The organism is uncultured Capnocytophaga sp. (assembly GCF_938029845.1).
Classification (GTDB): domain Bacteria; phylum Bacteroidota; class Bacteroidia; order Flavobacteriales; family Flavobacteriaceae; genus Capnocytophaga.
Map to the genome: position 1 here is coordinate 57,672 of NZ_CALHGG010000168.1, position 56,267 is coordinate 113,938.

Sequence of the window (56,267 nt, forward strand, 5' to 3'; positions counted from 1 at the left end):
CGGCGGAAGGCGGCTACTATTTCAAGATACTTTCCGATGCCCGTAAAATCGTGTTCGTCTATGCGGGGGCTTCGGCTCTCGCCGGGTATGAATCGGTGAATTGGGGCGAAAAAGTGCTGCATGACGGTTCGACACTGCACGACCGGGACGCCTTCATCTACGGCGGTGCGCTGACGCTCGATGTAGAGTTTTACGTGGCTGACCGTATCGCCCTGCTCGCCAACCTCCGGGAGCGTTGCCTGTGGGGTGGCGACACGAAGAAGTTCCATACCCAATTCGGGGTGGGCATCAAGTTCGTCATCAACTGACACGCGGCATGGAACGGACGGATATAGACACCATGAGGCAAATATCCCTCGCGGACTTTCTCGCGCGGTTGGGGCATGAGCCTGTCCGAAGGAGCGGAAACGAACTTTGGTATCGTGCGCCGTACCGCAGTGAGCGCACGCCCTCTTTCCGTGTGAACGTGGCGAAACGGCTCTGGTACGACTTCGGTTTGGGCAAGGGCGGTGACATCTTCACGCTTGCCGGGGAGTTTGCCCGAAGCGGTGACTTCATGGCGCAGGCAAGATTCATAGCGGAAACCGCCCGTATGCCGTTTGTCGCATCGGAAAAGCCGTTGTACCTGCCGGAACCGTCCGAACCTGCCTTTGAGGGGGTGGAAGCCGTCCCACTGCTCCGCTCACCATTAACAGAGTATCTGGCGGAACGGGGCATCCCTTATGCCGTTGCATCCCGTCACTGCTGCCGCTTGAACTACGGCGTGCGTGGAAAACGGTATTTCGCAATCGGTTTCCAGAACGTGGTTGGCGGCTATGAAATCCGGAGCCGTTATTTCAAGGGTTGCGTGCCGCCGAAGGATGTGTCGCTGGTCAAAATGGAAAGTTCTCCGACTGGCGTGTGCAGTTTATTTGAAGGATTTATGGACTTCCTTTCCGCTGCCACGCTTGGATTGGAAACAGGCGACAGCCTTGTGCTGAACTCCGTCGCCAACGTGGGTAAGGCGGTAAAACACTTAGACGGGTACGGGCGCATCGACTGCTTCCTCGACCGTGACGAAGCCGGGCGGAGGACGCTGGAAGCCCTCAAAGGACACTACGGCGGACGTGTCTGTAACTGTTCCGCACTCTATGACGGTTGCAAGGACTTGAACGAGTATCTGCAACTGACAGCAAAAAAGAAATGAACAATAACTTAAAAATCAAAGGACAATGAACATACTGAACAACAAGAACAAGAGAATATCCATCTTCAAGGCGTTGGCACTCTGCCTGTTCGCCGCCGTGTCGCTCACGCTCGCATCGTGTGACGATGACATGGACATCCAGCAATCCTATCCGTTCACGGTGGAAACGATGCCCGTACCGAACAAGGTCACAAAGGGGCAGACGGTGGAAATCCGCTGTGAACTGAAAAGGACGGGCGATTACGCCAACACGCTCTACACCATCCGGTATTTCCAGTTCGAAGGGGAAGGCACGCTGAAAATGGCGGGCGGCATTACTTTTCTGCCCAATGACCGCTACCTGCTCGAAAACGAGAAGTTCCGGCTGTACTATACGGCTGAGGGCGACGAGGCGCACAACTTCATCGTGGTGGTGGAGGACAATTTCAAAAATTCCTACGAATTGGAATTTGACTTCAACAACCGGAACGTGAAGGACGACATTCAGACCGTCATCCCCATAGGCAATTACAAACCTCTGCCAAGATGATGCGTGTATTCATGGCTATCCTCTGTTCGCTGCTGGCGGTCTGCTCCGTGTCCGCACGGGACAGCCGTCGGAAGGGGACGGACAGGCAGGCGGCAATCTACCGCCTGCCGCCTTTTGAGCGGGCGGTTCGCTGTACGAAGTATTTTGAAGGCTGGCACTCGGAGAAACACCACCCATACGTGGGCTGGGGTCATCAGGTGCAGCCGGGGGAAAGGTATTCGGCACGCACCATGACGAAGCGGCAGGCGGACGCACTCCTGCGGAAAGACTTGCGTAAGTTCTGCGCCATGTTCCGTAAGTTCGGGCGTGACAGTCTGCTCCTTGCCACGCTCGCCTACAATGTCGGTCCATACCGGCTTTTGGGGAGCGGGAAGATACCCAAAAGCACGCTGATCCGAAAATTGGAGGCGGGCGACAGGAACATTTACCGGGAATATATCGCTTTCTGCAACTACAAGGGGAAACGGCACGCCATGCTGCTCAAACGGAGAAAGGCGGAGTTTGCGCTGCTGTACATTCCGTAACATGGCAAATGCCTGACAAATGAAACTCCGATGAAGCCGCAACTTCATCGGAGTTTCCGCTTTTCATACATTCGGGATTTTTCCTTTGCCGATTACTTCACCGTCCCTGCAATGCTCTATGATGCCGGGCGAAAATCCCATCTCCCCGATTGCGATATGCCGGATATACTCCACATATTCCTGACCTTGAAAAATCCTGCCCGTGAGGTTTTTGAAAATCATCCTTATGCTTGTTCCGTCATCGCTGTGCAGGATGATTTTTCCGTTCTGTCTGATTTCTTCCATGATTGAAACTTGTTTTTGTGAATACTATCGTAGATTGGGACAGCGGTTTCTTTGCTACTTTCTTTGTCCGCCGTCATGCTCACCGAAAGAAAGTAGGGCGGCTTTGTCCGCCGCCACTCAAAAATGGGTGTAGAGTCCTGTTACCATCGTGAACATTTCTTCCAGCATATCGCAATATATGCCATCGTGTGTTTCGATGTCCTTCGTCTTGCACTCGAATGTCTTTTTGCTGAACGTCCTGCGGTAGAAACGCATATTGTAGAGGTCTAAGCCGGCATCGTAGATGATGTCAAGGCGGTTGGCACTCGTCTTGTTCCTCGCAAGGCTCATGCGCAGTCCGTTACCCATATCTATAAAGTCCTTGCTTCCCGTCATGGCGGCAAAGCGTCTGCCGCCTATCTGCTGTAAAATAGTCTTCGCTATCATGCTTTTCTTGGTTGTAGGTTGGCGGTGCGGACACCGCCAACTTGTTTAACATTCTGTTATCTCGGCAATGGGTGTGTTTCGTTTCAACCATTCCATCAGGCACTCCATATTGTACTCGCTTGTGATGACTGCCGTATGGCTGTTGATGGCGGTAAACCTGCTGCTCTCGTAGTCGTCTATCCACCCTTTTAGGGTATCAACTCCCCACGCTTCGGCATCGTCAAAGATGCCGTCCAATACTTTGATAGGCTCACTGAACTTCACTATCAGCGTTTGATAGGCTGCGTTCATCGTCTGTCCTCCTTTCCTTCCTTTGCCGTGAGCCACTCATCCCGTGCTTCTCGGCACTCGTCCAATGTGGGTTTGACACAAGAGAACAACTCTCCGTCTGTGGGGTGGCGGTAGTCGTACTGCACAAGTGTCCGCTTGCGTCTGCCGATACCTAATTGGAAACGCTCGTATTTCTCCGTACCTGCTTCCGTGCAGGTGCTTACTCCGTTGATGGTCATCCGTGTTGCCATAATCGTTGATTTTAGGGTGGTTAAAAATGTACTGACAAAACTCTGTTCTTCATCACCATTTCGGGGTCGCTCGTGTAGCGTTGGTGCAGGTAGAAATGGTGGGAACCGAAGCCGTAAAGGAAAAACCTGTCAAGTCCGTGCTTCTCGGCAAAGTTCTTTACACTCCGTCTTAACTGCTCCTCACTCGTTGCAAGAGTGAGGAGGTTCACAAATTCAAGGAACATCGTGGGGATTTTATCGTCCCACAGACAAACCATGCTTTCAATTTTTACTTCCATACTATTGGGTATTATAGGTTGATACTATGCCGCTTCCATCCGCTGGCGGATAAGGTTCACGTTGCTGTTCACAAGGTTTACAATGCGGTCGTGGTACTCGGTATTGGAATTGTGCAAGCCACGACTTTGCACCACTTCCAATGTCTTCAAGGAAACCTCCACCGTTTCTATGCGCTTGCCGTCAATGGTAGCGGATAGGATAAGAGAGTTCTTTTCAAGGAAATAGGAGTTGGAAAACACGCAATGGTGCAGTTCCGTCCCTTCCGCTGCAAACTCCGCAACGCTCTCCAACACACGCACCTGCAAAGTGCCGTCCGTGAAGGCGATGCCGAAGAATATGCCTTTGAGTTTGCGGTATGCCTTCTCGTGTTTCTTCGCTTGGCGGATGCGTTCCTCCAACTTCTTGCGTTCTATCTCCTTGTTGCGCTTGTGCATAAGTCTGTCGTGTTCGGCTTTGAGGTCGGAGGGACAGACGTACTTCGGGCTGTTCGTGTCCTTGCCGAAATGCCGCAGGAGGTCTATGGTGTCACGCCACATGGAGCCGTCAGCAATGGTGTAGCCGTTGCGGATACATATCTTTACGGATGCCCAATACCTCTCTATGTCAAAGGAACTGCGGATATAGTGGCGCAACATGGGGTATTGCCCTGCCTTCAACAGCGTTTCGGCTCGGCTGTCGGAAAGGATAGCCGTGAAAAGGTCGTAAGGCAGTATGTTGTGGTATTCGCCATTGAAGCCGTTGCGTTTCAGTTCGGGTATGAAACGCTGTCGGGGATAGGTGCAGACGGGGTTTATATCGTATGCACGGAGTTTGTTGTTCTTGCGTACCTCCATGTCGCTGTATTCCGCCCATAGGTCGTAGTAAAGTATGGACATTCCACGCAGTCGGGCAATGGTGACGGTTGTGCCTTTGGGCGAAATCCACCTTTGCACCACTTCATAAATGGAATACCCGGCTGCCTGCCCTGCCTTGTATTGGGACTTGACGAAGAAGAAGCGTATCACTTGGTACTGCTTGCAGGTGGTGATGATGCAGAAATACTCGTTCTCGCTGAACACGCTCTTTCGGGTGCGCAACGCTTCCAACTCCATGCCGCAATGCGGGCAGGTGCATCCGCAAACGGTGTCCGCAAGGTTGTGTTCACTCCTCCACGAATGTCCGCACTCGGTGCAGATGTTCGTGCCGTCCGCCCTCTTGATGGCGTAATGTTTGAAGCAATGGCGGAAAGCGTAAGCCCTCTGTGTGGCGGTCAATTTCGGCAGTCGCTCGCTCAATCGTGCGACTTCCTGCTGTATGGGTGTTCTCGGTTTCATAATCAGAAATTGAATAGGTTGGGTTGTTGTACTTCTTGTGCGGTCGCTTTGGTGGCGGTTCTCGGCTTGCTGCGGTTCTGCAACTTGCGGAGTTCCTCCTCTTGGTATCTGCGGACTGCGTTCTGCCGTGCTTCCGCCTTTTCCTCTGCCGTGAGTTCCACAACGTGGTTCACCGCCACTTGGCACTGAATGGGCTTGCCTACCTCTATCTCGTTCTCGTCATAGTAGTGGACGGCTTGCCCGAATATCTCCCCGTCCGTGAAGCCGTTGCAACCGCTCCGCTGCACGTAGTTGAGAATGTAGGTGACACAATCGTCTATGTTCTTGGCAGGGTTGCGGTAGTTCCTCGCAAAGAGCGTATCTTCCGCTGCACGCTGCTCCAGATACATCTGTATCGTTCTCTTGAAATGTTCTGTTCCTTTCATATCGCTGTCTTTTTTAGATTGTCTGTTTCAGTATTTCTCTCCAATAGGTCGGCTCTACCTCGCTCAGAAGGAAGTCTGTAAAGTCCCTCCGTGCGTCCTTGTTCAGTTCTCGGTAGAGTTCACGGAACACGGATATGTTGCCGTTGATGTACGTTTCCACCATGTACACGAAGATGTTGTCCACCTCGTAGTATCTGCACTGCTGCGCTGCCGTTTTGCTGCTTCTCTTTGCCATGTCAGTAGGGGTTAAAGGGTGAATAACCAAAGGATGAAGCCGAAGAAGGCAATAGTGGAAAGGATAGCCACGATTACACCTATCGCCACTCGGAACACTCCGTTTACAATCTCTCTAATAATGCCCCAAAAGATGCCGAACATCCCGAAGGCGGTGCGTACCATCAAGCCGCATATCGCAAGCCCTATGTACTGCGCCATTTGTCTGAAATTTGCCGTTGCCGTCATATCTTCGCTGTTTTTGATTTTTTTGTTTTTTAATGCGGATTCAAGAGCTGAGGGAGTTGAGTTTCAAACTATCTTATCTGCCTCTCGTTTATCCGACATTTTTTTTATGCGTCTTTCTGTCGCATCGGTCGTTTTCGTTTCGGGTGCTTGAAAAGGTAGGGATTAGGGAATGCAAGGTTTTTCGGGAAAAATACTACCCGCAGGGCTGGAGATTTTTTCCGAAAACAGGAGGCTTGACCTTGCATTCCCGTCCAATCCCGGAATTACCTTTGCGCCCAGAACGGAAATGACTATCTGATGCGGCTCACTGAAAGACGCGAAAATGGAGGTAAACGGAAGTGGAGGCAGATTGGACAGGAAAACTTCAAAAGAGAAATCCGTAAAAAAGGGAAAACGCCAAAAGGAAAAGGGACATAGCCGGAGGCGTGAAACCGGGCAAACCACCGGCAAGGAAGTATGATTTTATATGTCTGGCCGAGCGTGTACGGTCGGACGGATAAAATCATTCTTCCCGGTTTGCCTGCCGTGTGTGACGGCTTGTTCCATTTATGGATCGGGCGGTCAGACACGGCTTTCCGCTTACGGCTCAAAGGAACAGTGGAAAAAGAAAAATCGTCAGAAACCCGTAAAAGCACCTCTTTGGCATAAGCACAAAAGAAATGGGCCTTGCATCATTAGTCTAAACTGTTGTTTAGGCGTGAGGCAAAGCCCTTTTCTCCGCTTATGCGTAGTCGGCATACGTTCGACCAAAATCCTTTTGGGCGATGGTGTGCCGACGGACAAAACCGCTTTTACGGAAAAACTTGTATGAGAAGAAAAAATTAGGGAGATTCATTTCAAAATCTCCCGTTTTATTGTTACTTTTGCATACGAAGAGTTCTTTGAAGGTTACGCAACGCGCAGAAGGATGATGCAGTAGATAACTAACTAAATCGTAACCTATTACTATCATGAGCAATTAACCTACGCTCAGTTCCAATAAATTACACTCTTTTCGTAACTTCTATCTACAAAGTTACGAATTTGAAAGCAACTCACAACATTAGAATTGATGTTTGAATTTCTGCATAAGTTGTTTGAGGTCACAAAGTTACGAATTTGAAAGCAACTCACAACACTGTTCAGAAACATCAATAACCCAACAGGGTTGTTTGAGGTCACAAAGTTACGAATTTGAAAGCAACTCACAACACGCTCCGTCTCCAGCGCAAAGGGTAGAAAGTTGTTTGAGGTCACAAAGTTACGAATTTGAAAGCAACTCACAACAGCAATTGAGTTATTGAATCCAGAGCTTCGTTGTTTGAGATCACAAAGTTACGAATTTGAAAGCAACTCACAACGATGAGATATACAGTTTTGTTTTGTGATAACGTTGTTTGTGATCACAAAGTTACGAATTTGAAAGCAACTCACAACACTTATCCAAGAGTGGGCAAAAGAAAGGGGGTTGTTTGTGATCACAAAGTTACGAATTTGAAAGCAACTCACAACTAGATTTGATTATACCACAGAAAAGGAAAAGTTGTTTGTGATCACAAAGTTACGAATTTGAAAGCAACTCACAACACACCACAATGCTACTGCTTTTATAGAAGAGTTGTTTGTGATCACAAAGTTACGAATTTGAAAGCAACTCACAACTATGGAGTATCCTTCCTGTTTATATAATGAGTTGTTTGTGATCACAAAGTTACGAATTTGAAAGCAACTCACAACTTAACTCTTTCAATTACGGCTTCTTTGTATGTTGTTTGTGATCACAAAGTTACGAATTTGAAAGCAACTCACAACAGTTTAGGGAAATACAAGCCCTCAACGGAAAGTTGTTTGTGATCACAAAGTTACGAATTTGAAAGCAACTCACAACACTATGTCCGCAGGGCAGCTCTCCGCAGAGGTTGTTTGTGATCACAAAGTTACGAATTTGAAAGCAACTCACAACTGCATTGTCATATACCCGCCCGTCTATCTGTTGTTTGTGATCACAAAGTTACGAATTTGAAAGCAACTCACAACGTAGATGTCAATGGTATATCGAGCAACCTGTTGTTTGTGATCACAAAGTTACGAATTTGAAAGCAACTCACAACCCTTTGTTGTACTTCTTCTTCCCCTGGTTCGGTTGTTTGTGATCACAAAGTTACGAATTTGAAAGCAACTCACAACTGCAGGTGCATATACATAGAGACGAGGGACGTTGTTTGTGATCACAAAGTTACGAATTTGAAAGCAACTCACAACGGAAGCCGTCTTATATCGTTTAACAGCATTGTTGTTTGTGATCACAAAGTTACGAATTTGAAAGCAACTCACAACCCGGTCAGCATGGTATTGACACTATAGATAGGTTGTTTGTGATCACAAAGTTACGAATTTGAAAGCAACTCACAACCGACGTTAGGAGGAAGTGCTATATATAATAGTTGTTTGTGATCACAAAGTTACGAATTTGAAAGCAACTCACAACACTATGATAAAACGGCTACCCTCTTAGAGGGTTGTTTGTGATCACAAAGTTACGAATTTGAAAGCAACTCACAACCTCAGCCCTCGATAGGTCGCTCCTCAGCGTGTTGTTTGTGATCACAAAGTTACGAATTTGAAAGCAACTCACAACCGCAGGGTCGCGTTCATCTGTGAGGCTCAAAGTTGTTTGTGATCACAAAGTTACGAATTTGAAAGCAACTCACAACAGAGGCTCCTTAGTAGAAAGAAAATGTATTGTTGTTTGTGATCACAAAGTTACGAATTTGAAAGCAACTCACAACTACACTTAAGATATACCTAATATCAGTACAGTTGTTTGAGGTCACAAAGTTACGAATTTGAAAGCAACTCACAACATTGACCTGCCAAAGGCCATCAGGGGAGAGGTTGTTTGAGGTCACAAAGTTACGAATTTGAAAGCAACTCACAACCCTATCCGTACTCACGCGTATATATCCGTAGTTGTTTGAGGTCACAAAGTTACGAATTTGAAAGCAACTCACAACTTTTCTGCGTTAATTCCTCCCCAGACTTCAGTTGTTTGAGGTCACAAAGTTACGAATTTGAAAGCAACTCACAACTACCCTTATACGCTTTGATAAACTCTATAGTTGTTTGAGGGTCACAAAGTTACGAATTTGAAAGCAACTCACAACTGAGTTTTGATTTTGAATTACTAACCACTAAGTTGTTTGAGGTCACAAAGTTACGAATTTGAAAGCAACTCACAACTATTCATATTTTTTCAATTTTTACTATGTAGTTGTTTGAGGTCACAAAGTTACGAATTTGAAAGCAACTCACAACTAGTCTTACCAATGCCCCCTTTGTGATTGAGTTGTTTGAGGTCACAAAGTTACGAATTTGAAAGCAACTCACAACTAAGTTCCTTGATATCCAAAAAAACAACATGTTGTTTGAGGTCACAAAGTTACGAATTTGAAAGCAACTCACAACTACTTTCATTGTCATACTCTGCCCCCTGCGTTGTTTGAGGTCACAAAGTTACGAATTTGAAAGCAACTCACAACCTGTACCATTTTGGTATGTCTTCATGTCTGGTTGTTTGAGGTCACAAAGTTACGAATTTGAAAGCAACTCACAACATAGCAGCTCTGTTATCTCTTAATAAGGGTTGTTTGAGGTCACAAAGTTACGAATTTGAAAGCAACTCACAACTAGCTAAAAGCACTAAATAGTAGTGCTGCAGTTGTTTGAGGTCACAAAGTTACGAATTTGAAAGCAACTCACAACTGAGTTTTGATTTTGAATTACTAACCACTAAGTTGTTTGAGGTCACAAAGTTACGAATTTGAAAGCAACTCACAACGTAGTAATTTTGCCATGTTAAAAAAATTTGGTTGTTCGAGGTCACAAAGTTACGAATTTGAAAGCAACTCACAACCCTTGTGCTGGTATCCCTAGACGATCCCAAGTTGTTTGAGGTCACAAAGTTACGAATTTGAAAGCAACTCACAACAATTTAATAAGGAAAATCCATTTCTTAAGCGTTGTTTGAGGTCACAAAGTTACGAATTTGAAAGCAACTCACAACATAAGCTCGCCAACCTCCTCGTGTGTCTTAGTTGTTTGAGATCACAAAGTTACGAATTTGAAAACAACTCACAACTAACGCTCTAAAGAAACAGAAATTAATCAGAATAGGCTGACCACTGTCTACTGCCTTCTGCCCACTGACCACTGTTAAATACTTAACATTATTTTTTATTGTATAAATTCTTACTTCTCATAGGCTTTTTCCTTGACTTTACCCTTTGTGATATCGTAACTTTGCACCACAATCAGTGGTCAGTATTCAGACGTCAGTGGTCAGTTATAGGGCACAAATAGTCACCAGCCATTAGTCGCAATAGACTGAAAACTGACTTCTGACTACTGAAAACTTTTAATTTTTCACTATTCACTTTTTATACGTCAGTGGTCAGTCATAGAGCACAAATAGTCACCAGCCATTAGTCGCAATAGACTGAAAACTGACTGCTGAAAACTTTTAAGTTATGGAAGAGGCTTTAGAAATACTTTGGACATACGCTCGTCGTGAGCCGATAGAAAGCAAGGAAGACCATAGTGGCTACCATTAGCCAAAGCATCGCGGCTATTCGTCTCATTATACGCTTAGAAGGAGGGAAGCAAAGAAGTGAGAAACGAAAAGTGAATAGTGAAAAACAAGCAACAGCTAAGCATGCTATATATGATAGAACAACGCCTATCAGTACAATACCTACTAGCTTAACAGATGATAGACCAACGTCTGCCTGTAAGGGCAAAACCCACAACAGTGGAGCCGGTGAGCAATCCGCCCAACCAGATATAGACGCTCCAACCAGTACCTGCTTAGTAAGCGCCTCTCCTAGGGAAAGAAAGTTAAGGACTTCTCGGCAAGAGCCGAACCATCCTAATGACAAAGTCGCCTATCCTGCGAGCAAACCCCGTAAGGTTTGTCGCCAGCGCCCTTGTGTCAAGAAGGATAAAAGTCCTAACCATACGAGCAAACCCCGTAAGGTTTGCCACCAGCACTCAGCTGCTAAGGAAGACTTGTACAAAGAAAATACTTTGATTGGGTCTTCTATAAGGGGAGTTTCTTTACATCGCTTTTCTACCCTAACACTAACCAAGGCGCTCCCCCCTTAAAATTACTTCACTAAGTCTTTTAGTAAGGTTTTTCCTATGATAGGTCTCAAGGGAAGTAGGGTGCGTATGAAGTTGTTGGGACTTATAGAGGGTATAATAATGAGTGAGAGCTTCTCTAATAGCTTGGGTATCTGTTAGGGAAAGAGTAATCCCTGTTTGGGTTTGTGCAATAATATCCTTTACATCCCATTGCTTATAGCCCAAAGCGAGTATAGGTCGCTGGGAGGCCATATATTCAAAGAGCTTGCCTGGGATAATACCTTCTGTCTTGGGGTGGTTGATCTCCAGAAGGAGCAAAAGTTGGGATTGTCGTTGCAAGGCAATAGCCTCAGTATGGGAAATATAGCCTTTTAAGTCTAGATAGTCGGTAAGCTGCCATTTCTGAAGACTAGTGAGTACCTCATCGCTTACTTTCCCTGCTAAGCAGAGGCGTAAGTCTCTCCTAAAATCGGGCTGTTCCTTTGTCATCTCACTTAAGACCTGCCAAAGAGGTTCGGGATTGCGTTCGGAGAGTAGGGAACCTATATGGGAAAGCAAAAAGTAAGGAGATAGCGAAGGGGTTTGTGTAGGGAAGTCATCATCATAGCCATTGGTAATCACCTCAATAGGGCGAGAGGTCTTGGCTTGAAACTCTCTTTGGGTACTAGGACTGGTTACAATAAGGGTATCGGCAGTTTGTAAGACTGTACGCTCCATAGCTAGGTGTTTTCGCGCGGAACGCCTAGTGAGTCTTAGTTGGGAGTGGTAGCCTATGGTAGTCCATGGATCTCTGAAATCGGCTATCCAGCGTAGAGAGGGAAACTTTTCCTTGAGGCGTAGCCCTATAAGGTGTAGGCTATGAGGGGGTGCGGTGGTAATAATAGTATCTATGGGGTGCTCTGTAAGGTATTCTGATAAATACTTTACAGAGGGGCGTACCCATAGTACCCGTGCATCGGGGATAAAGAGGTTGCCCCGTATCCAGAGTAGGAGCTTATCAAGTAAGGAAGGTTTTTTGGTGGGAATAATACCTGCACTTATCTTTTGGGTTTTCTCCTTAGAGAAGAGTGAAGCCAAAGCATAAGGCTCAAAAATCTTAGTTTTTAAGAGGGTCAAATCTTCTGGGATATCGGCCGCTATATGGGGGTCTAGTATGGGATAGGTAGGATTCTCAGGGGTATAGATAATGGGTTCTATCCCAAAATCACGTAGGTACTTGACAAACTTAACCCAGCGCTGTACCCCAGGTCCTCCCGCAGGTGGCCAATAGTAAGTGATGATAAGTACTTTTTTCATTCCCTCCTTGGTTATTTCCTAACGTTTTTCAGCAAGACTTCTCACCGAAGCCAATTCCTTGTATTTCTTACGAGCTTCTTCAGCAGGGGAACCAAAATAAGTTTGGTTGCCTTCGAGTGATTTCGTCACACCACTTTGGGCGAGAATTACTGCTTTTTCACCTATGGTAACCCCACTGGTGATTCCCACTTGTCCCCATAGGGTAACCCTATCCTCAATCACCACACAGCCTGCTATACCTACTTGGGAAGCAATCAGACACTCCTGCCCCACTACCGTATCATGACCTATATGTACATGGTTGTCTATCTTGGTGCCTCGCTTAATAGTTGTATCGCCTGTTACGCCTCGGTCTATCGTACAGAGGGCACCCAAGTCCACATAATCTTCTATCACTACGCGCCCCCCTGAGAGGAGTTTGTCAAAACCTTCAGGACGTTTTTTATAATAGAAAGCATCCGCACCGAGGGTGGTACCTGCATGTATCGTTACATGATTTCCTATCTTGCAGCCATCATATATAGTCACATTGGCATGAATGAGACAGTGGTCGCCTATCTCTACATGGTTTCCTACAAAAGCACCAGGTTGTATAACAGTATGTTTGCCTATCTTCGCCGTTGGGGATACTTGTGCAACCGCCTTTTCAAAAGGTTTGAAGAATTGGGTGAGCTTATTGAAATCCCTAAAGGGGTCATCTGAGATAAGAAGCGCTTTGCCCTCTGGACAAGGTACTTCCTTATTTATCAGCACTATAGTTGCTTTAGACTGCAAGGCTTTGTCATAGTACTTAGGGTGATCCACGAAGACAATATCGCCCTGTTCTACCACATGTATCTCATTCATTCCCAGTACAGGAAAAGTACTATCCCCTACAAAGGGACAATTGATAATGGTAGCTATTTGCTCTAAAGTATAAGGTTGCGGAAATTTCATATAATTATAAATAATATGGTTGCAAAGATAAAAAAAATATGAATACCTAAATAGTGAATTTTTTCTAAAAAAAATACATCCTCCATTTGTTAATAAAAATACCTCTTTATATGATTATTCTCAGTGCATTTATTACTATCTTTGCCCTACCGATTATATATTATTTCACTGATGAATAATAAAAAAGCGCAATTATTTATTATCCTCAAAATCAGTTGTATTGTTCTCTTACCAATATTATTCCAGTCTTTTGCTAACCACCGAAATAATATTCGCAAAGTACAGAAAATAATCATCAATCGTGAGGCGCCGCTTGACAAGGTGCAATATATCACTAATGATGCCATTGAAAACTTGCTATTTTCTGCCAAGAATGCCGAAGAATACTCTCTTAAAGAGCTGAAAATAAATTTGTTGGAAAAAAAACTAGACGCTGATCCCATGGTAGAAAATGCAGATATTTATCTCACTATTGACGGTATACTGAAGGTAGTTGTTAAGCAGCGTGAACCCATAGCAAGAATTATCGCCAATAACCAATTCTATTATATGGATATGCAAGGCAAACAGATGCCTCTTTCGAAAGCTACTTCAGCGCGTGTACCTATTGTACGGGGTGTTAGTGAAAAGCTATGGGAGGATGCTCACCTAATCCTAAAGCACATCTATACAGATCCTTTTCTAAAAGAGAATATCATAGAATTGACCGCCAATAAGGGAGCTTTTTATACACGACTTCGAGGAGCTGATTTCTTAATTTGCTTGGGAAAAGCTGACGATATCCAACTGAAGTTCAACAACTTAAAAGCATTTTACAAAAAAGCAGATAAGGATCATTTCTTAGAGAAATATACAAGAGTAGATTTACAATATAACAATCAGGTTGTCTGCCATAGAGCAGAGCATTTCACTGAACATGAAAATCAGTAAGGAATTAAAAATATTCATAAAAGAATTAAAAAACGCACAAAATAACAGATTTGATATTATTTAGAAATGAAAACAGAAAATAAAATGAATCAAAGAAAATACTTTGCTGGTATTGACATAGGTACTACTAAGATTGTGGCGATCATTGGATGTGAGAATCAGTATGGCAAATTGGAAATCTTAGGCTATGGAAAGGCTAAGAGTCAAGGTATTTTCCGTGGTATGGTGGGAAATATAGGAAAAACTATTGATTCTATAGAACAAGCAGTAGCACAAGCACAAGCCAAGGCTGGGGTGGTCATCTCCGAGGCTTATGTAGGAATTGCTGGACAACATATCAAGAGTAATGAGGCATCTGACTATATCACTCGCGAGAATGCCGATGAGATTATCACCGTTAAGGACTTAGAAAGTCTCTGCCAATGTGTGATGAGCAGCAAGAATCGATACCCAGGTGAAGAAGTGATTCATATACTCCCCCAAGAATATAAGGTTGATAACCAAGAAGATATACATGATCCTATCGGAATGGTAGGCGCACGTTTGGAGGGTACTTTCCATATTGTAACTGGTCAAGTAGCCCCTATCAAGAATATACAGCGTTGTGTAACCAAGGCGGGTATTGCGCTAAAAGGACTTACCTTGGAACCTATTGCTTCTTCTGCTTCTGTTTTGAGCGAGGAGGAAAAAGAAGCAGGAGTTGCTTTGGTAGATATCGGAGGGGGTACCACTGACCTTGCTATCTTCAAGGAAGGTTATATCCGCTATACAGCAGTGGTTCCTTTCGGTGGAAATATTATTGATAAAGATATTAGGGAAGGCTGTGGAGTCTTTGACAAACAAGCGGAACAACTCAAAATCCGTTTTGGCTCTGCATGGCCTGAATATACTAAAGAGAATGAGGTTATTAATATCCAAATGTTCAAAGGACGTGAGCCTCAAGAAATACAAGTCACCAACTTAGCGCGCATTATCCGCTGCCGTATGGAAGAAATCATTGAAGCGATTTTCAATGAAATCAAAAACTATGGCTATGATCAACCTCGCAAAAAACTCATTGCAGGGATTGTACTTACAGGAGGGGGTAGCGAACTGAAGGATCTCCCTCAGCTAGTAGAATACCTCACAGGGCTACCTACACGTATTGGTCACCCCAACGAACACTTGGCGAGTAATACCCCTACCGAACTCTCTTCACCAATCTATGCAACAGCCATTGGACTCCTATTGGACGGTATTGAGCGCGAACACAGTGAGGGACAGCGTATTGACTTCTCCCAACTGAGTGATGCCTCTGTACAAGATGCTATCCCACATGTAGAGGCAGAGGAAGAAGCAGCTCCTATCATCCCCGAGCCTGTTGTTCTTCCTGTAGCTGAACAACAAGAACCAGAAAAGGCAAAAGAGGAAGAACAGAAGACCGAAAAGAAAACTATCATAAAGACCATCTCTGATAAGTTTACCGACTTTTTCAAAACCATGGAATAGCCATACTTGATTTTTATACTACATTAACGTAAAAAATAGGGATTATATTTGTTAGGTACAATTATAATCCTTATTTTTGTCTCTTAATTTATTACTTTACACTATGGAACAAAAAGATGTATATCTAAATGATTTTCAGTCCTTTTTTGGAAAATTCATGGACAAAATTATCGGTTTCTTACCCAGTATAATAGGAGCTATTATTGTCCTTTTTGTAGGGGTATGGATATGTCGATTTATCCGAAAATTCGTAAGACGCTTGATGATCGCGCGTTCAGTAGATATTACCATTCAGAATTTTGTCAATGAGTTACTACGCTGGGTACTCTATATCATCCTCTTTTTGACAGTTATTCAAAAGGTAGGGGTACCTGTTTCCTCTTTCTTAGGTGCTTTAGCTGCTGCAGGTGTTGCCATAGGCTTGGCTTTGCAGGGATCGCTATCCAATTTTGCGGGAGGTATCATGCTCCTAATACTCAAGCCTTTCCGTATAGGTGATTCTATTGAAGCCAAGGGACATATAGGCACAGTGGAGCGTATAGGTATGTTCTATACTACCCTTATCAAGTTTGGAAACGAACGTGTCATTATCCCTAATGGACCGTTGTTCTCAGATAATATCATTAATTATTCTCAAAATACAACCCGCCGAGATAATATTATTGTTGGTATTGGCTATGGTTCAGATCTCAAAAAAGCAAAGGAAATTCTCTATTCACTTATCAAAAGTTGCCCTACTGCGCTTCAAGATCCTGCTCCCGTGGTTTATGTAAATGAATTGGCGGATAGTTCTGTAAACTTCACCGTACGTGTATGGTCAAAGACAGAACACTATTGGGATACTCACTTTTACCTCATAGAACAGATAAAATTAACCTTTGATAAGGAAGGTATTGAAATACCTTTCCCTCAAAGAGACGTACATATCATTTCACAATAAAATAATATCTAATAAATTAAGAATATGGCAACCATTTTAGTAACAGGAGGTTTGGGCTTTATTGGCTCTCATACCACAGTTGCCCTACAACAAGCAGGCCATCAGGTGATTATCATTGACAATTTGTCCAACGCTTCTATTGAAGTGAAAGACAGAATTGCCAAAATCACAGGAAAAGCACCTATTTTTGAGCAAATAGACCTCAGAGAAAAGGAAAAAGTACAAGACTTCTTCCGCCGTTATCCCCATATTGATGGAGTGATTCATTTTGCTGCCTCCAAGGCAGTAGGCGAAAGTGTAGAAAAACCACTTTTGTACTATGAAAACAACATTGCTTCTCTTATCTATATCCTCCAAGAACTTCAAAAAAGAGAAAATACAGCTTTCATCTTCAGTTCTTCTTGTACTGTATATGGACAAGCTGACAAGCTCCCTGTAACCGAAGATGCCCCTTTCAAGCAAGCTGAAAGCCCTTATGGAAATACTAAGCAGATCAATGAAGAAATCATCCGTGATACTTGTGCCGTAGCACCTAATATCAAGGCTATTTCCCTACGCTATTTCAACCCTATTGGAGCCCATGAGTCTGCCCTTATTGGGGAGTTACCTAATGGAGTTCCTCAAAACTTGATTCCTTACATTACCCAAACCGCCATTGGTTTGCGTGAATCCCTCTCTGTATATGGAGACGACTACCCTACCCCCGATGGTACTTGTATCCGAGATTATATCCATGTGGTTGATCTAGCGGAAGCACACTTAGCTGCCCTTGAGTATATTCTTGAGGGGAAGATACAAGGAAATTATGAGGTGTTCAACGTAGGTACAGGTAAGGGAAGTTCTGTCTTGGAGGTTATCAAGGCCTTTGAAAAAGTAAGCGGGCAATCCCTCCCTTACAAAATTGTAGGTCGTCGTGCAGGAGATGTCATTGCTGCCTATGCTGATACCCAAAAAGCAAACCGAGAATTACAGTGGAAGGCTAAGCAATCCCTCGAAGATGCACTGCTTTCGGCTTGGAATTGGGAGAAGAAACTAAGAGAAAAATAACCTTATTTAATTTTTACCCTATGAAAATAAAAAAACTCCTCTCACTGCTAACACTCTCCCTTTCAGGGATAGCCTTAGCACAAGAGAAATCCCTTGCTACCCTTGTCAATGAGAAAGATGCTTTCTTAGTAGATGTACGTTCTGAAAAGGAATTTGACCAAGGAAGCGCTGCACGTGCTGTAAATATTCCTTTGGAAAAGATAGAGAAGGAACTTTCTCAGTTCCAAGGAAAAACCAATATTATTGTCTTCTGTAGGAGTGGCAAACGCTCTGAAGCAGCTAAAAAACTCCTTGCCAAGCACAACATTCAGGCAGTAAATGGAAAAGGAGTTGCTTTCCTCAAGTCTCTACAAAAAGAGAATCTTATGGATATGCTCACCTATCGTACTGACAAGCATACTGCATTAGTGATAAAGAGTGGTGAAGGAGTAAAACAAGTAGCCGTTGCTTTAGGTAAAGGTGCTGTTCTTAGAAAGCACACTACCGATGTTCCTGCTTTTCTTGTGATGGTCAAAGGAGAAGTTCGCTTTTTGATCAATGGAGAAGAAGTACTACTTAAGGCTTTAGATACCTATAATATCCCTGCTAATGTAGAGCATGAACTTATAGGAGTTCAGGATGAAAACCTTTTTATACTGACCAAATCAAAGTATTTCCAAGAGTAGATGCTACAAAAAAGAGGCTGTCTTTCGTCGACAGCCTCTTCTTCAGTGTATTGTTCACTTACTTTTTATTGAATAAACTCTTTTAGTTGTTGTATATACCAATCATAATCGTCATACATAACAAAATGGAGTCCCTTATTTGCATATTTAAGTTCCTTTTTAGGTAACTTTGCGTATTGTTGTTCTATCTTATTTTTGGAAAAGCTAAAAACAGACTCTAATAAGACTAAAGTAGGCACTTGTATCTGTTGTATCTCCTCCCTAAGATCTGTATTAGATAATTCACAGACCATTTTTGCGATAGTTTCCCTGTCTGAATCTACACTCCATTGTACTATTTGAGGAATTTTCTCTTTATTTTCAGTATAATAAACCATAGATGACCTTTGTGTTTGCTCAATTTTTTCCTTTGACATATCCACAAACTCTTTAATTATAGGAGAACAATCCTTATTGGGATCCACTTTAAAATCACTATTGGAGAGAGCTGCAAGCGCAGGTAACGCATCTACCACTACTATTTTCTGAAGTAGTTTAGGTTCTTTTGCTGCTATTTTCATAGCAAGCATTCCCCCCAAACTGTGCCCAACAATAATAGGCTGCTTGATTTTTTCCTTTTTGATATAAGAAATGATAGTTTCTGCCCAATTCTCCAAACTTGGATCTTTCACTGGAGTAACCCCTGCAAATCCTGCCATAGTAAAGAGGTAGCAGATATGATTAGGACTAAACTCCTTAATGGTATCTTGCCACACTTCTGCTGAGCAGGCAAGCCCTGGAATAAATAAAATAGGATTTCCTTTTTCTCCTGTTTTTTGTACTGAAAATGGCGCTGCTTGTCCAAAAGTACACAAAGGGAATATAAATAGAAATAAGAGGGTGGTTATAATAACTTTTTTCATATAATTTGGGTTAGGATAGAATTAGAAAAAATATTATATTCTTTTAAGTTGCTCTTGCATCATTCGGATTTGATCCTTGAGCATATTTTGTTTATCTAATTTCTTAGCTTGTGCAAGATACTCTTGAGCTTCTCTCTTACGTCTTTTTTGCATAGATATTCCTGCCAAACTCAATCTCGCCATAGCCTCATCATAACTCATATTAAGTCCATATTTCAGAGCAGTCTTGAAGTATTTTTCCGCTTGAGTAAGATTGGTCTGAGAAGAGATTATTCCATACAAATAATTGTAATAGCCTCTTTGCTTAGGGATAAGTGCTGTTTCAGGATTCTTGATGCGATCAAGCCACTTTTTAGTGCCTATCATATCTTGCTTGCGTAGCCTTAAGAAAGCCAAGAGCAAAAATTCATTTCTAAAGAAAAATAATACAGGAATAGCAGAAAGAAGGATGAGAAATATCCCATTACCAATATTTCCTAAAGTGAATTGATAAATAGCAAATGCAAAGATAAGCACTGCTATAGCTATTTTTATGTATCTGTGGAACATTCGTTATAAAGTAGATTAAAAAATAGTCGGGATGACTGGACTCGAACCAGCGACCTCACGCACCCCATACGTGAACGCTACCAACTGCGCTACATCCCGAACAAACTTTCATTTGCGAGTGCAAAGGTACACCTTTTTTTTCAAACAAGCAAACTTTTTTATAATGACTAATGACAAGTGACCCATGACTACTATTAGTAACTAGTAACTAATAACAAATGACAAGTGACTAATTATAAAGCACTTGTCATTTGTCACTTGTCTCTAGTAATTAAAGAGTGGTCTATCTTGCATGAATTTGTTTACCTTTTGAGCAACAGCCTCTAAGACTTTTTCATCCTTGGCGTGATTGATTACCTCATCTATATAGTTGGCAACCACTTCCATATCAGCTTCTTTGAGACCTCGTGTAGTAATCGCTGCTGTACCTAAGCGGATACCACTAGTTACAAAAGGACTCTTATCATCAAAAGGTACCATGTTCTTATTTGCAGTAATATCAGCTTTTACAAGGGCTGCTTCTGCTTCCTTTCCACTGATGTTCTTATTTCTAAGATCAATAAGCATCAAGTGGTTATCGGTTCCTCCTGAGACAATGTTATAGTTCTTTTCTACTAAGAGTTGTGCTAATTTTTTCGCATTCTTTTGAACCTGAATAGCATAGTGCAAGAACTCATCAGAGAGCGCTTCTCCAAAAGATACCGCCTTAGCTGCGATAATGTGTTCCAAAGGCCCTCCTTGGTTTCCTGGGAATACAGATAAGTCTATTAGGGAAGACATCATTCTTATTTCTCCCTTAGGAGTCTTAAGACCAAAAGGATTTTCAAAGTCTTTGCCCATCATAATCATACCTCCTCTTGGCCCACGAAGGGTCTTGTGAGTGGTAGTGGTTACAAAGTGGCAATGAGGAATAGGATCATTGAGAAGGCCTTTTGCAATAAGACCTGCTGGGTGTGCTATGTCGGCCATAAGGAAAGCCCCCACGCTATCGGCTATTTCTCTAAATCTCTTGAAATCAATATTCCTTGAATAAGCAGAGTAACCTGCTATAATCATCTTAGGTTTTTCTTTCTGGGCTATTTCAGCTATTTTGTCATAGTTTAACAGACCTGTTTCTTTCTCTACTCCGTAGAATACAGGCTGAAATAGTTTTCCAGAGAAGTTCACTGCTGCTCCATGAGTTAAGTGTCCTCCATGAGAGAGGTCAAAACCTAATATTTTATCCCCTGGAGCAAGGCAAGCCGCATATACAGAAGCGTTGGCCTGCGAACCGCTGTGGGGTTGTACATTCACATATGCTGCACCAAAAAGAGCTTTGGCTCTGTCTATGGCCAATTGCTCTACCTGATCCACTATTTGGCAACCTCCATAATAGCGCTTTCCAGGGTAGCCTTCAGCATACTTATTGGTAAGAACGGAGCCTGCGGCTTCCATTACCTCAGGGCTTACAAAGTTCTCTGAGGCTATAAGTTCTATACCTCTGAGCTGTCTTTCGTTTTCTTGTTGGATAAGATCAAAAATTTGTTGGTCTCTCTTCATGGAAAATAGATATTTTAAGTGGTGCAAATATAGTTCTTTTTTTTAAATAATCCGTCTTTTTCTGAAAATTTATTTTTCTTATTTCCTTATATATACCACTTGTCCCTCTTGTAACTTTACTAATTGTGAAGCCAAGGCATTTTGTTGTTTTCCTTGATGATAGGGCACTACAAAATCCACTGCCTGCTGGATTCTTGAATCTATCTGTTCAAAAGTGGTAGGACTTGGCTGTCCGCTTATATTAGCTGAAGTAGAGATCAAAGGTCTCCCCAAAGCCTCTATAAGCTGTTTGCAGAAATCATCTTGTACCACACGGAAAGCCAAGGAATTGTCTTCGGCTATGGGAAGGCGTTTGTCATACACCTCTGTATATATCACTGAGGTAGGGCGCTGTTGCTGAGCCAAAAAAGTAGAGATCTTAGAAGGTATCTCTACATAATGTTCCAGCATTTCCCTTGAGGCGACAAGCAGGATAAAGCTCTTTGCCAAAGGTCTTTGCTTAATTTGTTGTATACGCTGTATTCCCTTCTGTGAGAAAGCATCACAGCCCAAGCCCCATATAGTATCTGTAGGGTAAAGTATTACCTTTTCCTGCTGCAAAAAAGAAAGGGTTTTTTGTATTATCTCTTTGGTTTTCATGGATTTAAGAAAGATTAAAAACTGATATTAATAAATAAATTCCCCATAGTAGTAGGCTTATACCCCCATAGATCAACCATACTTGCCAACCCTTTTTCATAAGAAAGGCTACCAGGAATAATCCTACCCATAATATAACCCCAACAAAGCTAAAGGTATCCCAAATCACTACTTCATTCCAATAATAGGCTGATAAGAGTATAAGAAGTAATACGATACTATAGCCTAAGAAGAATCCTCCTGTTATTTTTAAGAGCTTATCAAGGCTTGATGGGTTCAGATATTTTTTATTTGCTGGCATAGGTAAAATATAATTCTATCAATAACATTCCTGAGAAGATAGCTATGATGTAGTAAGTAAAAAACAAACGCATCGGAAGCAATAGTACAATAAGACTCCCCATAGCCATTAGTGCTGCAAGCCAAGCAAGGGCACCAGCCACGCCCCATAGGGTTATATAGCTTATAAGAAGCAGCAGTAGCAAGCCACTGCCCATATATTGGGCAGATCTTTGGTGGGTATGGAAGTACTTTTGACACTTATCCTTTAGGGTTAGTTCCGCCCGCTGGGAGGTGCTATAGAGTATATAAAAGGCATAAGCTTCCAAAAAGAGAAGGGATGTTATCATTGTTTCTTTAATTTGAAAAATACCCAAAGAGTAATAATACTTACTAAGAGCCAAAAGAGATTGACCACAAAAATAGCCGTTTCTCCTTTTAGTGCAGAATTCCATAGCCAGTTCCCTGTTACCAAACCATCTGCTATAGGAATGAGCATACCCCATAGTCCGCTCAAAAGGAGTGTATATCGGTTGGTTACGAAGTTATTACGCCTTAGTATAAAGAATAAGGAAAGTACTCCCCATGAGCCGAAGAATAAGCTATATATCCATAGCTGCTTATCTAGCATAAATCCTCCTAATAGCTTAATAATCAAAAAAACAAAAGCTGTAGCTGGTAGCATAGAAAGACATAGAGACAGATATACATTGGCCACCCATCGGTTTTGTTTGCGCTTGTGTTCCGATATATTTTTCTTATCACGAGCTACCAACCAAATGAGTACCCCTGAGAGGATCACAACACAGCCTAAAAAACCTAATAGCATATACATGAGTTTAACCCCATAACCTCCATAATCACCAAAATGTAGGTGCTTCATGATATCGAATAAGGCATCGGAATATGAGACTGTTTGGGCTGTTTGTTGCTGCAGTATCTTTTCATCTGATACCTGATAGACCACCGAATAGCTACCTGTAAAGTTCTTAGAAAAAATAGGGGCGGCTACCACCTTGATCAACATACTCTCATCCCCATAGTGAGTGAGATTGATCTCCTTTACAGAAGTATTAGGAAAAAGCCTCTTTGCTTTTTCTACCCATTCATTCACTGAAAAATCTGTCTGTAAGGGTCTATTAAGAAATGTTGTTCTTATCTCATCCTTATGTTCGTATAGGGCGTCAATCTTCTTTTGATCCCCTCCATAGACAAGCTGTTGTGCAGGCTCTACGAACAAGAGACTTCCTGTAATAAAGAAAGCTCCTGTAATAGCATACATTAGTTGATAAGGTAGACCTATTAAACCTAAGACTGTATGGGCTTCTGTCCAAATGTTCTTCCAAGCATTCTTAGGCCTAAATACATAAAAATTCTGTACAATCTTATCCCAATGAATGATAAGTCCTGTGATAAGGGTAAAAAGAAAAAAGAAGGTAACCAAGCCTACTAACAAGCGAGAATACCCAAATAGGTTGAAGGGATCAAAAAAGTGTAATTGATAGAAGAACACTCCTAAGGAATAATCATCCTCATAGTTCGTTATTTGTCCTGTAGTAGGGTCTATCGTAAAATAATCAGTTTCTACCTCTTCCGCTTCTTGTTTTTTTACCTCCTCTATGGGCTTATCTTTTGAGAGTTCTACCACTATAAGCCGTGTTTTCCCATTGGGGATCAGTGAAATATTTTGTGAATAAAGTGATATCTCTTTTTCCAATTCCTTCAATAGCTTATCAAAATCAGTCGTTCCGAAGGAACTTTCTATGATAGGTGTATTTTGCTCCCATACCTCGATTTCTTCACGAAGAAAAGAAAGCGTACCGGCAAAGAAGATAATATACAAGGCCACAGAAATAACAATCCCTGCAACTGTATGGGTATCAAATACAATATTATATATACGTTTGTTCATTAGAATCTTTACAATCTTTTATTTTGCAAAGATACAATAAATAAATAAAATACATCTATTATTACGTAATGAATTAACATAAGTACAATACAAGTATTATTCTTTTATTTTGCAGAATAATTAAAGTATATTTGGAATAGAAAATCTAAAATACTCAATATCAGAAAGTTCAAAAAGTCTATTATAATCAATTGCTTATTATTTATAGTTAAACTTAATAAAAGATAATTGTCATCTTTTGAAAAATTTGTATCTTTGCAAAATTTTCTAAAAAACCAATACATGAAATTTAAAAATTTGTTACTAACACTCTTATTTTTAGGTGTGTTAGGCATAACCCTTGCTCAAGAGTGTACTGTCTCTGGAGTGGTAAAGGATGAGAACATGAGTCCCATGCTGGGGGTATCTATCATTGTCAAAGGTACTACTCATGGAATCGCTACCGATGTCAATGGTTCCTACTCCCTTAAAGTACAGTTGGGAGATATTTTGGAATTTTCTTCCATCGGATACAAAACACAAAGTCACAAGGTTACCTCACAGACCCAAAAGCTCGATGTAGCCTTGCAATTGGACATTAAGGAAATAGACGAACTGGTCTTTGTCGGTTTTGGGCAAAAACGCGCTGTAAAAGAGCTAACAGGATCAGTGGGTAAGACTGACAAGCTCTCCAATAGTAACGTAGCCTCGGTGGACAAGGCCCTCAATGGGAAAATAGCGGGAGTACAAGGAAATTCCTATTCCGGACAGCCGGGTGGTTCTGCCAATATACGTATACGTGGAGTGGCTTCTATCAATGGACGTACCGAACCTATCTATATTGTAGATGGGGTACGTATCAAACAAGGAGAACTTGCCAAGGGACTCTCGGGAGTCGCATCCTCTAACATCTTGGCCAATCTCAATGATGAGGATATAGAGAGTATCACCGTACTCAAGGATGCGGTTTCCACTGCTGTCTATGGGGCAGATGCTGGAGCTGGGGTAGTGATCATTACAACCAAGGCCGGTAAGAAGGGAGAAGCCAAGTACAGCTTCTCTAGTGAGGTAGGAATGGTCTCCCGTGCGGTCAAGGGGGAAGAAAACCTCTCTACTTCGGAATGGCTCGATATGATCTACGATGCTTATCTCAACACCGAAGAAGGAACTTCGCTCTTCCCCAATCATAACAAGGAAGCCCTTCTGGCTCAATTAGCCGCTGGGGGCTTTAGTGATGGTTTAGGTAAAACCATACAAGGGATATACAATAAGCGGCATATCAACACCGACTGGCGCAAGGAAATAGAAAACCCAACAGCCCTTATGCAGAAGGTAAATGGTTCTGTATCGGGTGGAAATGACCGCTTTGACTATTATGCCTCCTTGGGCTATTACAATCTTGACGGGATTATTAAGCAAACAGGCTTCCAGCGAGTAACCAATACCAACCGCTTCACCTATCATGCTAGTGATCGCCTTACTTTGGCAACCGACTTGCAGCTTTCCTATGGAAAGATGCTTACCAAACCTTTCTGGGGATATCCCAGCAATCCTGTCTTAGCACTCTATTATCTACAACCTACTGATCGCGCCTATCTTCCCAATGGAAGTCTCAATTTGGGAAATGATAGTGGTCTTTTGTCCAATGGCTATTTCAACGCAGCCGCACTCCTAAGATACAACTATGTGCAGGTGCAGACCGCTCGAGCCTTTGGTAACTTCCAGGCCGACTATAAGCTTTGGGACAAGCTTACCTATAAGTTTGTCTTCGCTCCTGAATATATTGATATCATGGAGGATATATATAACAGCCCTATCCATGGGGACGGATACAGCTATGGAGGCACTACTCAAGCCAATGTGGAACGCTACTTCAGCTTCAATATACAGAATATCCTCTCCTATAATTTTCAATATAAGGAGAAACATAATTTTGAATTAGACCTCATCCAAGAGGCTTACCGAACAGAAACCAAAAGCCTCTCTGCCAAAGCCAGCCAAGTAGGTCCCAGTGGTCTTACCACCTTATCGAACTTTATCAAACCCAGTAAGATAGAAGGCACCAAGGAGGTCAGCTCCCGTGAAGGATATGCCCTAATGGCTCACTATGATTATGATAAGTTCTTCCTATTAGACCTCTCTGGTCGCCAAGATCGTGTATCTCACTTCTGGGAAGATAATAAGACAGGGTACTTTGGCTCTGTAGGAGTTGGAGTGGATTTCGCCCAATTAGATGCTGTTAAGAACTGGGGCAAGCTCTCCCAACTCAAGTTATCTACCTCCTATGGTAGTGTAGGTAATATGGTGGAGGTACTCCCCTATGCCACCCTCTCCTATTTGCAAAACTACAATGATAAAGTAGGAGGTAGCTTGGAAGGCGTAGAAAACCGAGATCTCCGCTGGGAGGTTCTCTATCCTTTCAATATAGGATTGGACTTAGGCTTTTGGGAGGATCGCCTTACCTTATCGGCTGCTTACTTCCATAAGACTACGGCTGATATGATCTTTGAAGTACCTCTTCCCAGCTCTCAAGGACCTTCCTCTGTCGGTGTCTATAGAAATATAGGAAAAATGGTTAATCAAGGAGTAGAACTTTCCTTCCGTACTCAGCTTATTGACAACGAAGGGGAGGGCTTCCGCTGGAACTTAGGAGCTAACTTCACTACCTTAGAGAACAAAGTTACCCAACTCTACAAAAACAAAGATGTCATCTCTGATGATAATATCATGCGTGAAGGAGAACCTGCCAATGCCTTCTATCTAAAAAAATGGGCTGGAGTAGATCCCCAGAATGGGGAACCTTTATGGTATCTCAACGGACAAGACGGGGCTACTACCAATGATTACACTCTTGCCCAATATGCTGTACAAGGAAATTTATTCCCTACTTACTATGGAGGAGTAGATTCTGAACTATCTTATAAGAACTTTACCCTTGCCTTTGACTTTGTATATTCTGGAGGAAATAAAATCAGGGATATCCCTGCCCCTGATGTTAATAGCGATGGAGCTTCACTGCTCAACTACCCTGGATATCGCTCCCAAAGAGGCAATTACTGGACACCCCAGCACCGAGCTGCAAGAGACCCTAAGCCTATACTGGGACAGGGCAATAAGAACGCTAATAGTGCATCTACCCGCTACCTATACAAGGCAGATTATATCCAACTACAATCCCTGAGACTTTCCTACAGCCTAAAGCCTGAGTTCTTAGCTGGTACTTACCTCAAAGGATTAGAATTCTATCTGTTAGGAAACAACCTTTGGACTTATAATTTTGATCCAAATTACAAAGGAGACAACTCTTCTAACGAATTGGGAAATTTTTATTTCCCACTTCCTATGCTAAAGACCTATAGTTTTGGGATAAATGTTAACTTATAAAAGAGATAAAAAATGAAAAGATATATATACACCACCCTTTTCCTTATAGGAGGGCTCTCCCTTAGCTCTTGTAGCAAGGACTTTACAGAAACGCAGTTCTACCAAGCCAAACCCATGGCACCCCTTGAGTCAGTCGAAGAACTCAGCGCCTTTGTCAATGGCACCTATGCCAAAATGCGAAACAGAGATTATTTAGGCAGCAACTACTTAACCTATGGGGAGATACGCTCCGATGAGGCTTATAACAACATGGCTTCAGATTTTTTTAGTGGTCAGACTAACTATACTCAGGATGCCAGTGATCTCTTTTCTAAAAGTACTTGGGAAGCTGCCTATAGAGTGGTCGCTCATGCCAACTTTGTCATAGGTACACCTGAGGGGAAACTCTCTTGGAAAAAAAGCCCAAACACCACTGAGATAAGTGCTGAGATAAAGAAGCTCAAGGCACAGGCCTATGCTATCCGTGGGATTGCTTTCTTTGACCTACTTCGACTCTATGGACAGAAGTATACAGGAGGCTCCTTAGGTATTCCGCTTCCTTTGGAATACAATCTTAACAACATTTCTACCCGTGCTACTCTTGCCCAAACAGAAGCTCAAATAGAAGGTGACCTGAACCAAGCTATCTCTCTATTCCAAGAAGCAGCAAGCCTAGAAGGGAACTCCTTGAACGATTTGGTTGATACTTCCGACAAGACAACCCTCTCCCCCCTAGCTGTAAAAGCTTATCAATCACGCTTTTATCTATACAAAAAGAATTGGGAAAAGGTCATAACACTTTCCCAAGAGATCATAACTGCTAACAAATACAACATAATCCCTGCCGCTGACTTGGAAACTTCCTTTGGTAAGCCCAATCCCTCCAATAGTATCTTCGAGTTGGCTGTGGGAGTGAATGGCTCACTTGGGACCGAATCCTATGAGTATATGCTTAATAGTGGAGGTTCTCTCACCATTGTACCCACCGCCTATGCCCGTAGCCTCTATGAGGAAGACGATGTTCGTAAAGGGCTTATCACTGGTGATGACGATGAGGGATATGCGCTCAATGGCAAGTTCCAAGACCTACAATCCCGCTCCAATATAAGACTCGTTCGCTATGAAGAGATCTTACTCAATCTCACAGAGGCTTATCTACAGATGGGGGAAGAGGACAATGCCCTACCTTACTACAATCAGCTAAGAACACAAAGGGGATTGGAGGAAGCCACCTCCCTTGATCTAGAGGAACTGAAGAAGGAAAGATTACGCGAACTCTTAGGCGAAGGCCTCCGCTATTGGGACTTGCTCCGTTGGGGAGATCCTATCCCCTACTACGATCGTACAGGAGCTACCAACCCAACCAACAACAAGATAGCACCTAACCGACTCCTTGCCTACCCTATCCCTCTGTCCGAACTCAATAGCGATCAAAGCCATGTAACTCAGAACGAAGGATACTAAAAAACCTCTTTTCTATTATTCCCCTATCTTTACTAAATAAGGATAGGGGAATAACATTTAATTAATAAAACCATCTATATTTCAAAAAAAAATAGTACTTTTGCGACGTTAAAAAATGTATTTATGAATATAATCAAACCTATTTCCATAGGGGCTTTTGCAAGTATTTTAGTTGCTTGCGGAGGAACTTCCAAAATTGCCTCTTTGCCCTTGGAAACATTGGAAGGAAAGAACATTCCAACCCAAAAAGAAAACCCAGGTAAAGATGAGTTAAAGACTTGGCCTCACCGAGACCTGCTCTCCACAGGATACCCCGGTATCTCCCTCGAGAAAGCCTATAATGCTCTTAAAGGAAGAAAAGCCCAAACCGTAATTGTAGGGGTGGTGGATTCTGGTGTGGATATCAACCACGAAGACCTCAAATCTATCATCTGGACAAATCCAAAAGAAATCCCTAACAATGGTATAGACGATGATAAAAACGGCTATGTAGATGACGTACATGGATGGAACTTCTTAGGAGAAATCAACCAAGAAAACTTGGAATATGTACGTATCCTCAAAAAGGGAAATACCAATGACCCTGATTATAAGAGAGCTGAGGAAAAATACGACAAAGAATTCAAAGACGCTACTGAAAAAATAGAACTCTATTCCCAAATAAGGGAAAGAATCGCTCAGAGTGATGCCCTTATCCAAAAACACTTAGGCAAAAAGGAATATACTGCCGAAGACTTAGACACGATAGATACCTCTTCCCTACAACTATTAGGTGCTGTGCGCGGTATGAAGTACCTATTAGGCAACGATGTAACTGTAAAAGAAACTCTTGAGGAACTCTCTGATGGAATTAAGCACTACGAGGAACGTCTCAAATATGGACTTAACAAGGAGTTCAACCCTAGAGCTGTCCTCAATGATAATCCTGATGATATCAATGATAAGATATATGGGAACAACAACGTCATAGGACCCACTGCTGAAGGTGCTTTGCACGGAACTCATGTGGCAGGTATCATCGCTGCTGTACGCCATAACAACATAGGTATAGATGGGGTGGCTGACCATGTACGCATCATGCCAGTACGTACTGTACCTGACGGTGATGAATATGATAAGGATGTAGCCCTTGCTTTACGCTATGCTATTGACAATGGTGCCAAAGTAATTAATACCTCTTTCGGTAAGGAGTTTTCTCCACATAAGGAATGGGTATATGATGCTCTTAAATATGCAGCTGAGAAAGATGTATTGATTGTAAATGCAGCAGGTAATGACACCAAAAATATAGATACTCAGCTTACTTTCCCTGATGATAATATTGACGGAAAGGAATTCACTGATACAATGATTACCATTGGAGCACTTAACTATGAGTATAATGAGAATTTGGTAGCTTCTTTTTCTAATTATGGTAAGAACAATGTAGATTTGTTCTCCCCAGGGGTACAAATATACGCTACTGTTCCTGAGAACAAATACAAATTCTTGGACGGAACTTCCATGGCTGCACCTGAAGTAGCTGGAGTTGCTGCCTTAATCCGTGCCTACTTCCCTACTCTAAAAGCGCGTGAAGTAAAGCAAATCCTTATGGAATCGGGCTTAGTACCTACAGTGAAAGAAGTACTTGTTGGAGGACGAGGTGAAGAACAAGAAGCCAAACGCATGCTTTTCTCTGAACTCAGCAAATCTGGCAAGATAGTGAATGCTTACAATGCTATCATTTTAGCTGCCAAACGCAGTAAATAAAGATCTTTATAACTAAAAAAGGGAAAGACTTAATTAGTCTTTCCCTTTTTTTATCTAATCACTCGTTCTATAGAAGTTATTAGATTATCTACATCCTCCACACTAAAGACATATACCCGTCCTTCTACTGTTTTTATAAGAAAGGACTGCTGCATATCTCCTATAAAAGCATTGTAGCTACCTATATCTGAATTACGAAACACACCTACAAAACCCCATAATCCTCCTGAACTAAACATCTTCATATCGGAAAGAGTAGGCGTATAGCGCCCTATATATGAAATAGCTGCATACTCTATCCTTATACTTCCCACTATTTTCTTGAGTTCAAAATATTGGGTAGTTAGTCTCACTGAAATAGGAGCATTGATCATAAAAACTCCATAGAGGATAAAAACGGTTACAGAGATTAACAATGCCTCATAATCATCACTATCAATCATGAACTTGTTCAGACTATAATTGAGCAGTCCTAAGAAAGCCAATGTTACTACAACGGTTGTAATCCTTACCCACCAGCTCCAGTGTACATTAATTTTCTCTTCCATATCTTGTGATTTTTAAGTTATTCTCTAAATACCTTCTCTACCCCATTAATCTTTTTAAGGCTATCTAAAAGAGAGTTCAATGCCTCGGTATTGGAGACCAAAAGAGTAATCTCCCCTTCAAAGATACCGCCCCTACTCATGAGTTGTATATTATTCATTCCCATACCCTTATGAGAGATGTGATTGGTAATTTCGGCAGCCAAACCTTTCCTATCCACTCCTATAATCTTGATCGTAGTCTCATACTCTCGTTCCGTGGATTTGACCCACTTAGCGGGAATTATCCTATAAGCATAGTTGGAGAACATAGAGAGGGCATTGGGACAATCCTTCTTATGTACCTTGATACTTCCTCCATTGACAGCTATATAACCAAAGATATCATCCCCTGGAATAGGCGTACAACACTTGGAAAAACTATAATCCAACACCTGTTCGTCCTTTCCAAAGACAATCATATCATAGTCATGGGAGTCCTTCGCCTTTTCAGCTACCACATTAGTTACTGGTTTCTTCCTAAAGAAATTAAAGAGAGAAGAAGCCGTACTTCTGCTAGAGACAAAATTTTTGAGCATTTGGTTATTAATTTCCCCTGTAGCCATTTGGTAAAAAACATCTTGGCTGGTCTTGGTTTTGAAATAGGTAACCATATCATTGGTAACCTTTTCATCAAGATTTACCTTGAGTTGTTTGAGCTTTCTCCTTAGTATTTCCTTTCCTTCCTCGGCTACCTTCTTGCGATTTTCTTTCAGGGCTCCTTTTATTTTAGCAATAGCTCTAGTAGTAGTAGCATAGTCCAACCAGTTAGAATTGGGAGAAGCATTCTCGGCTGTAATAATCTCCACTTGTTCTCCACTTCTGAGTTTATAGTTTAGTGGAACGAGCTTCCCATTGACCTTAGCCCCACGAGTGTGCATTCCCACTTCGGTGTGGATACTAAAGGCAAAATCCAATGGTGTCGCCCCCTTGGGCAAGGATTTTATTTCTCCATTGGGAGTAAAGACAAATATCTCATCGGCATAGAGATTCATTTTGAACTCTTGGACAAACTCCACTGCATTGGCCTCGCTATCTTCCAAGACCTCTTGTAAGCGGTTAAGCCACTGTTCTATACCACGTTCATTCTGTTGTCCATGTTTGTACTTGAAGTGTGCCGCATATCCTTTCTCCGCAATCTCGTGCATGCGTTCACTGCGAATCTGTACCTCTACCCATTTGTTCTTAGGTCCTACTACCGTGATATGTAGCGCCTCATAACCTGTACTCTTAGGAGAGGAAAGCCAATCCCTAAGCCGTGTAGGGTTCGGGCGGAAATAATCGGTGACTATAGAATAGATCTTCCAAGCCAAGAACTTCTCATTCTCGGGGGTACTCTTGTAAATAATACGAATAGCAAACTTGTCATACACCTCCTCAAAAGGAATTTTCTTGGCTACCATCTTTTTATAGATGGAGTATATAGACTTAGGTCGTCCCTTGATATAATAATCCACTTTCTCCTTGTCCAAGGCAGCCTTAACCGTATCGGAGAACTCTTTGATATACTGAAGTTGTTCCTCCTTGGACTCTTCCATTTTGCTAAGAATAGCGTAGTACTGGTCAGGCTCGGTGTATTTGAGTCCCAAATCCTCCAACTCAGTCTTAATATTATACAAGCCTATTCGGTGAGCCAAGGGAGCATAGATAAAGAGTGTCTCCGAGGCTATTTTTTGTTGCTTATAGGTAGGCATAGCATCCATGGTCTGCATATTGTGCAAACGGTCAGCTATTTTTATAAGAATCACACGCACATCATCGTTGAGCGTTAGGAGCATCTTACGGAAATTCTCCGCTTGAAAAGAGACATCGGTATCACGGCTAAGATTGGATATTTTGGTAAGTCCTTTGACTATTTTTGCAATGGTATCTCCGAACTGCTGGGCAATCTCTTCTATAGTAATAGGAGTATCTTCCACCACATCGTGTAGCAATGCCGAAGCGATGGAGACAGCATCGAGACCTATATTATAAGCCACAATCTTAGCCACCGCTATGGGATGGAAGATATAAGGCTCTCCACTCTTACGTCTCTGTTCCTTATGGGCATCCACTGCTACATCAAAAGCCTTACGAATGAGTTTTTTATCCTCCTCACTAAGGGTCTGATAGCTTTCACGTAAAAGGTCTTTATATCTTTTGGCTATTTCTTTGCTTTCTTCTGGGGTATAGTATTCTGTTTCCATAAAAATTACATTTCTCTAATCAAGGGCTATATTACGTTTTTTTCTTTGATTAAAAAAGTTTTTTAACTGAAAAAATATATGATAATTATCAAAACATCTCTTTTATTTACAAATAAAAAATTTGCTATTCTATCAAAAAATAATTACTTTTGTGCTCTCTTTTGTCAAACAAATCTCATTAAAGTGATGGAACAAAAAAAACGCATCCATTCGGCTTTGGTTTCTGTCTTTAACAAAGACGGTCTTGAGCCTATTATCCAGAAAATGAATGATTTAGGTATTGTTATGTATTCCACTGGAGGTACAGAAGCCTTTATCAAATCCCTCAATATCCCTGTGGTAGCGGTAGAGGATATTACCCAATACCCCTCTATCCTTGGAGGAAGAGTAAAAACCCTACACCCTAAGATATTCGGAGGTATCCTAAACCGACAAGGTAATGCTTCTGACCAAGAACAGATGCAAACCTATGATATTCCTCAGATAGACCTTGTTATCGTAGATTTGTATCCTTTTGAAGAAACCGTTGCCAACGGAGCTAATGAACAGGATATTATTGAAAAAATTGATATAGGGGGTATCTCTCTTATCCGTGCAGCTGCTAAGAATTTCAATGACACCCTATGTGTATCCTCCAAAGAAGACTACCCTGCCCTACTAAAAGTTCTTACTGAAGGCAAAGGAGAAACAACCCTGACAGAAAGGAAACAGTTTGCCCTACATGCTTTTGCTACTTCTTCAAGATATGATACAGCTATTTTCAACTACTTCAATGCTGATCATTCGGCTCAACTGCTCAGAGTAAGTGAAGATAAAGCACAAGTACTCCGCTATGGAGAAAATCCTCACCAAAAAGGGGTATTCTTCGGAGACTTTGATGCTCTTTTTACCAAATTGCATGGCAAAGAGCTTTCCTATAACAACCTCTTAGATGTAGATGCAGCGGTAAACCTTATGAGCGAATTTGCTCAGGAAGCTCCTACCTTTGCTATCTTAAAGCATAACAACACTTGTGGTATTGCTACTCGCCCTACCTTATTGGATGCTTATAATACCGCCCTCTCTTGTGACCCTGTTTCAGCTTTCGGAGGAATTCTTATCGCCAATCGTCCTATTGACAAAGCTACTGCAGAGGCTATCAACCCTCTGTTCTGCGAGGTGATAATTGCTCCTGCCTATGAAAATGAAGCCTTAACACTACTTGAGAGCAAGAAAAACCGCATTCTATTGGTGCAAAAAGAAACCTCCTTGCCCCAAACCTCTCTTCGTTCTTGCCTAAATGGTTATCTATGGCAGGACAAAGACCTAAAAACAGATGCTCTTTCTGACATTTCGCATGTTACTGATAAAAAACCTTCTGCAGAGGACTTAGAAGACTTGCTTTTTGCCTCTAAAATATGTAAGCACACCAAATCCAATACCATTGTACTGGCTAAAAACAAACAACTTCTTGCCTCAGGAACAGGACAAACCAGCCGTGTAGATGCACTGAAACAAGCCATTGAGAAAGCCAAAGAGTTCAAGTTCTCCTTAGAAGGAGCTGTTATGGCTAGCGATGCTTTCTTCCCCTTCCCTGACTGTGTAGAAATAGCTCATAATGAAGGTATTCGCAGTGTCATACAACCTGGTGGATCTATCAAAGACAACCTAAGTATAGAATATTGCAACACCCACCAAGTGGCTATGGTGATGACAGGCATACGACACTTCAAACACTGATGGAGTGAAAAGTGAAAAACGAAAAGTGAAGAGCGGCTATCCACTCTTCACTTTTTATTTTTTACTTTTTATCTTTTAATAGGGCTTTGTTTATTCGCTTGATCAGTGCAGGACCTTCGTAGATAAATCCTGTGAATAACTGTATTAAGCTAGCTCCTGCATGGAGTTTTTCCAAAGCATCTTCTACGGAGTGTATACCACCAACCCCTATGATAGGGAAGCTATGATTGCTCTTCTCTGCCAAAAAGCGTATCACCTCGGTAGAGCGCTTAGTCAGAGGTTTGCCACTGAGACCTCCTGTCTCTACTTTTTTAGGAGAAGTCAATCCATCCCTACTTATAGTCGTATTGGTCGCAATTACCCCTGCTATGGAAGTTTGTTTTACGATATCTATAATATCCAATAACTGTTCATCCGTAAGGTCTGGTGCTATTTTTAGTAATATAGGTTTGGATTTAGGTAATTTTCCATTGGCCTCCTGTAATAAGGTCAGAAGTTTTTGTAATGGTTCCTTTTCTTGTAAAGAGCGTAAATTAGGTGTATTGGGAGAACTCACATTTACCACAAAATAATCCACATAAGGGGCTAATTGTCCAAAGCAATAGAGATAATCCTCATGAGCTTTGTCATTCTCTGTCCATTTATTCTTCCCTATATTCCCTCCAATGATGACATGTTTGTTCTTTTTAAGTTGTGCAATGACAGCCTCTACCCCTTCATTATTGAAGCCCATTCGGTTGATGATCCCTTGGTCCTCTACCAAACGAAAAAGACGCTTCGGAGGATTCCCCGGCTGGGGCTTAGGCGTTACTGTACCTATCTCTATAAAACCAAAGCCAAGGGAAGAAAGTTCTTTAAAAAGCTGGGCATTCTTATCCAAACCAGCAGCTAAGCCAATAGGATTAGGAAACTTTATCCCGAATACCTCTCTCTCCAATCGCTTATCCTTTACCTGATAACGCGCCCTTAGAAGGGCAGGAACTAGTGGAATCCGATTGACAAACTTAAGCCAAGAAAAAGTAAAATGATGCACCTTCTCTGGATCAAAAAGGAATAATAGGGGGCGAATAATACGCTTATACATGATGATTTTTCTTGCAAATATACAATTTTTAGTTGAATTTTTACCTGTTTTTCTGCTTTTTTTGTTGAGAAAAAAGAAGTAACTTTGCCCCTTAAAAAATACTTACCTATTAAGTCCTTGACTATGAAAAATTACCTACTTCCTTTCCTATCCATTATCATAGGAGTATGCTTTGTTCTATGGGTAAAACCTAATAATAAAAGTAGAATCAAGTTGCTTTTGGCCTTCAGTGGGGCATTTCTGATGGGTATGACAGTATTTACTCTTATTCCAGAGGTATATCATGCTATCTTTGAGGACGACCTGCACCTACCTACTACTGATTTGCTTGAAGAACATACTCATGGTAAAGGAAAAACAATAGGTATATGGATTATTATAGGAATTCTATTGCAGATTATCTTAGAGTTTTTCTCTCATGGTGCTGAACATGGTCACTTCCACTCCCCTGCCAAAGGACTGAGAACTCAATTTCCTTGGGGGCTTTTCATCAGCTTAAGTATTCACTCTATTTTAGAAGGCTTCCCTCTACACGCGCATAGCAATATGGTATATGGTATCTTTATCCATCATCTTCCTATTGCCATGGTACTGACTATTTTCTTTTTGGATTCGGGTATAGGCACCAAGAAAACACTTATTTTCCTCTTTCTCTTCTCCCTAATGACTCCTTTTGGTGCCCTCTTGGCCAACTCGGTTCCCCAATTGGTACTCTATCACCCTCAAATGAGTGCAATCGTCATTGGTATTTTCCTACATATCTCTTCTGTAATCCTATTTGAAACTTCCGAAAATCACAAATTCAATTACCAAAAACTGGGTGTAATTATACTAGGATTTGCACTGGCATACCCCCTATAAAGTGAAAAGATAAAAGGTAAAAGTAAAGAATGTACTCTTAGTTTGAATCAATAGTTAAAAATATCTGTATAATCTAATTCGTTAAGACGCAATAAATTGCGTCTCTACGGATGACTACGCTAATCAGGAATTGTCTTAGCCAGCGTTAGGGTAGAGACGCAATAAATTGCGTCTTAGAAAGTTAGTAAATAATATTTTAACTATTGATTCGTATTTTTTACCTTTTACCTTTTATTTTATTCTGACGAGTTCTACGTCAAAGATAAGAGTCGCATGAGGAGGAATTACACCCCCTGCGCCTTGGGCTCCATAAGCCAAATCGGAAGGAATTACAAGGCGTGCCTTATCTCCCTCATTGAGCAGGAGAATACCTTCGTCCCAACCTTCTATCACCTGACCTATACCCACTGTAAAATTAAGCGGTTGTCCACGGTATAAGGAGGAGTCAAACACCTTACCATCCAAGAGCATACCTGTGTAATGTACTGCTACATCGTCGCCCTTTTTAGCCTTCTTTCCATTTCCTTTTTCTGTAATCTTGTAGAAAAGACCTGAAGCTGTTTTGTCAAATCCCTCAGTAAGTTTAGCCAAAGCCTCCTGTTGTTTGCGCTTTTCAGCCTCTATACGTTGTTGTTTTTCAGCGTTAAACTTCTCAAAAGCAGCAAGCGCATCCCACTCTTGAGCCTCTTTGCCTACTCGGATAATCTTGACAGACTCTATTTTGTCATTCTGAGCAATGGTATCTACCACATTTTGTCCTTCTATTACATAGCCAAATACAGTATGCTTGTTATCCAAGTGAGGAGTAGCTCGGTGGGTAATGAAGAACTGACTACCGTTGGTATTAGGTCCCGCGTTGGCCATAGAAAGAATCCCTGCACGGTCATGCTTAAGATCGGGGTGAAACTCATCATCGAAGCGATAACCAGGAGTACCTGTTCCGGTACCTAAAGGACAGCCCCCTTGTATCATAAAGTCGCCAATGACACGATGAAACTTCAGTCCATCATAGAAAGGTACTCCTATTTCCTTGGCATTATTCTTCATTTTCCCTTCCGCTAAAGCCACAAAGTTACCCACTGTAGCGGGGGTTTGCTCATAAGTTAGGCGAAGGAGTATATCTCCCTTAGCCGTATGGATTTGTGCGTAAATCCCATTCTCTAATTTTGTTATATCCATAAGACAGATGTTTTTAAAAAATAGCTTTGTAAATGGTGGCAAGCCCCATCAAGATAATAAGGGCACCTATGATAAAGAAAATTTTCCTTGTATGCAATTTGGAAGTAACCAAGGCAGATACAGGCGCTGTTAGCACCCCGCCTATAATAAGTCCCAAGGCAATACGCCAGTTAATAGCCTCTGGCACTGTGATAAAGATAAGAGTACTGACTACTGTAATGGCAAAATTGGTAAAAGTAGAAACCCCTATCACATAGCGAGGTGTATGCCCATTCTTGATAAAGGCACTAGTAACCAGTGGCCCCCATCCCCCTCCTGTGAAAGCATCTACAAAACCAGCAAAAAGCCCCAAAGGTACGATTTTGACTTCCTTATTTATCACCTTTCCTCGAAAACCATTATAGAGAATCTTCACCCCTAAGATAATGGTATAAATCGCAATAAATGGCTTGGTGAATTTAGCCCATCGGCTGCCCTCATCTCCTAGATAAAGTAGCAATAAAGCCCCAAATATAGTTCCTATAATAGCAGGCACCAAGAGTCTCTTTATCAACTCCTTATCCATATTTTTGAGCTTAAAGTGGCTGATGCTCCCTGCCGCTGAAGTAATGGTCTCCGAGGCATGAATACTCCCACTGATAGCACGTGGATCCACATTCATCATCAACAAAATAGTTGCGCAGATGACCCCATAGCCCATACCCATAGAACCAGCTACAATCTCCGCTCCACAGCCTGCCAATATCATCCAGTAAAACAAATAGTTATCTTGAGCTAAATAGTTTCGCAAAGGGACAAAGGTCTCGGCTGTATATATAGTATAAAGGGTAATGATCAATAAAAGGAAAAAGGTTAAAAACAAAAATAACCGATTCCGTTTCTGTCGCTTAAACAAAAGAGGCTGAGCCACTGCGGTTTCATTATTTTTGCTTTTATTCAAATCTTTCATGTGTGTTACAATTACTAAGTCACTGAAACGAGGGGCAAAGGTATGATTTTTTTTTATATCCATAAAGCAATAACAATTATTTTTCAGCGAAGACACTCCTATTTCAAAAAAAATACGTACTTTTGACCTAAAATTATAATACCCATACTTTGAATCAAAGAACCCTTGTTTTAGACGTAAATCCGCAGGCTTTCTTCGGAGAACAGAATAGTACTATTGAACTGCTAAAGACTTATTTCCCAAAAATAAAAATCGTTGCCCGTGGTAACGAAATACATATATTCGGAGAAGATGCCCTTCTAGACGAATTTGAAAAACGATTGGGTCAACTCACCCAGCATTTTGAGAAATACAATCATCTGGACAAAAATAGTATAGAGCGTATTCTCTTCTCAGATACGGGCTTGCTTCCCTCTACCCTATTGGATAAGGACTTTATTGTGTATGGTGTAAAGGGAAAAATTATTCGTGCTCAGACAGCTAACCAACAGAAATTATTAGACCTTATCGGTAAGAATGATATGGTATTTGCCATAGGCCCTGCGGGTACAGGTAAGACCTACACCAGTGTAGCTCTGGCTGTAAGGGCTCTGAAGGACAAGCAAGTAAAACGTATTATCCTCACTCGTCCTGCCGTGGAGGCAGGGGAAAACCTCGGTTTCCTCCCTGGTGATCTCAAGGACAAACTTGATCCCTATATGCAACCGCTCTATGACGCGCTGATGGATATGATCCCCTTTGATAAACTCAATTCCTTTATTGAGAATGGTACTATCCAGATTGCCCCCTTGGCCTTCATGCGTGGTCGTACTTTGGACAATGCCTTTGTTATTTTGGACGAAGCTCAGAATACTACCTATGTACAGATGAAAATGTTTCTCACACGTATGGGGAAAAATGCTAAGTTCATCATCACAGGAGACCCAGGTCAGATAGACCTACCCCGAAAAACTGCCAGTGGACTCTCTGAAGCACTCCGTATAATAAAAAATATTAAAGGAATAGGTACCTTATGGTTAGATGACAAGGACGTGGTAAGACACCCCTTGGTAAAGGAAATTATCAATGCCTATACCCGTGCCGAGAAAGAGGAAAGAGAAGACTAGAGCCGCTTTTGCTGGAAGAAAGCCTTAACCAATTGGCTACATTCGTCCTGTAAAACACCCTGAACAACCTCAGTACGTGGGTGCAATAGATCGCCATAGAGGTGATACCCCCGCTTGGTATCCGAAGCCCCATAGACAATTCGACCTATTTGGCTCCAATAGAGGGCGCCTGCACACATCACACAAGGTTCAAGGGTTACATAGAGTGTACAATCCTTGAGATACTTACCTCCAAGGTATTCACTTGCTGAAGTAATCGCTTGTATTTCAGCATGAGCTGTAACATCATGGAGCATTTCGGTAAGGTTATGTGCCTTAGCAATAATCTTTTCATTTATAGTAATAATAGCCCCTACGGGCACCTCGCCCGCTTCAAAGGCTTTTTCAGCCTCTTGCAAGGCTTTTTGCATGAAATATTCGTCTTTGTTAATTGTCAATTGTTAATTATTAATTGTTAATACTATTTTAATGATTAATACCATGTATGACTATACCACATATACTTGAATTGACAATTAGCAATTGATAATTAACAATATACTTATGGCAGCACATAATGATTTTGGAAAGCAATCCGAAGAGGAAGCAGTACAATACTTAGTGAGCTTAGGTTATACTATTCTAGAACGCAATTACTATTGGCAAAGTGCTGAGATTGACATCATTGCTCAATATCAAGACACACTTGTTATAGTAGAGGTGAAATCGAGAAAATCAGCCTATTATGGTGAACCTTATTCCTTTGTCAATCCACATAAGATACAGCTTTTAGCCAAAGCTGCCAACCACTATATCACAACACACAACCTAGATTTGGAAGTGCGTTTTGATATTATTTCTATTGTAAAAAACAGTACAGAATACCACTTAGAACATATAGAAGATGCCTTCTATCCTTTCTCATAATTAGCATAAAAGGGTGCACTTATGCACCCTTTTATTATCTTTTATTGGCTTTTTCCAAGTATTTGTCCAACGCCATTGTCATAGATGGTGTATCTGGCAAAGGAGCTTGGATATCTATCTTAAGGCCAGCCTCCTCAGCCGATTTCAAGGTAGAAGCTCCGAAAACAGCTATACGTGTAGTACCTTGCTTAAAGTCAGAAAAGTTCTTAAACAAAGATTCTACTCCTGCGGGGCTAAAAAAAGCAATTACATCGTACTTTACATCTTTCAAATCGGAAATATCGGCATGAGCTGTTTTAAACAAGATACCTCGTTTCCAGTTGAGTTTCAAATCGTCCAATGATTTCTCTATGACAGGACTAAGTACCTCAGAGGTTGGGAAAAAGAATTTTTCTTCCTTATGTTTTTTCAAGAAAGGAAGCAAATCGGCAAAATCTTTCTTCCCTACATATATCTTCCTTTTTCTATAAGTTATATATTTTTGCAGATAAAAAGCAATTGCTTCTGAAAGGCAAAAATAACGCATAGTATCAGGCACTTTGAAACGCATCTCTTCAGCTACTCTGAAGAAATGATCCACAGCGTTCTTGCTGGTAAGAATAATAGCTGTATGGTTCTGAAGTTCAATCTTTTGAGCTCTTAGATCCTTCCCTGTTACCCCTTGTACTTCTGTAAAAGGACGAAAATCAATTTTCACTTTGTATTTTTCTATGATTTGGTGGTAAGGTGAATTTTCTGATTGCTCTGGTTGGGAAACCAAGATTGTTTTGACTTTCATAGTCTTCTTATTTATTGATTAGATATTATCCAGTTAATGAAAATATAGGGAGCTATCTCAAAAGCACAAAGGTATAAAACAAAATAATACCAATATGCCCCTAATTGACTCTTGTACAATTTTGCAAATGATACCAAGCCAAGTACTTGTATATACAAGAATACAATTAATGAAAAAGCAAACATATATATATTAAGCTCCATTGCATAGATATTCACAAAAAGCAACAAAACCAAAATCAAAGCTGCATAATTGGAATAACTCAAGCGTACAAAAAGGTAGGAGCGTGAAAAAGTATCCATATCAAACACATAGCTAATCAATCGCTGAAAAGCTATCTTGAGCAATATGAAAAGAGCCACTCCTATCATTATTAGATACTGCTCAGGTACTGCATAGAAAGAAATTTCTAAACGAAAAAAACTTATTATCCTCCATATGGCAATACTCAAAATCGCCCATTGCACAACCAATAGTGAAGTAGTAAAGAAAACTCCACTACGTTCTCGCTTGTTAAATATAATAATATACTTGTTATTGGTAAGCAAATTCAAAAACTCCCTAAAGCGAAAAGCATGATAAGCCTTTATGAAAGCCATAACCCCTAATATTAGAACAAATATTAAGGAAATCCAATCTTTGTGCGAAGCTGTAACCAATGTCCATTCCATAAAATACTATTCTAAAGAATCCAATGGTTGTTCTCCCACAGGTGGTAATATAGGAGTTTGTTGTTTTCGCAATAGGCTATCTTCCAGCTTCAGCCTTGCATCCACTTGGGAGAGTATATGCCTACATTTTTCAGGGTTAGAAGCGTAATAAGATATATTCTGAGCCAATAGCAGGCTATCTATTCCATATTTCTCATAGATAAGAGAAGAAATATCTGCTCCCTGCTTCTCATAGAAAGACGCATCTATACTTTTGGCTGCATTCAGTATTGCTAAGTCATAGAATACTTGTTCCATCTCTCCTTCTGACAATAGTTTTTTAGGAGTAGGAACTACTTGAGAACAAGCTACCAAACACAAAAACAAAAGATAATAAAGAGACTTCACTTTCTAATTATTTGCGGTGCAAAGATACAACTTCTATTCTAAATAAAATACATTTTTAGAAATATTTTTCTTTAAAAATAGCCACTAACAACTACTTAGCTATATTTACCGCTCTTGTTTCACGAATAACCGTTACTTTTACCTGTCCAGGGTAAGTCATATCGGTCTGTATCTTTTGAGAAAGATTAAAGGAAAGTTCTGCGGCTTTTTCGTCAGATACCTTTTCACTTTCTACAATTACGCGTAGCTCACGACCGGCTTGTATAGCATAAGCTTTTTTCACTCCTTGGAAGGAGAAGGCAGTATCTTCCAATTCCTTAAGTCGTTGGATATAGGAATCCAATACTTGTCGACGTGCTCCAGGCCTTGCCCCTGAAATAGCATCGCATACTTGTACTATAGGAGAGAGTAGAGAAGTCATTTCTATTTCGTCATGGTGCGCCCCAATTGCATTGCATACTTCAGGCTTTTCACCATATTTTTGCGCCCATTCCATACCGAGGAGTGCGTGTGGTGTCTCGGTATCTGTCTCAGGTACTTTACCTATATCATGTAAGAGTCCTGCACGCTTAGCCAATTTGACATTCAGTCCCAATTCAGCGGCCATTAACCCACAAAGGCGTGCTACTTCACGAGAGTGTTGCAAGAGGTTTTGCCCGTAAGAAGAACGGTATTTCATACGACCTACAGCCTTGATAAGTTCTGGGTGGAGACCATGGATACCCAAATCTATGATGGTGCGCTTACCTATCTCGGCAATTTCATCTTCTACTTGTTTGGTCGTTTTTTCCACTACTTCCTCAATACGTGCAGGGTGGATACGTCCATCGGTTACCAACTTATGCAAGGAGAGACGTGCTATCTCCCTACGTACAGAATCAAAGCAGGAAAGGATAATTGCCTCTGGTGTATCATCCACAATGATTTCTACCCCTGTTGCCGCCTCCAAGGCACGGATATTACGTCCTTCGCGACCTATAATACGCCCTTTCACATCATCGGATTCGAGGTTGAATACAGAGACACAATTGTCTATTGCCTCTTCAGTTCCTATACGTTGTATAGTATTGATAATAATCTTTCGTGCCTCTTGACGAGCAGTGAGCTTAGCCTCCTCAATAGTGGTCTGTATATACGCCATTGCATCGGTCTTAGCTTCGTTCTTAAGAGAGTCTATTAGTTGAGTTTTGGCCTCTTCAGCAGTCAGTCCAGAGATAACTTCTAATTGTTTTACCTGACTCTTATGTAGCTTATCCACTTCCTCTTGTTTCTTATCCACAAGAGACATACGGTAGTTACATTCCTCTGTCTTCTGAAGTAGCTCTTCGTTGAGCTTCTTATTCTGGGCAAGTTCGTTGGAAACTAAGGATTCTTTGTCCTTAATACGTTTCTCTGTTTCGGAGATTTTTTTCTCTTTGGCTAAGATAAGTTTTTCATGCTCAGCCTTGAGTTCTAAGAATTTTTCTTTTGCTTGGTAGATTTTTTCTTTTTTAATGTTTTCGGCTTCTACTTTTGCCTGTTTTAGAATATTCTGAGATTCCTCTTGGGCATCTTTGACTACCTTAAAAGCGTATTTCTCTTGTCTTTTTTTCAAAGAATACCACACCAAGATGCCTCCTACAAATATTCCAATAATGGCACTACCTACTACTAACATTGTTACGTCCATAAAATAAAATATAATTATACAAAAAAGCCTGCAAGAAGGATATATGAATAAACTCCTAAAAAGCATATTTTAGAGCTACCAAACCCTTCAAGTATCCGCCAAGTGAAAGCGGCACGCTTTAGTGATTTGACTCACTCTTCTGAATTATTTTCTGTTGAGTTTACCAAAAAAACTATTCTTGCAGGCAGTAATCTTTATCTGTTATTACTGATTTCTACTAAAGTCTGATGTATTTTTTCTAATCTTTCTATATTTTTCTCCTTTTGATTTTCATCAGCAAGGCTCTCCTGAAAGAGCGGTGTAGCCAAGGAAATGGCACACATAGCCAAGGAATCTTGGCGGTCTTTCACAGGAAAATTCTGCTCAAAATATGTAATCTGTTTGTTAATCCTTTCCGCAGCTTGGCGATAGGCTTCTTCCTGATTAGGGTCTATCTTTAGGGGATATACCCTATCGGCTATTTTCAAGGTAATTCGTAGCTTTTCACTCATTCCTTGGAATATTACTTATCATGTGAAAGTTGTACAATACATTGCTCTATTTCACGAATGAGCCTACCTATTTTGAGCTTGGCTTCCGTTTTAGTTTCATCACTGCCTAAAAGAGCTTGGGTTACCTTCAGTGCTTGATACTTCTGCTCTTGCTGCTGACTCAGTTGTGTTATCTCTTGCAACTGACCTGTTAGCTCCTCTACTTGAAGCATCAATTCCTTGTTTTTCTCTTCTAAAGAAAGTACATATTCCTGTACCAGAGGAAGTAACCTCTCTATTTTTTCAATCCATTCTTCCATTTCTTCAAAAGAGATAATAACCCTTACTTTTGGTGTGCAAAGATAATACTTTTTAGAGTTATAAGCAACTATTCAACAAATTTTATTTTTTCAAAGATAATCAGGGCTTATTTGCGCTATTTTTACTATCTTTGTTCTGTTTAATTTAAAAAAGCCAATATATGCTATCTATCAATGATACTCAATTAGTTATCCTTGATATTCAAGGAAAATTATCACAAATCGTCTATCAGTCCGAGCAGGTACTAAAACAAAGTAGCAGCCTTGTACAAGGCTGCCAACTATTGGATATTCCTATTGTATGGGTAGAACAAACACCTGAAAAATTAGGAGCTACCTCACCACTTATTGCCGAACACCTCTCAGGAGAATCTCCTATTGCCAAAGCCACTTTCTCGGCTTATGGAACAGAGGCTTTCGTTGAGAAAGTTAAGAAAAATAAGCGCAAGCAAGTCCTACTTATTGGTATAGAAACTCACATCTGCATCTACCAAACCACTGTAGATTTGATAGAAGCAGGGTATGACGTTTTTGTAGCTAGCGATGCTGTCTCCTCTCGTACTTTAGAAAATAAAAATATAGGTCTTGAGATGATTCGGCAAGCACAGGGGAAAATCATCAGCGTAGAAGCCGCTTTATTTGCGCTACTAAAGACTTCCACTCATGAGAAATTCCGAGAGATTGCAAGGCTTATCAAATAGATTAAAAAGGCACATCAGAGGTATCGGGCTTTCCTCCTCCAAAAGCATTATTAACATCCCCTTTGGGTAGTGGAGCGCTTGGCTTGCTTTCCTCTTCTTGGTCATTGAATTTGGATGAGAAAGATTGTACGCCTCCCTGACTAGCCGACTGGCCGGAAAAGAGGGGGCTTAAGTTACTAAACACCCCATTAATAAACTGTAAACGAATATTCTCCAATCCCCCATTACGGTGCTTGGCGACAATAAACTCTGCCTGATTGGCTGTGGAAGATTGTTCTGTATCGTCCCATGTATCCAGCTTATAATACTCTGGACGATAGAGGAAGGTTACAATATCAGCATCCTGCTCTATCGCTCCAGACTCACGCAAGTCAGAGAGTTGGGGACGCTTGTGACCTAAACGGCCTTCTACATTACGTGAAAGCTGAGAAAGGGCAATAATAGGCAGGTCTAATTCCTTTGCCAAAGCCTTAAGGTTACGAGAGATAGTGGAAATCTCTTGCTCGCGATTTCCTACCCCTTTACCCGATGCATTGGCTGTCATCAGTTGTAGGTAATCTATAAAGATGATTTTCACCTTATGCTGAGAGACCATTTTGCGCGCCTTTGCTCTGAGGTCAAAGATAGAAAGTGAAGGCGTATCATCTATATACAAAGGGGCTTCCAAGAGGGTCTGTGTCTTGTAGGTAAGGCGCTCAAAATCCTCCTCGGTAAGCTTTCCTGTACGCAGCTTATCGGAACTTATCCCCGTCTCGGAAGAGATAAGCCTTGTGATGAGTTGAATGGAGGACATCTCCAAAGAGAAGAAAGCCACAGGAATCTTGCTATCTACCGCAATATTACGCGCCATACTTAGGGTAAAGGCTGTTTTCCCCATCGCCGGACGTGCTGCCACAATAATAAGATCGGTAGGTTGCCAACCTGCTGTAAGCTCATCTACCTTAGTAAAACCCGAAGGAATCCCACTGAACTCCTCTTTCCTATTATGTAATTCTTCTATCTTTTTGATCGCCTGTTTAACCAAGTCAAAGGCAGACTCTGAAGTACGAGTAATATTCCCTTGAGAGATAGAAAATAGCTTCTCCTCTGCACTATCCAAAAGGTTCATAGCATCCGTTTCATCATTATACGCCTCTTCTATAACTTCATTGGACATCTTAATGAGCCTACGCTGGATATACTTCTGCATGAGAATACGTGCATAGTATTCGATATGGGCGGAAGATGATACTTTTTCTGTCAGATGTACCAAATAAGCAGCCCCACCTACTTCCTTAAGAGTTCCATCCTTAAGCAATTGCTCACGAACGGTCAGCATATCTATAGGCTTTGATTCCTTGAATAACTTATCAATAGCTGCATATATCTTCTGGTGAGCAGGCACATAAAAAGCCTCATCGGAAAGAATATCAATCACCTCATCTACCCCACGCTTATCTACGAGCATGCCACCGAGAACAGCCTCCTCCAGTTCCAAATTTTGGGGAGGGATCCTGCCCTTCTCAAGGGAAGAAATCGGACGTGGCATCACTACAGATTCAATAGTTTGTGGAGAAATATTTTCCATATCTTTAATTTTTAAGCATTTAGATTTTTACAATACACACTTGAAATCTGACGCAAAAATACATGCTTTTTTTGATAAGGAAAATACTCCCCTCCTCCTTGAGGTTCTTCCGATATCTTTCCTAAGACAAAAATCCATAAAAGCAAAAAGCTAAAGAACTGATATTAGGCTCTTTCATGATTCTTCTCTCTGCCTTGTAGAATAGAAATTTTATTTTTCAACAAAAATAGAACAATGGTTAATTATCTATATTTGAGCTATGATGTATAAACTCACTATTCATATTTCTCCTTTTCCCCTCTTCTCCTTTCTTTTACCTACTTGTAAATGAATTACTTACAACAAACTTTATCAATTAATGAGTAAGCATTAACAATTAATAATTATTTTTTGTAACTTTGCCACAAGAATAGATGCACTAAAAATTAGATTTAAATGAAAGACGTAACTCGTTTGTTTGATATTCCGGCTTATCAATTAGAAAAGTATCCTATTGAAAACGCATTAGTTACAAAATATAATGAAAAATGGGTTCCTCTCTCTTCCAAGGAGTATGTGGAGAGGATCAACCAAGTAAGCCGTGCTTTGTTACGCTTGGGAGTAAAACCTAAGGACAAGATTGCTATGGTCTCCTCCAACAATCGTACTGAGTGGCACATCTTAGATATGGCGATCATGCAGATTGGCGCACACAATGTACCTATCTACCCTACCATACCTAAAGAAGATTATATATACATTTTTAACCATGCAGAAATAAAATATTGCTTTGTTTCGGATAAGGACTTATGGGATAAGGTCTCAAGTATCACCTCAGAAGTGCCTACTTTAGAAGAGATATTTTCCTTTGACTCCATTGCAAATGTACGTGATTGGCAGGAAATCCTCTCCAAAGGGGAAGATACTGAAAACCAACCACAGGTGGAAGCTCTTAAAGCACAGATACAGCCTACAGATATGGCCACTATTATCTATACTTCGGGTACTACTGGAAAACCTAAGGGAGTGATGCTCTCCCATGATAATATCTTGAGTAATATCAAAAATTGTCATTCGAGGGTCCCTGTAAAAGCAGGAGATGTTTGTCTGAGCTTCTTGCCTGTATGTCATATCTTTGAGAGGATGCTCACTTACCTATACCAATATAATGGTATTCGCTTGCACTTTGCCGAATCCTTTGAAAAGGTAGCTGTTAATATAGGAGAAGTAAAGCCTCGACTCATTACTGTGGTACCTCGTGTGGTTGAAAAGGTATTTGACAGTATCTACAGCAAGGGAATTGCACTCTCTGGCATTGCTAAGACCTTATTCTTCTGGGCATTACGATTGGGATACCGATATGAACCCTATGGAAAAAATGGATGGTGGTACGACATGAAACTCAAGGTAGCCCGCAAACTCATCTTCTCCAAATGGAAAAAGGCATTGGGCGGACAGTTGCAGATGATTTGTGGAAGTGCAGCACTACAACCACGCTTAGTTAGGGTATTCTCCGCCGCAGGCATTCCTATCTGGGAAGGCTATGGTCTTACAGAAACGGCACCTGTGATCTCGGTTAATTGCAAAAAAGGGCATCTCTGGAAAGTGGGTACCATAGGGAAGCCTATTGATAATATTGAGGTTAAAATAGCTGAAGATGGAGAAATTCTCTGCAAAGGGGCTAATGTCATGCTAGGTTATTACAAAAATGAAGAGCAAACTCATGCAGCCATTGACCAAGATGGGTTCTTCCATACAGGAGATATAGGCGTATTGGATGAGGAAGGCTTCCTAACCATTACCGACCGCAAAAAAGAGATGTTCAAGACCTCTGGAGGTAAGTACATTGCTCCTCAATATATAGAAAACAAGCTCAAACAATCTCGCTTTATAGAACAAGCCATGGTAGTAGGTGAAGGAGAAAAGATGCCAGCAGCCTTTATCCAGCCTAATTTTGCCTTTGTTCGTGAATGGCTCAAGCGACATGGGGTCAGTGAAACCTTGAGCAATGAAGCCCTTGCCAAGGACAAGCGTGTATATGAGCGTATAGAACAAGAAATAGAGCGTATCAATAAGCGATTAGGTAAGTGGGAGCAAGTGAAAGTATTTGCTCTTACCCCTGATGAGTGGAGTATAGATGCAGGACACCTCACCCCTACCCTGAAACTCAAGCGCCGTATTATTCTTGAGAAATACAAGGACATGTATAACACTTTTTACAACAAAGAATCTTAGAAAACATTCATTATGATATATCGTTTTAGAGTAATTTTAGACGTGGATACCGATGTATTCCGTGATATAGAAGTGGAAAGCCATATCAGCTTGGAGGATTTTCACAAATGTATCTCAAAATCCTTTGGCTTCAATGGGGAAGAAATGGCCTCTTTCTACAAGAGTGATGAAGACTGGAACCAAGGAGAAGAGTTCAGCCTCTTTGATACTGAAGGAGATACTCCTGTAATGGCTGATACCATCTTGGAATCAGTGATGGACGAGGATAACCGTCACTTCCTCTATGTATATGACTTCTACAATATGTGGACTTTCTTCGTTGATCTAAAGGAAATAGGACATGAAGTAGAAGGGGTTACCTATCCCCATATCCTAACCTCTCATGGTTTTGTTCCTGAAGATGCCCCAGAGAAGAACTTCGTGGCAGAAGATTTCGATGAGTTCGACTCGGAGTTCAACGACTTTGAGTTTGACCAAGATGAGTTTGATGAATATCACGGTTACAGTGAGGACGAATATTATTCCTAAATAGAACATGATTACAGACATTCTCTTCTACAGCATTCTTATAGCCACTATAGGAATCAGTTATCATGGCTTCAACCATCAGGATTTCTTTAGGCGCTATATGTTCAATGTAAGATCCGTACAAAAGGGAGACTACTTGCGACTGCTCTCTTCTGGCTTTCTACATGCTGGGTGGGAACACCTGATATTCAACATGATCTCTCTGTTCTTCTTCCACAAGATCATCATCGAAAGCATGGGAGCAGGGGTATTTATGCTGATCTATTTGGGATCCATTATCTTAGGAAATCTTTTTTGCTTATACATATATAGGCATCAGCCCTATTATTCTGCCATCGGTGCCTCAGGAGGGGTTTCAGGTATCATCTTTGCTGCCATAGCACTTACGCCACAACTAAGGGTTAACTTTATGCCTGGTTGGCTCTTTGGGGCTATCTACTTTGGCTATTCTGTATACCAAATGCTCAACCCTCGTCAGGGAGACAATATAGGACATGCTGCTCACTTAGGTGGAGCTATCTTTGGAATCGTTGTTATCGCCTTCTTACAGCCCCTGCTTATAGCTGAGAATGCCCTTTACTTAGGCATCATGGCGCTGCCTTTGGGGTATATGGGATACCGATTGCTACAAAAATAATTTTTTCTATCTTTGCGCCCATTTTAACTCTCTAAACAAATGCTTGACCTCTTTAATACTCAAATAGAGTCCCTTTCCATACATCAGGTAGGGAATATGCAGAAGGGAGAAAACCTTTTTCTCTCACAGCAACCTTATACCCTGAATGACCAAATTACTAGCGTGCTCAAGGAATATTTCCTAAAACCCTTCAGAGAAAAGGAAGAGAACTATATGCGCTTTGTCAATGAAACCTCCTTGGAGTTCAATGAAATGTTTGCCATAGCTTATGAAGTTTTCGCAAATCCTTCTACCATACATACCCATTCGCTACGTATTGCCCAGCTATTGTATGAGCAATCCAATCACCCTCATATCAAGTCTGGCGAGCTCTATGTAGCCTATCTCACCCATATCACCCTTGACAATACCAAGGTGGAGGCTATTGGAATCTTCAAGTCCGAGATGAAACAGAATTTTCTCCAATTCGAACAAGGACAAAACCAATTGGATATCCTCTTGGAAGAAGGCGTAAATGTCAACAGATTGGACAAGGGATGCCTTATCTTCAATGTCAATGAAGAAGGTGGATACAAAATACTTTCTGTGGATAGCAATCGCTATGATACCAAGTACTGGACTGAACAGTTTTTGGGGATTGATGTCCTTGCTGATGATGCTTTCTTTACCAAAAAGTACCTCAAGATGTGTCAGGATTTCGCTAAGGAAGTAGTGCTTCCTACCGAGGGAAAACAAGAAGAAATCCTATTCATGAATCGTGCGGTAAACCACTTTGCCAAGAATGACGAGTTTGAGGAAACCCACTTCCTCAATGAAGTATTGGGTGACAAGGTATTCAAAAAGGAATATGCTGCCCACGAGGAGGATGAAGACCAAAGCCCTAAGGAGGGTTATATGGATCTGATTCCCGAATTTCACAACTTCAAAGAGACCAAGGGAAAGAAATACTATATAGAGGACGTTTCTTCCTTCCCCATTGTCAATAAAGCCGTATCGGATATGCGTAAGAAAATCAAAAATATCATAGACCTTGATACCAATGTACAAATCCGTATGGACTTCATTAATCCTGAATCCGCTGAAAAATTTGTAGAAAAAGGTTGGGATGAAGAACGCGGCATGTTCTACTACCTCATTTACTTTAACGAAGAGAAAAAAAGCTAATGAATACACTTCCCAAATGGGCTGAAAAGCTCAATCAACTAGGAGAAAAACGAACTCCTTGCTTCTTTGTTGTCAATTATCAAGGAACCCAAGGGCAAGTATTTCCCCTCTCAGAATTGCCTAAGGACATTCATTTTTCCTTTTCTGAAGAAAAAGCACCTATCTGTGAGCCTATTACAATAGAAAAGTATCCCATCCCTTATAAAACTTTTGAGGAATCCTTCGAAAAAGTATTCTCTCACTTAAAAAAGGGGGATACAGAGCTTATCAATCTTACTTTTGCTACTGAAATAGCACCTGTTTCTCTAGAAAAAATATACCAGAATGCCAAAGCCAAATATAAAATTCTTTACAAAGATGAATGGGTATGTTTTTCTCCTGAAATCTTTGTAAAAATAGAGGCTAATAAAATCAAAACCTATCCCATGAAGGGAACTATCAGCGCCACTATACCCAATGCTGAAGCCCTACTACTAAACAATCCGAAAGAGATAGACGAACATAAGAAAGTAGTCACACTACTTTCTATGGATTTAGCGCAGGTAGCCACTGATATACATGTAAGTAAGTTTCGTTATGTAGATGTCATAGAAAAGTCCACAGGGAATCTGTTACAAACCAGTTCAGAGATTATAGGAACACTTGAGAACAATTGGCAGGAACACTTAGGAGAAATCTTGTCCAAACTCCTTCCTGCGGGTTCTATCTGTGGGGCACCAAGAGAGAAAACTATGGAAATCATTCAGGAAGCAGAAACTTACCAGAGAGGTTATTATACAGGAATTGCTGGTATCTTCGATGGACAGTCTCTTGATACTTGTGTGCTTATCCGATTCATTGAACGTACAGGAGAAAAATTCTATTATAAAAGTGGTGCAGGAATCACGGCTCAAAGCAAGCCTGAGAGTGAATACAAGGAAATATTAGAAAAAATATATATTCCTAACTAAGAATATGCAGAAAAATAAGTTTATCGAGACTATCAAACTATTGGATAGTCATATTTTCCATATAGAATACCACCAAGAACGCTTAAAGAATACTTTTTCACACTTTTTCCCTAGTGAAAAAGTATTTTCTTTAGAAGATATTCTAAGCCAACAAGTCCTTCCCAAAAAAGGAAAATACAAAATTCGTTTTGTATATAGTGCCTATGATTATACATTAGAAGTTATTCCTTACCAAATAACTCCTATTAAGTCAATAAGTTGTGTAGATGTAGGAGATTTAGATTATTCCTATAAATTCTCTGATAGAGAACAACTCAACCGTCTCAAGAAAGAAGCCCCTACCGATGAAGTCATCTTTATAAAACAAGGAATGGTCACCGATAGTAGCTATGCTAATCTCGTATTCTCTGACGGGGTTAAGTGGTATACCCCTACCTCCTTTCTGCTCAATGGTACTTGTCGGCAACGGTTATTGAAAGAGGGGAAAATAGAAGAATGCCCCATATTCCAAAAAGACATACCGTCCTTTGGATATATAGGGCTAATCAATGCTATGTTAGATCTAGGTGAACTAACCTTACCACTTAATCACTACACTTCCCCAAGTGAAGCCACTACCAAAAGCAGCTAAGAGAATGATGTCATTTTCCTTGATACGGTCTTGTTCTACGGCTTCAGCCAAAGCTATCGCTATGGAAGCGGCAGTTGTATTACCGTATTTCTGGATATTGTTGAACACCTTGGCATCGGGAAGATTGAATTTCTGTTGGATAAACTGGGAGATACGCAAGTTCGCTTGGTGAGGTATGAATAGGTTTATATCGCTTTCGGTAAGCTTATTAGCCTTAAGTCCCTCTATAATTACTTCTGAGAAACGCACCACAGCATTCTTAAAGACAAACTGTCCATTCATATAAGGGAAATAAGAAGTGTCCTCTGGATCATTTTCCTTCAGAAGATCAGTCACCCACTTCTTCCCTACCCCAGGGGTAAGAATAGCCAATTCTTCAGCATGTGCTCCTTCGCTATGTAGGTGAGAGGAGAGTATCCCCTTTCCGTTGTCCTCAGAGCGAGAAAGTACGGCTGCTCCTGCTCCATCTCCGAAAAGTACTGCCATATTACGCCCACGAGTGGTAAGGTCTAAGGCTGGAGACTGCATCTCGGAAGCTATTACCAAGACATTCTTATACATCCCTGTCTTGATAAACTGATCAGCCACGGATAGTGCATAGATAAAGCCTGAACATTGGTTGCGAATATCCAAAGCACCTACCGTATGAAGTCCCAATTCCTTTTGAGCTAATACACCACATCCTGGGAAATAATAGTCAGGGCTAAGAGTCGCAAAAATAAGAAAATCAATATCCTCTTTGTTTATTTTGGCTTTCTCCATAGCCATTTGCGCAGCACGTACTCCCATTGAGGTAGTTGTATCCTTTCCTCGAGTAGCAAAATGTCGCTGCTGAATCCCTGTTCGCTCTTGTATCCATGCGTCAGATGTATCCATGAGCTTAGAGAGATCATCATTGGTTACTATATTCTCTGGCACATAATATCCTGTACCTGTGATAATAGAATTATACATAAGCTATTATATTAAAAAGAAAGCCTTGACACGCAAGGCTTTCCAATTATAAATTGTAATTTTACTTCAATACTTCTTTCACTTTGTCAGCTGCCTCTTGGAACTGAATAGCAGAATGTACTGCAAGACCAGATTTGTCAATGATTTCTTTGGCAATCTCAGCATTGGTTCCTTGTAGACGTACAATAATAGGTACCTTAATATCAGCTCCCATATTCTTATAAGCATCTACAATACCCTGAGCTACACGGTCGCAACGTACGATACCTCCGAAGATATTCACCAAAATAGCCTTCACATTAGGGTCTTTTAGGATTATACGGAAAGCAGTTTCCACACGTGCTGCATCGGCAGTACCTCCTACGTCCAAGAAGTTGGCAGGTTCTCCTCCTGCTTGCTTGATAAGGTCCATGGTAGCCATAGCAAGTCCTGCACCATTAACCATACAACCTACGTTTCCGTCCAAATCCACATAGTTAAGACCTGCAGCCTTAGCCTCTACTTCGATAGGACGCTCTTCACGTGTATCACGCAACTCAGCATAATCTTTGTGACGATAGAGTGCATTATCATCAATAGTTACTTTAGCATCTACAGCAAGTATTTTGTTATCAGAAGTCTTTAAGACAGGGTTTATTTCAAAAAGATTTGCATCGGAAGCGATATAAGCCTTGTATAGGGAAGTTACAAACTTGACCATTTCCTTAAAGGCTTCGCCTTCCAATCCTAAGTTAAAAGCCACATTTCTTGCTTGGAAAGGAAGCAATCCCAATTCTGGGTCTATCTCCTCAGTGAAGATAAGGTGAGGGGTCTTTTCTGCTACCGCCTCTATATCCATACCCCCTTCAGTAGAATACATAATCATATTCTTTCCTTTGGCACGATTGAGCAATATGGACATATAATATTCCTTAGGTTCGCTCTCACCAGGGTAGAAAACGTCCTCAGCGATAAGTACTTGATGTACTTTCTTACCCTCTTTAGGAGTCTGAGGTGTTACTAGGTTCATGCCAATAATCTGAGAAGAGATTTCTTTAACCTGATCCAAGTTCTTAGCTAGCTTTACACCGCCGCCCTTACCGCGTCCCCCTGCATGGATCTGTGCTTTCACTACATACCATTGGGTACCTGTATCTTGAGTTAGTTTTTCAGCGGCCTTAACAGCCTCCTCAGCGGTAGTGGCTACAACTCCACGTTGTACGCGTACTCCGAAACCTGAGAGGATTTCCTTTCCTTGATATTCGTGTAAATTCATAATATAACTTTATTTGTAGTTGCAAATTTACAAAAAAATAATGATATAACCT

The 56,267-nt window shown here is 41.2% G+C and carries 58 protein-coding genes, 1 tRNA gene and 1 CRISPR repeat array (1 of these 60 only partly in view); of the genes, 25 read left to right on the plus strand and 34 right to left on the minus strand.

All coding sequences use genetic code 11. The features are described from left to right. The 4 genes in view from Q0625_RS12950 to Q0625_RS12965 are tightly spaced (at most 25 nt apart) and all read left to right on the plus strand, a layout consistent with a single transcriptional unit that may run on beyond the window. A protein-coding gene (locus Q0625_RS12950; RefSeq protein ID WP_007366502.1) for a conjugal transfer protein TraO crosses the window boundary here: on the plus strand, positions 1 to 308 show its 3' portion. Its footprint begins 268 nt before the window's first position; the window shows 308 of its 576 coding nt (coding positions 269-576); the start codon falls outside the window, past its left edge; it ends in the stop codon at positions 306 to 308. 8 nt (positions 309 to 316) lie between these two features. Further along, positions 317 to 1,186 carry a toprim domain-containing protein gene (locus Q0625_RS12955; RefSeq protein WP_007366501.1) on the plus strand — a complete coding sequence of 290 codons (870 nt, stop codon included), beginning with the start codon at positions 317 to 319 and terminating at the stop codon, positions 1,184 to 1,186. 25 nt (positions 1,187 to 1,211) lie between these two features. After that, a complete protein-coding gene (locus Q0625_RS12960; protein ID WP_007366500.1) occupies positions 1,212 to 1,715 on the plus strand; it encodes a DUF3872 domain-containing protein in 504 nt (167 codons plus the stop codon). After that, positions 1,712 to 2,239: a lysozyme gene (locus Q0625_RS12965; protein ID WP_007366499.1), complete on the plus strand. Its 528-nt coding sequence runs from the start codon at positions 1,712 to 1,714 to the stop codon at positions 2,237 to 2,239. The genes Q0625_RS12960 and Q0625_RS12965 overlap by 4 nt, the downstream gene beginning before the upstream one ends. 63 nt (positions 2,240 to 2,302) lie before the next feature. Here the strand turns inward: Q0625_RS12965 and Q0625_RS14970 are convergent, their stop codons facing one another. The 9 genes from Q0625_RS14970 to Q0625_RS13010 all read right to left on the minus strand — a co-directional run bounded on the left by Q0625_RS14970 (position 2,303) and on the right by Q0625_RS13010 (position 5,950). Continuing rightward, complete coding sequence (locus tag Q0625_RS14970) at positions 2,303 to 2,524, minus strand: hypothetical protein (protein ID WP_007366498.1); 222 nt, start codon at positions 2,522 to 2,524, stop codon at positions 2,303 to 2,305. Positions 2,525 to 2,641: 117 nt separating this feature from the next. Beyond that, positions 2,642 to 2,950 carry a hypothetical protein gene (locus Q0625_RS12975; RefSeq protein WP_007366497.1) on the minus strand — a complete coding sequence of 103 codons (309 nt, stop codon included), beginning with the start codon at positions 2,948 to 2,950 and terminating at the stop codon, positions 2,642 to 2,644. A 45-nt stretch (positions 2,951 to 2,995) separates the two neighbouring features. Next, the gene (locus Q0625_RS12980; protein ID WP_007366496.1) at positions 2,996 to 3,241 is read right to left on the minus strand and encodes a hypothetical protein; all 246 of its coding nucleotides are present in this window, start codon (positions 3,239 to 3,241) and stop codon (positions 2,996 to 2,998) included. Continuing rightward, entirely contained in the window at positions 3,238 to 3,471 is a 234-nt protein-coding gene (locus Q0625_RS12985) for a DUF3873 domain-containing protein (protein WP_007366495.1), read from the minus strand. Before Q0625_RS12985 ends, Q0625_RS12980 begins: the two co-directional genes overlap by 4 nt. A gap of 20 nt (positions 3,472 to 3,491) precedes the next feature. Further along, entirely contained in the window at positions 3,492 to 3,749 is a 258-nt protein-coding gene (locus Q0625_RS12990; RefSeq protein ID WP_007366494.1) for a hypothetical protein, read from the minus strand. 24 nt (positions 3,750 to 3,773) lie between these two features. Next, complete coding sequence (locus Q0625_RS12995; RefSeq protein ID WP_014224642.1) at positions 3,774 to 5,063, minus strand: PcfJ domain-containing protein; 1,290 nt, start codon at positions 5,061 to 5,063, stop codon at positions 3,774 to 3,776. A gap of 2 nt (positions 5,064 to 5,065) precedes the next feature. Next, complete coding sequence (locus Q0625_RS13000) at positions 5,066 to 5,488, minus strand: PcfK-like family protein (RefSeq protein WP_007366492.1); 423 nt, start codon at positions 5,486 to 5,488, stop codon at positions 5,066 to 5,068. A 13-nt stretch (positions 5,489 to 5,501) separates the two neighbouring features. Next, complete coding sequence (locus Q0625_RS13005) at positions 5,502 to 5,723, minus strand: hypothetical protein (protein WP_007366491.1); 222 nt, start codon at positions 5,721 to 5,723, stop codon at positions 5,502 to 5,504. An 11-nt stretch (positions 5,724 to 5,734) separates the two neighbouring features. Next, positions 5,735 to 5,950, minus strand: a complete 216-nt coding sequence (locus Q0625_RS13010; RefSeq protein WP_007366490.1) for a hypothetical protein — start codon at positions 5,948 to 5,950, stop codon at positions 5,735 to 5,737. 322 nt (positions 5,951 to 6,272) lie between these two features. Between Q0625_RS13010 and Q0625_RS13015 the strand changes: the two genes are divergently transcribed. Both Q0625_RS13015 and Q0625_RS13020 read left to right on the plus strand, forming a co-directional pair. Beyond that, on the plus strand, positions 6,273 to 6,410 hold the full coding sequence (locus Q0625_RS13015) for a hypothetical protein (RefSeq protein ID WP_007366488.1): 138 nt from the start codon (positions 6,273 to 6,275) through the stop codon (positions 6,408 to 6,410). A gap of 547 nt (positions 6,411 to 6,957) precedes the next feature. Further along, positions 6,958 to 10,067: direct repeats of the CRISPR family, unit length 34 nt; unit sequence TCACAAAGTTACGAATTTGAAAGCAACTCACAAC. 458 nt (positions 10,068 to 10,525) lie between these two features. Further along, complete coding sequence (locus tag Q0625_RS13020) at positions 10,526 to 11,089, plus strand: hypothetical protein (RefSeq protein WP_298828180.1); 564 nt, start codon at positions 10,526 to 10,528, stop codon at positions 11,087 to 11,089. Here the strand turns inward: Q0625_RS13020 and Q0625_RS13025 are convergent. Together Q0625_RS13025 and Q0625_RS13030 are read right to left on the minus strand one after the other, a co-directional pair. After that, the gene (locus Q0625_RS13025) at positions 11,066 to 12,364 is read right to left on the minus strand and encodes a glycosyltransferase (protein WP_298828076.1); all 1,299 of its coding nucleotides are present in this window, start codon (positions 12,362 to 12,364) and stop codon (positions 11,066 to 11,068) included. The genes Q0625_RS13020 and Q0625_RS13025 overlap by 24 nt on opposite strands. 18 nt (positions 12,365 to 12,382) lie before the next feature. Further along, on the minus strand, positions 12,383 to 13,300 hold the full coding sequence (locus Q0625_RS13030; RefSeq protein WP_298828078.1) for a UDP-3-O-(3-hydroxymyristoyl)glucosamine N-acyltransferase: 918 nt from the start codon (positions 13,298 to 13,300) through the stop codon (positions 12,383 to 12,385). A gap of 171 nt (positions 13,301 to 13,471) precedes the next feature. On the opposite strand from Q0625_RS13030, the gene Q0625_RS13035 reads away from it, so the two are divergent. The 5 genes from Q0625_RS13035 (at position 13,472) to Q0625_RS13055 (ending at position 18,370) form a co-directional block, all read left to right on the plus strand. After that, a complete protein-coding gene (locus Q0625_RS13035; protein ID WP_298828081.1) occupies positions 13,472 to 14,230 on the plus strand; it encodes a hypothetical protein in 759 nt (252 codons plus the stop codon). A gap of 84 nt (positions 14,231 to 14,314) precedes the next feature. Then, positions 14,315 to 15,718: a cell division protein FtsA gene (ftsA, locus tag Q0625_RS13040; protein ID WP_298828082.1), complete on the plus strand. Its 1,404-nt coding sequence runs from the start codon at positions 14,315 to 14,317 to the stop codon at positions 15,716 to 15,718. Between the two features lie 103 nt (positions 15,719 to 15,821). After that, positions 15,822 to 16,658 (plus strand): mechanosensitive ion channel domain-containing protein, encoded by an 837-nt coding sequence (locus Q0625_RS13045; protein WP_298828084.1) that lies wholly within the window; start codon positions 15,822 to 15,824, stop codon positions 16,656 to 16,658. Between the two features lie 24 nt (positions 16,659 to 16,682). Beyond that, the gene (gene galE / locus Q0625_RS13050) at positions 16,683 to 17,705 is read left to right on the plus strand and encodes a UDP-glucose 4-epimerase GalE (RefSeq protein ID WP_298828086.1); all 1,023 of its coding nucleotides are present in this window, start codon (positions 16,683 to 16,685) and stop codon (positions 17,703 to 17,705) included. 20 nt (positions 17,706 to 17,725) lie between these two features. Further along, positions 17,726 to 18,370 carry a rhodanese-like domain-containing protein gene (locus Q0625_RS13055; RefSeq protein WP_298828088.1) on the plus strand — a complete coding sequence of 215 codons (645 nt, stop codon included), beginning with the start codon at positions 17,726 to 17,728 and terminating at the stop codon, positions 18,368 to 18,370. A gap of 65 nt (positions 18,371 to 18,435) precedes the next feature. On the opposite strand, the gene Q0625_RS13060 is transcribed toward Q0625_RS13055, so the two are convergent. The 8 genes from Q0625_RS13060 to Q0625_RS13095 form a co-directional block, all read right to left on the minus strand. Next, positions 18,436 to 19,272 (minus strand): alpha/beta hydrolase, encoded by an 837-nt coding sequence (locus Q0625_RS13060; protein WP_298828090.1) that lies wholly within the window; start codon positions 19,270 to 19,272, stop codon positions 18,436 to 18,438. 33 nt (positions 19,273 to 19,305) lie between these two features. Then, positions 19,306 to 19,821, minus strand: a complete 516-nt coding sequence (locus tag Q0625_RS13065) for a DUF2892 domain-containing protein (protein WP_298828094.1) — start codon at positions 19,819 to 19,821, stop codon at positions 19,306 to 19,308. Between the two features lie 26 nt (positions 19,822 to 19,847). After that, positions 19,848 to 19,920: transfer RNA gene (locus Q0625_RS13070), tRNA-Pro, on the minus strand. Positions 19,921 to 20,085: 165 nt separating this feature from the next. Continuing rightward, positions 20,086 to 21,360, minus strand: coding sequence for a serine hydroxymethyltransferase (gene glyA / locus Q0625_RS13075; protein WP_298828096.1), 1,275 nt, complete (start codon positions 21,358 to 21,360; stop codon positions 20,086 to 20,088). 78 nt (positions 21,361 to 21,438) lie between these two features. Next, positions 21,439 to 21,999 (minus strand): L-threonylcarbamoyladenylate synthase, encoded by a 561-nt coding sequence (locus Q0625_RS13080; protein WP_298828098.1) that lies wholly within the window; start codon positions 21,997 to 21,999, stop codon positions 21,439 to 21,441. Positions 22,000 to 22,003: 4 nt separating this feature from the next. Then, positions 22,004 to 22,300, minus strand: a complete 297-nt coding sequence (locus Q0625_RS13085; protein ID WP_298828101.1) for a hypothetical protein — start codon at positions 22,298 to 22,300, stop codon at positions 22,004 to 22,006. Beyond that, a complete protein-coding gene (locus tag Q0625_RS13090; protein WP_298828103.1) occupies positions 22,287 to 22,628 on the minus strand; it encodes a hypothetical protein in 342 nt (113 codons plus the stop codon). The genes Q0625_RS13085 and Q0625_RS13090 overlap by 14 nt, the downstream gene beginning before the upstream one ends. Next, positions 22,625 to 24,190: a PepSY-associated TM helix domain-containing protein gene (locus tag Q0625_RS13095; protein ID WP_298828105.1), complete on the minus strand. Its 1,566-nt coding sequence runs from the start codon at positions 24,188 to 24,190 to the stop codon at positions 22,625 to 22,627. Before Q0625_RS13095 ends, Q0625_RS13090 begins: the two co-directional genes overlap by 4 nt. Positions 24,191 to 24,472: 282 nt before the next feature. Here Q0625_RS13095 and Q0625_RS13100 point away from each other — a divergent pair, with 282 nt between their 5' ends. The 3 genes from Q0625_RS13100 (at position 24,473) to Q0625_RS13110 (ending at position 30,745) form a co-directional block, all read left to right on the plus strand. Further along, positions 24,473 to 27,553: a SusC/RagA family TonB-linked outer membrane protein gene (locus Q0625_RS13100; RefSeq protein WP_298828108.1), complete on the plus strand. Its 3,081-nt coding sequence runs from the start codon at positions 24,473 to 24,475 to the stop codon at positions 27,551 to 27,553. A gap of 12 nt (positions 27,554 to 27,565) precedes the next feature. Beyond that, on the plus strand, positions 27,566 to 28,996 hold the full coding sequence (locus Q0625_RS13105; protein WP_298828111.1) for a RagB/SusD family nutrient uptake outer membrane protein: 1,431 nt from the start codon (positions 27,566 to 27,568) through the stop codon (positions 28,994 to 28,996). 123 nt (positions 28,997 to 29,119) lie between these two features. Continuing rightward, entirely contained in the window at positions 29,120 to 30,745 is a 1,626-nt protein-coding gene (locus Q0625_RS13110; protein WP_298828114.1) for a S8 family peptidase, read from the plus strand. A 50-nt stretch (positions 30,746 to 30,795) separates the two neighbouring features. On the opposite strand, the gene Q0625_RS13115 is transcribed toward Q0625_RS13110, so the two are convergent. Together Q0625_RS13115 and Q0625_RS13120 are read right to left on the minus strand one after the other, a co-directional pair. After that, complete coding sequence (locus Q0625_RS13115) at positions 30,796 to 31,293, minus strand: PH domain-containing protein (RefSeq protein WP_298828117.1); 498 nt, start codon at positions 31,291 to 31,293, stop codon at positions 30,796 to 30,798. A gap of 17 nt (positions 31,294 to 31,310) precedes the next feature. Then, positions 31,311 to 33,515: a RelA/SpoT family protein gene (locus tag Q0625_RS13120; protein ID WP_298828120.1), complete on the minus strand. Its 2,205-nt coding sequence runs from the start codon at positions 33,513 to 33,515 to the stop codon at positions 31,311 to 31,313. A gap of 186 nt (positions 33,516 to 33,701) precedes the next feature. On the opposite strand from Q0625_RS13120, the gene purH reads away from it, so the two are divergent. Beyond that, positions 33,702 to 35,234: a bifunctional phosphoribosylaminoimidazolecarboxamide formyltransferase/IMP cyclohydrolase gene (gene purH, locus Q0625_RS13125; RefSeq protein WP_298828122.1), complete on the plus strand. Its 1,533-nt coding sequence runs from the start codon at positions 33,702 to 33,704 to the stop codon at positions 35,232 to 35,234. Positions 35,235 to 35,295: 61 nt separating this feature from the next. Here purH and Q0625_RS13130 read toward each other — a convergent pair whose 3' ends face one another. Then, positions 35,296 to 36,318, minus strand: a complete 1,023-nt coding sequence (locus Q0625_RS13130) for a quinone-dependent dihydroorotate dehydrogenase (protein WP_298828125.1) — start codon at positions 36,316 to 36,318, stop codon at positions 35,296 to 35,298. A 123-nt stretch (positions 36,319 to 36,441) separates the two neighbouring features. On the opposite strand from Q0625_RS13130, the gene Q0625_RS13135 reads away from it, so the two are divergent. After that, the gene (locus Q0625_RS13135; RefSeq protein ID WP_298828128.1) at positions 36,442 to 37,179 is read left to right on the plus strand and encodes a ZIP family metal transporter; all 738 of its coding nucleotides are present in this window, start codon (positions 36,442 to 36,444) and stop codon (positions 37,177 to 37,179) included. Between the two features lie 231 nt (positions 37,180 to 37,410). On the opposite strand, the gene Q0625_RS13140 is transcribed toward Q0625_RS13135, so the two are convergent. Then, on the minus strand, positions 37,411 to 38,358 hold the full coding sequence (locus Q0625_RS13140) for a peptidylprolyl isomerase (RefSeq protein ID WP_298828131.1): 948 nt from the start codon (positions 38,356 to 38,358) through the stop codon (positions 37,411 to 37,413). A 13-nt stretch (positions 38,359 to 38,371) separates the two neighbouring features. Beyond that, positions 38,372 to 39,370, minus strand: coding sequence for a sulfite exporter TauE/SafE family protein (locus Q0625_RS13145; protein WP_298828134.1), 999 nt, complete (start codon positions 39,368 to 39,370; stop codon positions 38,372 to 38,374). Between the two features lie 86 nt (positions 39,371 to 39,456). On the opposite strand from Q0625_RS13145, the gene Q0625_RS13150 reads away from it, so the two are divergent. Continuing rightward, positions 39,457 to 40,413: a PhoH family protein gene (locus Q0625_RS13150; RefSeq protein ID WP_298828137.1), complete on the plus strand. Its 957-nt coding sequence runs from the start codon at positions 39,457 to 39,459 to the stop codon at positions 40,411 to 40,413. On the opposite strand, the gene Q0625_RS13155 is transcribed toward Q0625_RS13150, so the two are convergent. Beyond that, on the minus strand, positions 40,410 to 40,850 hold the full coding sequence (locus tag Q0625_RS13155) for a nucleoside deaminase (RefSeq protein WP_298828140.1): 441 nt from the start codon (positions 40,848 to 40,850) through the stop codon (positions 40,410 to 40,412). The genes Q0625_RS13150 and Q0625_RS13155 overlap by 4 nt on opposite strands. A gap of 106 nt (positions 40,851 to 40,956) precedes the next feature. On the opposite strand from Q0625_RS13155, the gene Q0625_RS13160 reads away from it, so the two are divergent. Further along, on the plus strand, positions 40,957 to 41,319 hold the full coding sequence (locus tag Q0625_RS13160; RefSeq protein ID WP_298828143.1) for a YraN family protein: 363 nt from the start codon (positions 40,957 to 40,959) through the stop codon (positions 41,317 to 41,319). Positions 41,320 to 41,353: 34 nt separating this feature from the next. Here the strand turns inward: Q0625_RS13160 and Q0625_RS13165 are convergent, their stop codons facing one another. The 6 genes from Q0625_RS13165 to Q0625_RS13190 form a co-directional block, all read right to left on the minus strand. Next, entirely contained in the window at positions 41,354 to 42,097 is a 744-nt protein-coding gene (locus Q0625_RS13165; RefSeq protein ID WP_298828146.1) for a uroporphyrinogen-III synthase, read from the minus strand. 11 nt (positions 42,098 to 42,108) lie between these two features. Beyond that, positions 42,109 to 42,768, minus strand: coding sequence for a DUF4271 domain-containing protein (locus tag Q0625_RS13170; protein ID WP_298828149.1), 660 nt, complete (start codon positions 42,766 to 42,768; stop codon positions 42,109 to 42,111). Between the two features lie 6 nt (positions 42,769 to 42,774). Beyond that, on the minus strand, positions 42,775 to 43,155 hold the full coding sequence (locus Q0625_RS13175; RefSeq protein ID WP_298828151.1) for a DUF4296 domain-containing protein: 381 nt from the start codon (positions 43,153 to 43,155) through the stop codon (positions 42,775 to 42,777). 91 nt (positions 43,156 to 43,246) lie between these two features. Further along, positions 43,247 to 44,824, minus strand: a complete 1,578-nt coding sequence (gene rny, locus Q0625_RS13180; RefSeq protein ID WP_298828153.1) for a ribonuclease Y — start codon at positions 44,822 to 44,824, stop codon at positions 43,247 to 43,249. A gap of 194 nt (positions 44,825 to 45,018) precedes the next feature. After that, complete coding sequence (locus Q0625_RS13185; protein WP_298828155.1) at positions 45,019 to 45,315, minus strand: cell division protein ZapA; 297 nt, start codon at positions 45,313 to 45,315, stop codon at positions 45,019 to 45,021. 11 nt (positions 45,316 to 45,326) lie between these two features. After that, positions 45,327 to 45,614 (minus strand): hypothetical protein, encoded by a 288-nt coding sequence (locus Q0625_RS13190; RefSeq protein WP_298828157.1) that lies wholly within the window; start codon positions 45,612 to 45,614, stop codon positions 45,327 to 45,329. 161 nt (positions 45,615 to 45,775) lie between these two features. Between Q0625_RS13190 and Q0625_RS13195 the strand changes: the two genes are divergently transcribed. After that, positions 45,776 to 46,315: an isochorismatase family protein gene (locus Q0625_RS13195; protein WP_298828160.1), complete on the plus strand. Its 540-nt coding sequence runs from the start codon at positions 45,776 to 45,778 to the stop codon at positions 46,313 to 46,315. 1 nt (position 46,316) lies between these two features. Here Q0625_RS13195 and dnaB read toward each other — a convergent pair whose 3' ends face one another. Then, positions 46,317 to 47,882: a replicative DNA helicase gene (gene dnaB, locus Q0625_RS13200; protein WP_298828162.1), complete on the minus strand. Its 1,566-nt coding sequence runs from the start codon at positions 47,880 to 47,882 to the stop codon at positions 46,317 to 46,319. A gap of 435 nt (positions 47,883 to 48,317) precedes the next feature. Between dnaB and Q0625_RS13205 the strand changes: the two genes are divergently transcribed. From Q0625_RS13205 to Q0625_RS13230, 6 genes are read left to right on the plus strand one after another with little or no spacing between them, the layout of a single operon-like run. Beyond that, the gene (locus Q0625_RS13205) at positions 48,318 to 50,096 is read left to right on the plus strand and encodes an AMP-binding protein (RefSeq protein ID WP_298828164.1); all 1,779 of its coding nucleotides are present in this window, start codon (positions 48,318 to 48,320) and stop codon (positions 50,094 to 50,096) included. Positions 50,097 to 50,108: 12 nt separating this feature from the next. Beyond that, positions 50,109 to 50,624: a hypothetical protein gene (locus tag Q0625_RS13210; RefSeq protein ID WP_298828166.1), complete on the plus strand. Its 516-nt coding sequence runs from the start codon at positions 50,109 to 50,111 to the stop codon at positions 50,622 to 50,624. A gap of 7 nt (positions 50,625 to 50,631) precedes the next feature. Beyond that, a complete protein-coding gene (locus tag Q0625_RS13215; RefSeq protein ID WP_298828168.1) occupies positions 50,632 to 51,261 on the plus strand; it encodes a rhomboid family intramembrane serine protease in 630 nt (209 codons plus the stop codon). Positions 51,262 to 51,300: 39 nt separating this feature from the next. Then, the gene (locus Q0625_RS13220; RefSeq protein ID WP_298828170.1) at positions 51,301 to 52,425 is read left to right on the plus strand and encodes a nucleoid-associated protein; all 1,125 of its coding nucleotides are present in this window, start codon (positions 51,301 to 51,303) and stop codon (positions 52,423 to 52,425) included. After that, complete coding sequence (locus tag Q0625_RS13225) at positions 52,425 to 53,375, plus strand: aminodeoxychorismate synthase component I (RefSeq protein WP_298828172.1); 951 nt, start codon at positions 52,425 to 52,427, stop codon at positions 53,373 to 53,375. The genes Q0625_RS13220 and Q0625_RS13225 overlap by 1 nt, the downstream gene beginning before the upstream one ends. Before the next feature lie 4 nt (positions 53,376 to 53,379). Further along, entirely contained in the window at positions 53,380 to 54,006 is a 627-nt protein-coding gene (locus Q0625_RS13230) for an aminotransferase class IV (protein ID WP_298828174.1), read from the plus strand. Here the strand turns inward: Q0625_RS13230 and Q0625_RS13235 are convergent. Further along, positions 53,953 to 54,960, minus strand: a complete 1,008-nt coding sequence (locus Q0625_RS13235; protein ID WP_298828176.1) for a beta-ketoacyl-ACP synthase III — start codon at positions 54,958 to 54,960, stop codon at positions 53,953 to 53,955. The genes Q0625_RS13230 and Q0625_RS13235 overlap by 54 nt on opposite strands. Before the next feature lie 61 nt (positions 54,961 to 55,021). Continuing rightward, on the minus strand, positions 55,022 to 56,215 hold the full coding sequence (sucC, locus tag Q0625_RS13240) for an ADP-forming succinate--CoA ligase subunit beta (protein WP_298828178.1): 1,194 nt from the start codon (positions 56,213 to 56,215) through the stop codon (positions 55,022 to 55,024). Between the last annotated feature and the right edge of the window lie 52 nt (positions 56,216 to 56,267).

Coding starts and splice junctions, on each gene's coding strand:
- Q0625_RS13030 (WP_298828078.1), bottom strand. CDS start 13,300: ATGAAATTTCCGCAACCTTATACTTTAGAGCAAATAGCTACCATTATC.
- Q0625_RS13090 (WP_298828103.1), bottom strand. CDS start 22,628: ATGATAACATCCCTTCTCTTTTTGGAAGCTTATGCCTTTTATATACTC.
- Q0625_RS13215 (WP_298828168.1), top strand. CDS start 50,632: ATGATTACAGACATTCTCTTCTACAGCATTCTTATAGCCACTATAGGA.
- Q0625_RS12985 (WP_007366495.1), bottom strand. CDS start 3,471: ATGGCAACACGGATGACCATCAACGGAGTAAGCACCTGCACGGAAGCA.
- Q0625_RS13170 (WP_298828149.1), bottom strand. CDS start 42,768: ATGGAATGGACATTGGTTACAGCTTCGCACAAAGATTGGATTTCCTTA.
- Q0625_RS12975 (WP_007366497.1), bottom strand. CDS start 2,950: ATGATAGCGAAGACTATTTTACAGCAGATAGGCGGCAGACGCTTTGCC.
- rny (WP_298828153.1), bottom strand. CDS start 44,824: ATGGACGTAACAATGTTAGTAGTAGGTAGTGCCATTATTGGAATATTT.
- dnaB (WP_298828162.1), bottom strand. CDS start 47,882: ATGGAAAATATTTCTCCACAAACTATTGAATCTGTAGTGATGCCACGT.
- Q0625_RS13225 (WP_298828172.1), top strand. CDS start 52,425: ATGAATACACTTCCCAAATGGGCTGAAAAGCTCAATCAACTAGGAGAA.
- Q0625_RS13190 (WP_298828157.1), bottom strand. CDS start 45,614: ATGGAAGAATGGATTGAAAAAATAGAGAGGTTACTTCCTCTGGTACAG.
- Q0625_RS13205 (WP_298828164.1), top strand. CDS start 48,318: ATGAAAGACGTAACTCGTTTGTTTGATATTCCGGCTTATCAATTAGAA.
- Q0625_RS13015 (WP_007366488.1), top strand. CDS start 6,273: ATGGAGGTAAACGGAAGTGGAGGCAGATTGGACAGGAAAACTTCAAAA.
- Q0625_RS13065 (WP_298828094.1), bottom strand. CDS start 19,821: ATGTTCCACAGATACATAAAAATAGCTATAGCAGTGCTTATCTTTGCA.
- Q0625_RS13000 (WP_007366492.1), bottom strand. CDS start 5,488: ATGAAAGGAACAGAACATTTCAAGAGAACGATACAGATGTATCTGGAG.
- Q0625_RS13025 (WP_298828076.1), bottom strand. CDS start 12,364: ATGAAAAAAGTACTTATCATCACTTACTATTGGCCACCTGCGGGAGGA.
- Q0625_RS12960 (WP_007366500.1), top strand. CDS start 1,212: ATGAACATACTGAACAACAAGAACAAGAGAATATCCATCTTCAAGGCG.
- Q0625_RS13160 (WP_298828143.1), top strand. CDS start 40,957: ATGGCAGCACATAATGATTTTGGAAAGCAATCCGAAGAGGAAGCAGTA.
- Q0625_RS13210 (WP_298828166.1), top strand. CDS start 50,109: ATGATATATCGTTTTAGAGTAATTTTAGACGTGGATACCGATGTATTC.
- Q0625_RS13100 (WP_298828108.1), top strand. CDS start 24,473: ATGAAATTTAAAAATTTGTTACTAACACTCTTATTTTTAGGTGTGTTA.
- galE (WP_298828086.1), top strand. CDS start 16,683: ATGGCAACCATTTTAGTAACAGGAGGTTTGGGCTTTATTGGCTCTCAT.
- Q0625_RS14970 (WP_007366498.1), bottom strand. CDS start 2,524: ATGGAAGAAATCAGACAGAACGGAAAAATCATCCTGCACAGCGATGAC.
- Q0625_RS13130 (WP_298828125.1), bottom strand. CDS start 36,318: ATGTATAAGCGTATTATTCGCCCCCTATTATTCCTTTTTGATCCAGAG.
- Q0625_RS12995 (WP_014224642.1), bottom strand. CDS start 5,063: ATGAAACCGAGAACACCCATACAGCAGGAAGTCGCACGATTGAGCGAG.
- Q0625_RS13230 (WP_298828174.1), top strand. CDS start 53,380: ATGCAGAAAAATAAGTTTATCGAGACTATCAAACTATTGGATAGTCAT.
- glyA (WP_298828096.1), bottom strand. CDS start 21,360: ATGAAGAGAGACCAACAAATTTTTGATCTTATCCAACAAGAAAACGAA.
- Q0625_RS13165 (WP_298828146.1), bottom strand. CDS start 42,097: ATGAAAGTCAAAACAATCTTGGTTTCCCAACCAGAGCAATCAGAAAAT.
- Q0625_RS13055 (WP_298828088.1), top strand. CDS start 17,726: ATGAAAATAAAAAAACTCCTCTCACTGCTAACACTCTCCCTTTCAGGG.
- Q0625_RS13220 (WP_298828170.1), top strand. CDS start 51,301: ATGCTTGACCTCTTTAATACTCAAATAGAGTCCCTTTCCATACATCAG.
- Q0625_RS13085 (WP_298828101.1), bottom strand. CDS start 22,300: ATGCCAGCAAATAAAAAATATCTGAACCCATCAAGCCTTGATAAGCTC.
- Q0625_RS13035 (WP_298828081.1), top strand. CDS start 13,472: ATGAATAATAAAAAAGCGCAATTATTTATTATCCTCAAAATCAGTTGT.
- Q0625_RS13080 (WP_298828098.1), bottom strand. CDS start 21,999: ATGAAAACCAAAGAGATAATACAAAAAACCCTTTCTTTTTTGCAGCAG.
- Q0625_RS13010 (WP_007366490.1), bottom strand. CDS start 5,950: ATGACGGCAACGGCAAATTTCAGACAAATGGCGCAGTACATAGGGCTT.
- Q0625_RS13045 (WP_298828084.1), top strand. CDS start 15,822: ATGGAACAAAAAGATGTATATCTAAATGATTTTCAGTCCTTTTTTGGA.
- Q0625_RS13060 (WP_298828090.1), bottom strand. CDS start 19,272: ATGAAAAAAGTTATTATAACCACCCTCTTATTTCTATTTATATTCCCT.
- Q0625_RS13095 (WP_298828105.1), bottom strand. CDS start 24,190: ATGAACAAACGTATATATAATATTGTATTTGATACCCATACAGTTGCA.
- sucC (WP_298828178.1), bottom strand. CDS start 56,215: ATGAATTTACACGAATATCAAGGAAAGGAAATCCTCTCAGGTTTCGGA.
- Q0625_RS13145 (WP_298828134.1), bottom strand. CDS start 39,370: ATGGATATAAAAAAAAATCATACCTTTGCCCCTCGTTTCAGTGACTTA.
- Q0625_RS13110 (WP_298828114.1), top strand. CDS start 29,120: ATGAATATAATCAAACCTATTTCCATAGGGGCTTTTGCAAGTATTTTA.
- Q0625_RS13185 (WP_298828155.1), bottom strand. CDS start 45,315: ATGAGTGAAAAGCTACGAATTACCTTGAAAATAGCCGATAGGGTATAT.
- Q0625_RS12990 (WP_007366494.1), bottom strand. CDS start 3,749: ATGGAAGTAAAAATTGAAAGCATGGTTTGTCTGTGGGACGATAAAATC.
- Q0625_RS12955 (WP_007366501.1), top strand. CDS start 317: ATGGAACGGACGGATATAGACACCATGAGGCAAATATCCCTCGCGGAC.
- Q0625_RS13115 (WP_298828117.1), bottom strand. CDS start 31,293: ATGGAAGAGAAAATTAATGTACACTGGAGCTGGTGGGTAAGGATTACA.
- Q0625_RS13140 (WP_298828131.1), bottom strand. CDS start 38,358: ATGGATATAACAAAATTAGAGAATGGGATTTACGCACAAATCCATACG.
- Q0625_RS13135 (WP_298828128.1), top strand. CDS start 36,442: ATGAAAAATTACCTACTTCCTTTCCTATCCATTATCATAGGAGTATGC.
- Q0625_RS13235 (WP_298828176.1), bottom strand. CDS start 54,960: ATGTATAATTCTATTATCACAGGTACAGGATATTATGTGCCAGAGAAT.
- Q0625_RS13120 (WP_298828120.1), bottom strand. CDS start 33,515: ATGGAAACAGAATACTATACCCCAGAAGAAAGCAAAGAAATAGCCAAA.
- Q0625_RS13195 (WP_298828160.1), top strand. CDS start 45,776: ATGCTATCTATCAATGATACTCAATTAGTTATCCTTGATATTCAAGGA.
- purH (WP_298828122.1), top strand. CDS start 33,702: ATGGAACAAAAAAAACGCATCCATTCGGCTTTGGTTTCTGTCTTTAAC.
- Q0625_RS12980 (WP_007366496.1), bottom strand. CDS start 3,241: ATGAACGCAGCCTATCAAACGCTGATAGTGAAGTTCAGTGAGCCTATC.
- Q0625_RS12965 (WP_007366499.1), top strand. CDS start 1,712: ATGATGCGTGTATTCATGGCTATCCTCTGTTCGCTGCTGGCGGTCTGC.
- Q0625_RS13105 (WP_298828111.1), top strand. CDS start 27,566: ATGAAAAGATATATATACACCACCCTTTTCCTTATAGGAGGGCTCTCC.
- ftsA (WP_298828082.1), top strand. CDS start 14,315: ATGAATCAAAGAAAATACTTTGCTGGTATTGACATAGGTACTACTAAG.
- Q0625_RS13005 (WP_007366491.1), bottom strand. CDS start 5,723: ATGGCAAAGAGAAGCAGCAAAACGGCAGCGCAGCAGTGCAGATACTAC.